The following is a 56,429-nucleotide window of genomic DNA, read 5'->3' as shown; positions in this document are numbered from 1 at the left end:
CCGGTGGGAGCAGGCCGGGCTGGTCGCCCGGCTGTTGAACGAGGGCGTGGACGCGGAGGATGCGGCGGGGCGGCTGGCTGACCTGCTGCGCGAGGCCGAGCGCCGGCGTGAGGAGGATCTGGCGGAGCTGGCCAGGCTGCGTGAGGAGCGTGGCGGCAGCATGTTCGCCGGTCACGGGAAGGTGGAAAGCGAGGTGGCGGCATGAGCGAGCCGCGTGGATGGTGTGCCCAGTTCCCCTCGGTGTGGGCCGATCAGATGTGGGGGCTGGACGATGTGGACGACGAGAACCCGTCGGGCCGTCGCGCCCTGGTGGCGGCGGGCATCCGGATCTGTGATTCGTGCCCGTTGCGGTTCCGGTGCCTGGCGGACGCGATCGTCACGCATGAGCGGTACGGGATCCGCGGCGGCCTGCGTCGCATGCCCCGGGTGAGGCTGGCTTCCGCGGCCAGGGCCGCCGGGGTGGATCTGTCGGGCGTGCGCGCGTCGCAGAACCTGGAGTCGTGGCTTCGCGCGAATCCCGGGATGATTGGTCTGGTGCGCGACGCCGAGTCCAAGGACCGCGCCTACCGGCGTCATAACCAGCAGCGCAGGGAGGCACGTCGGGAGCGGCGCGAGGCCGGTCGGGCGCAGTCGGTCGCGGAGTCCGCGACGCAGGGAACGTTGGACGCGGGCGACGGGGTGTCCGATGCGTGGGCGTGACCGTCTGATCCGGTTGCTGATCCTGCTTCTGTTCCTGGGCCTGGTGTTCGTCGTCAGCGGAGTGGCGACGTGGCGGTTCGTGTCCGTGCTTCCCCCGGTCGTGGCGTTCCCGTTGCTGGTCGTGCTGGCCGTGTTCCTGCTGTGGATCAGGACGGATTGATCCGCCCCTCCACGGCCTCCCCCGGTCCGGTTTCCGCCGGTCCGTGTCCATTGGTTTTTCGGTATTTCGGTTGTTCGTTTTTTCGGTTAAGGAGTTTGTGATGATTGTGACGATTGCTTCGGCCAAGGGTGGTGTCGCGAAGACCACGAGCGCGGTGTTCCTGTGTCTGGCGCGAGTGCTGGCGGCGGACGGGACGGCGTTGCTGCTGGACGCCGATCCGCAGGGCAGCGCGAGCATGTGGGCGGACATGGCCGTGGACGGCGGGTGCGGCTTGCCGTTCGATGTGGCGCCGGCGAATCTGGCGACCTTGCGTCGGGTGCGGCGTGAGCATCCGTCCGGGTTCGTGGTGGTGGACGCGCCCCCGGAGGGCAAGCTGTTCGAGGAGTCGATCGCGCAGGCCGATTTCGTGATCGTCCCGACCTCGGACAGCCCGTTGGATCTCCAGCAGGCGTGGGCGACGGTCGCGGCCGTGCCCGCGTCGGTGCCGGCCGCGGTGCTGCCGGTGCGTGTGGAGCCGGGCACGGTGGCGTGCCGGGAGACGCTCGCCGCGTTGCGGGAGCATCGGACGCCGTGCTTCGACACGGTGGTGCGCAAGCGTCAGGACGTCAAGCAGGCGATGGGGTCGCGTCCCGGGAAGTTGTGGGAGTACGCGCAGGTGTACCGGGAGCTGATGGGGGTGGTCGCATGAGGAACATGAACGCGTTCCGTCCCGCGCCGCGCACCATGTCTATCTCGTCGCCGGCCGACGTGTTCCGTCGTGACGAGGCGGACGCGGACGAGTGGATGAAGACGAGCGTGAGCCTGCGCCGCGAGACCCGTCGCAGGGCGAAGCAGTACGCGATCGACCATGACATGAAGCTCCAGGAGGTCGTGGACGCGGCCCTCCGTGCGTACATGGACGGTTCCCGATGACTTCGGTCTTTCGGTCTTTCGGTCTTTCGTTTTTTCGGTAAATAGTCGCAGGTGCGGGGAGGTCTTCATGTCAGAACTGCTGCGGGATTGCCGTGGTGTCGGCGATCCACTGGACGGGCGGGCGGCCGTGGTCGTCGCCCCGGCCCGTTCCTTCCATGTTCCATTGACCGATGGCGAGGGCCGGGTCTGCCGACTGGCCGACTATTCGGAACGCCCAGCAGGAGCCGGGCACCGTGCCGTTGATCGGGAATATGCAGATGGTTCCCTGCCCGTGGTGCGTGATCTTGATGACGAGCGGGACCAGCGGTGGGAGCGTGATGCGGCCGGCTTTCTGGTTCATGCGGCGGGCCTGGTCGTTGGTTGGGATGCTCAGGACGAGGCAAGCGTGGTGGTGTGCGGCCCATGCGTCGACGGAGTGCTTGATCCGGGTTCCGATGCCTTCGCCCCTTCGCTCGGGCGCGACCGCGATCCCCTGGATCATGCAGCAGCATCGTTCGAAGGTCTCCGCTGCATCGTGCACCCCTCGCGCCGCGAGGTATTGGGCGTCCTGGCTGTCTGGCATGACGAACGCACCTCCTACCAGGCGGTCCTGGGACCACGCCCCTATAAGCGTCGGCCTGTACAGATCCTCCGGGTTCGGGACGGGCTTTGGCAGCGACTTGTCCCATCCATGCTCGATCTGTTCGGTCAGGAGGTTCCAGACCATGTCTGTCTGCACCTGGCCCGCCGTCGGGACGATCCGTATCCGGGATGCGGGTTCGTGCCGCTGGGCAGGTCCGTGCAGGAGATCCTTGAATCGTCCGAAAAGCCTCATGACGACAACCTTCCCACTTCCGGGGAACATCGGCAAGCCCAGGATCGGGCATCCAACGTCGGGCGGAGGAGGTACGGCATGAGCGCGAAGGGATAAGGGCGTGCACGCCGCCGTGTGCGGGGACGGTAGATATGCACCATCCCCGGCGGCGTGGCCGGATGATGGACCATCATGGCGTTTTCGGTGTTTCGGTATTGGAGTATTTCGGTATATAAGGAGCAGCAACATGGAAAAGAACGAGAGCAGGATCTGGGTGTTCGATCCGGCGAACAACACGGATCATGAGGCGGGCGGTCTGCGTGGCAAGCCGATCACGCCGCCGGAGTGGGCCGAGAACCGCGGGCCCGGCTGGGCGTCCCCCGATCCGGAGGGATCCGGGCCGCGGAGGCCTCGTCGCGTGCACGCGTGGATGATCGCCGTGGCCGTGATCGCGGTGGTCGCGGTCGTTTTGGCGGGCCTGGGGGTCTGGCAGGCGGTGCGCGTGCGTGGCGCGGTGGCGTCCTGCGAGTCCATGGCGGCGCAGGCCACGGCCGCGTATGAGGATCTCCTGAAGCTGGTCCAGTCCGACGAGCTGAAGGACGCGAAGGCCATCACGGCGGACCAGGTCGAGGATCCCGACACCGTGACCGCGCTCCAGGACGCATTGCAGAACGCGGGCGGGACCGTATCGATTGGCGTGTGCGGGGTCGAATGGTACGACCTGCACCCCGATCGTATCGTTGAGAAGCCCGCACGGGGCAAGACCCTGTTCGAGTCGAAGCGCCAGTCGTTGAGGAAGGCGATGGACGCGGTCCTCAAGTCGCGTGACGCGAAGACCCTGGCCGACGCGAAGGACGCACTGAAGGCGAAGGTGGATCAGGGTGCCTCCCTGCTGAAGGATTCGGACGGCAAGGTCCAGGACAACGCCGTCAGGGACGCGTTGAGCAAGGCGATCGACCAAGCGAGGAAGCTGCTTGACGAGAACGACGACGCGAAAGCCATGAACGACGCCACGACCTCGCTGGACCAGGCGATGAGCGCGGTCAACGACTCGGTCAAGGCCAAGCAGGATGCGGACGCGAAGGCCGCGGCCGAACCCGCCGCGGCGCAGGCCGCGCAGCAGACGCAGCAGTCGTTCACGCCCAGCTACACCGGCGGCGGGTATACGGGTGGCGGATACACTCCCTCGTATTCGCCGGGAGGATCTGTGCCCTCCGACGGCGGCTCCTCAATCGGCGATATCCCGTCAGGCGCGGTAGGCGGGACCGGGGTACCGGGCGGGGATAGCTGCGTGCCGGTTTGCATCGACGGCGCATGTCAACCTTGCCCGTGATATCGCGGCATGAGGCCATAGGTCCCGGTCTTCACGACCGGGATTTTTCGTATCTACGCATGTTTCTGTATTTCAGTATTCGTTCTTTCGGTATTTCAGTTTGTCGGTTTTGCGGTTTGTCGGTTTTGCGGTTTGAAAAGTGGCAGGTTGTCCGGCCAGACCACGGCGTGTCGCGTTTTGTAATGGGTGTCGTCGTCCGGGCCGGCCGGGCGATTGACCTCTTCTCCGAGACAAGCCGGGGCCCTTCGGGGTCCCGGTGCCCACATGGATCGGGGTCGGGGCCAAGGAAAAGTAATAAGGAGAAGATCAGATGAGTTTTGATCCTTCCACGCGCCGCCGTCGGACCGGGCAGTCCGGTCGTGCGGGGCGGTTGTTGAAGTCGGCCGCGCGTGCGGCGGTCGCGGGCTTGGTGGCGGCGGGTATGATGGCCGCTCCCTTGACCGCGATGGCGGGCATGGGCTCGGGCGGGTCCGGCGCGACCGGTTCCAGTGGTTTGGGCCCGAACGGTGATTTGCTGTACGTCGCCGATCAACAGATCAATGGGAATCCGACGCAGGGTTGGGGTGACGCTTCGATCGAGTACGCGATCAATCGTCTGCGTGCGTCGGGTTATCAGGTGCCTGGTGATGGGTACCAGTTGCATGATTCGATCTATTCCACGTGTCGCGAGGCGATCTCGAACGCGATCGCGGACAAGAGCGACGGCCCGGCGGACAAGGCCCGCGTGGTGGGTCTGGCCGCGACCCTGGGCCAGACGAACACGCTGGTGTCTTGGGGCACGAACCCGGGCGATTTCCGCAATCGTTTCGAGAAGAACTGGAGCTATCTGGCTCAGGATGGCATGGGCAACGACCTGGTCGGTTGGAGCGACGAGTGGGTGAACAAGCTGCACACGAAGTTCAACGACCAGATCACCGCGACGGGCCAGCAGTATCCGACGGGCGTGTCCCTCGTATGCGTGGCCGTGAACAACTACCAGCCGCCGGCGCAGGATTACGATCTGACGGTCTCGACGGACCTGTCGAGCCCGAAGGCGTTGCAGGTCGGCGCGACGGACCGGATCACGGACGTGATCCACGCGAGCAACAACGGGTCGTCGATCAAGGAGAACCTGACCGGCACTGCGGTCGTCCATTTCGACGGCAACTCATACGTGCCCGCGCAGACCAGGAGCAAGCAGATCACGTTCGCCAATTCGGGTGATACGAGCGTTGATCTGTTCGGGCCGGGTGATTTCGGGTGGGAGCATTGGCCCGCAGGGAACATCTGGGTGGATGTGCAGGTCCCGAAGCAGGGCAAGATGAAGACGGCGGTGGATACCGCGGACCGTGACCCGCGCGAGACGCTGACCGTGAGCGAGGTCCCGCCGCCCGCCCCGGTGAAGGAGATCGAGGAGGGCGTGAGCGCGGACTCGATGACCAACCGGACCACGATCACCACGGGCACCGGCAAGGGCGGCTGGGAGATGACCATCAAGGACGTGATCGAGCCGAACGGCGTGGACTACGAGGTCTCGAACATGGAGGTCGTCGACACCACGACCGGCGAGGACGTCAGCGACCAGTTCACGATGAGCTGGGACGAGGCATCGAACACCGTGACCGCCGTGCGCGCGGCCGACAAGGGCGAGATGCCTTTGGATCATGAGTACGCGTTCAGCTTCGACGTGACCGTGCACACGCCCGAGGGCTTCGTGAACGTGAAGGACACCGCGTCCGTGCAGTGGAACCAGGAGCCCGAGGCGTCGACCGACACCAAGGAGTTCCCGACCTGGCAGCCCAACCCCGACAAGTCCTGGATCACGCAGGACGCTGACGGCAAATGGCAGGCCGTGATCGACCCCGAGGAGACCAACGCGACCGGCGCCGACACGAAGAAGTTCCTTGACGGGGACAAGGTCGCCAGCGTGGTCAACGCGACCGTGGGCGCGAACCTGATCGAGGCGCCCGAGAGGTTCGAGATCACGGACGACTGGAGCGCGGCGGACTACATCTGGGACGGGCCGACCGACGCGAAGGACGTGCGTGTGTACGCCGCCGAGGCGACCACCGACCACCAGTCCAGCGTCGCGGACATCGTCAACGACGGCCAGGACGTGACCGAGCACTTCGACATCACCATCGACGGCACCAAGGCGACCGCCAGCGCGAAGAAGGAGTACCGCGAGACCCTGAAGGGCCTGGACAAGCCCCTCCAGGTCACCCTGCTCCTGCCCGGCGAGATCAACTTCGCCAACGGTGGAGGCGCCGCCCAGGTGCGCGAGGACTTCGGCAAGCAGGCGGGCGACGAGCTGACGTTCTGCGCCGCTCCCGACGCGTCCGGCAATCCGACGGATCCGACGTTGACGAACAAGGGTTCGCAGACCGTGAACGATCACACCGCGCCGACGAACGAGCCTTGGATCTGCGGTTATGTGCCGCCGGTCGTCAAGGATGTGATCGGTGAGGCCAGCGAGGGCGGCGACCAGTCCAGCGTGGACGGCATGGTCGTCCATCCGGGTCAGAAGGTCGAGTACCAGCTGACCACGCAGCCGAACCTGCCCGGTGATCTCGCCTACGGCGTCAGCAAGGTCGTGTTCACCGACTCGTACGATCAGTGGCTGTCTCCGGACAAGCAGACCGTCGAGATGATGGACCTGTCCACGGGCCGGGTCGTGCCGAAGTCGAAGTATTCGACCGAATGGGACGAGGAGAACCACCTGTTCCGCCTGACCGTGACCGACGGCGAGCTGATCGGCCAGTGGCGTGCGGGCGGCAGCCCGCGCCTCCAGGTGCGTTTCGAGGGCACCGTGGCGAATGACGCGCCCACCGACCACAAGGTCAACAACAAGTGGGTCCTCACGCTCAACAACAGTCTGACCCCGTCGAACGAGGTGTTCAACATCCCGCCCGACTTCAACCCGAGCAAGGAGGACAACCAGAGCGAGGCGCAGGGCGACCCGACCGTGTCGATCGACGACAAGACCCTCCTGCTGGGCGATACCGGCAACTACGTGATCAACCTTGATCTGATGCAGAAGGATCAGGCGTACGACGTGTGGCGTGCTGGCATCACCGACGACTACGACGACGCGTATCTGGAGATCCTCGCCGCCGACATCGAGGTGATCGCCGACGACGGCCAGGACGTTACCGATCGGTTCAACGTCGCCATCCAGGACGGCGTCGCCTACGTGTACGCGAAGACCGTGGACACCCAGGTGCCGGCGACCGGCGAGACCGTGCCCGGCGACCCGCAGCCGACCGATCTGAAGGCGTACGCGGAGCTGTCGGCCGACGATCATGATCCGCTCACGGATCCGGCGATCGACCAGACGCTGCTCGGCCACACCTATCAGGTGATCCTCCCGTACACGGTGATCAAGGTGGACGACGGCTACGTGGTCGAGAACACGGCCACCCAGGTCGTCAACGACACGCGCAAGGACACCAACATGGTGTCGAACCCGTTGAAGCCGATCAACCCCGTCAAGGACGTGACCGTCGAGGTCGGCGGCGACAGCGCGAACGGCCAGTCGATCTACCTCGGCTCCACGTTCCTCTACCAGCTGGATTCGAGCATCCTGCCGGCCGACCGCGCCTATCCGACGGTCGAGGAGTGGGGCATCGACGACCAGCTGGATCCGAAGGTCGACGTGCTGACCGGCCAGTGGGCCGTGTACGCGACCCGCGACCTGTACAAGGATGGCGAGATCCTCGCCAAGCAGGGCCAGCGCATCGCCGGCAGCGGTTTCGATTCGTCGAATCTCGGCGGCGACATGTTCACCGCCACCCTGGATCCGGCGACCGGCAAGGTCGTGATCGACAGCACCGAACTGTACCGCCAGCTCGTGTCCGCGGACACCCAGCATGAGCAGGGGTGGCGCGCCTACATCCAGTGCAAGCGCGCCATGGTCACCGACCGTCACGAGAATGTGTTCACCGAACGCTACAACGGCAAGGAGATCGTATCCAACGTCGTGTGGACGAAGACCCCGGACATGACCCCGAGCCTGAAGATCGAGAAGTGGGACGAGAAGTCCGGCTTCCCGAAGGGCGACCGCGACACCCCGGAGGAGGCGCTCAAGGGCGCCAAGGACGGCGACGTGATCGTGTTCACCATCACCAACACGTCGAAGACCGATCCGGACACCGGCGAGGGCGCCTGGTTCAAGGCGTCCGACCTGGAGCTGACCGATGAGACCATCGTCGGCGACGGCAAGGTCACCGACCTGACGTATCCGGACGATTGGGACACGCTGATCCTCAAGCCCGGCGACTCGGTCGACGTCAAGGGCACGCTCACCGGGTTCACCACCGAGAACCACACGGATCGCGCCCAGGTCACCGGCACGCCGCTCGTGGAATGCCCCGTCACCGACGACGACCCGTTCGGCGACGGACAGTCCGACGGGGAGAAGCCCGAGACCGTGGAAGTCGACGGCAAGACCCTGTGCAAGGACACGAAGGTCGACTCGAACACGGATGACTGGAACGCGACCAGCGGTCTGGCCTCCACCGGCAGCACGGTCCTCGTGATCGCCGGGGCCATGATCCTGCTCACCGCGGGCGGCGTCACGCTGTTCGCCCTGCGTCGTCGCACCACTCCGGCGCACTCCGACCGCTGATTCCGACACTCCCGTCGGAACCGGTAGGGATGCCGCCCGACCCCGGTCGGGCGGCATCCCCATACCCAATCACCACCATGAAAGTGAGGTTTGCCGCCGTGCCGCCAATTCTCATCGCCGGTTTGTTGCGGTACCGGTCACGTCGATTGACCGGATTGCATGCGGCGTAGTTCCGGCCTGTGCGCGTCAAGGGGTCGGCATCCTTTGCAGGGTGTCGTTCCCCTTTTCTTGTCCTTGGACAAGCGCACAATTAGTCGAACAATTGTTCGATTTTGGATGGAGGTCGGGGCATGAACAGGCAAGCGCGACCCTATGGGAGGATCATGCGGATTCGGCGTTGGCGGCGTCCCTTATCGCCGCGGCGTCTGCCGGTCATGCTGGAGAGCGTGCGCGCCGGTTTTCCGAGCGTCGCCCAGGATTACGCGTCCGACGATCTGAGCTTGGACGAGCATCTGATCGATCACCCCGATACCACGTTCCTCGTGCGCGTGGCCGGGGACAGCATGATCGGGGCGGGTATCTTCGACAACGATCTGCTGATCGTGGACCGAAGCCTGGAACCGGTGGACGGTGACGTGGTCGTCGCCGTCTTGGACGGAGAATTGACCGTCAAACGACTCGCCCATGATCGGCATGGCGCCTTCCTGCACGCGGAGAACCCGAAATATCCGGACATTCGCCCCGCAAGCATGGGCGAGAACCTGATCTGGGGTGTGGTCACGGGCAGCTTCCACGCGCAACGCGGCCGGCGGGGCCTGTGATGAATCGGCATGTGCTCGCCGACGCGGACAGCTTCTACGCGTCCTGCGAACGCGTCTTCCACCCCAAGCTGACGGGCCGGCCGATCGTGGTCCTGTCCAACAACGACGGATGCGTGGTCGCGCGCAGCCGCGAAGCCAAACGACTCGGCATCCCCGAAGGCGAACCCTGGTTCAAAATCCGCGAACAGGCGGAACGACAAGGCGTGGTCGCATGCAGTTCGAACTACGAGCTGTACGCCAGCCTGTCCCGTCGCATGATGCACGTCATGGACCGGCATCTACCCAACCGTGTCGCCTACAGCATCGACGAGGCATTCCTCGACGCTCCCACCAGCCCGCGACACGTCCGCCCCGCACTGGAGGCGATGCGCCGTGACATCCTCAAAGGGGTCGGCATCCCCGTCACCGTCACCGCCGCCCCGACCCGCACCCTGGCCAAACTGCTCAGCCACTGGGTGAAACACCATCCCAGCCTGAACGGCATCGCGGCATGGGATGAGCTGACCCTTTCGCAACGGGACATGATCCTTGACGCCACGCCCGTCGAAGACATATGGGGAGTCGGACGGCGCACCACGCCCAGGCTCAACGCCATGAACATCACCACCGCGCAACGACTCCGGAACACGGACCCCACGCTGATCCGCCGCCGGTTCGGTGTCAACCTCGCGCGCACGATCCTCGAACTGAACGGCACGGACTGCATCAGCCTGGACGGGACGGACGCGATCGACGGGCGACGCGACCAGATTCTTTGCAGCCGCATGTTCGGCCATCCCGTCACCGATCGGGATAGTCTGCTTGCCGCGCTCGACGTGTACGCGCAGCAGGCCGCCGTCCGGCTCCGTCGCCAACACGCTCTGACCCGACTGGTCGGCGCGTTCGCCGCCACCAGCCCCTTCCACGACAACTACCGGAGCGTCCGGGCGTGGGCGCGCCCCGAGGATCCGACCGACGATCCGATTATGATCATTCGCACGGTGAACGAGGCGTTGCGCCCGCGCCTGAACGACGGTGTCCGTTGGGTGCGGGGCGGCATCCTGCTCACCGACCTGACCGACCGGAACGCCTACCACACGTTCGCCGGGCTTGATCCCACTTTGGATCACGGTCTCGCCGGCACGCTCGACCGGATCAACCATAAATACGGGATCATGCACGCCGGGGTCGGTTACGCGGGCATTCGCGGCGCCGGACGGCACACCCTGGACACCGGCGCCGACTGGCGGACGCGACGCGAACGCCTGTCGAACCGGGGCACGACCCGGTGGGATGAACTCATAACGGTCAAAGCCGCGTAGAGGCGATCAGTAGTTGTCGTTCAGCCCGTTGTTCACGCTGTCGAGCATGTATTTGTAACGTCTCTCTTGGCTCCTGACGACTTCGGCGTCGATGGTGGGCCTGTATACGTCGAGGACGCTGTATTGGAACTCGTCGAGGTGTTCCAGATGTTTTTTCAGACCGGTGTTTCCGCCGAACCCGTCGTCTGCGTAGTCACGCCAACGCTGCCAGAGGTTGTCCTTGCCTGTCGCCGATCCCACATACTGCTTCCCGCATCCGGGGTGGAGACAGGTGATCAGGTACACGGCTTGCACGGAGCTCATGGCGTCGCGCCAGGCGGCGTATGTCAACGGATCGTTTATGATCTCGCAGAGCGTCGGACGGTCGAGACGCAATTCACCGAATCCCGGGAATGGCATCGGGGTCGGGTCGGATAATTCGATCACGGGGAAATCCTGCCTGCTGGCCGGGCGTTCCCAGTTGATTGCATTGCATGTCCAATCCACTGCTAACCTATCCACGTACTCCGAGAGCAGTTCCGAATCCCTGAGATCGTACCAGACATCTCCGTCGTGAGGTCCCGCTTCTTCGGGGAGCCCAATGGGCCTGTCCGGTGCGGGGATGATTCCGTGGTTCTCGTATACCGCCGCGAGACGGCTTCCATTCCCTCTTCCATGCGGCGTGAAGATCAGCCACAGATCGGCGACGTTTTTGCTCTCCGTCGGGGGCTGGATGCATGTGTATTCGCGTAGCATGCCGATTCGCTGGCATTCCCAAAGACACGGTTTGTTGCTGTGGCGCAACAATAGGACTCTCCTTGGTTCCACTCCCTCGGCTCGAAGAATATCCGTGAGCGTAAACATGGCCGTCCTCCCAAATCCTTTCCGCTCCATCGCTGTGATTCAGTGAAATGGCTATTCTCAATCATATCGGCAATCCGTCGGCGCGCACCGTCTGGTTCAAGCCGAAAACCCGCCGCCGCGCATGAAGCGTGGCAATGGTTGATCCGTGTTCTTGTGCGATAACATATTCCTGCGTTCGACTCGTCTCTCTTCCCCCTTATTTTCCGGGTCGCGTGCGATGGTGGCCCCGAATCAAAGACGGGGCCACCTTTCATATTCTTTCGTGCTGGCTCTCCGGTTCGGGTTGTGGCATTCTGTCCGGCCAAGTATGGTTCCGGCGGCTTGATGATGGTGTTGTCCGTTTGTTCGTCCGGAGGTTTGTCATGGATTATGTCGATCGTTTGTATGGGTTTTTGGAGGCTTTGAAGGAGCGCGCGTATCAGCCCGGCGAGGATTCCGTGGCCGATTCGTTGCTGCTTCCCGCGTTGGCCGAGTTGTCCCGTCGTCCGGATCTGCGTGACGCGGTGTTGTGCAAGGCGATCAGCCCGTCGATGGATGGGCTGATGTTCCGTCAGGTGGCCACGCGCCTGGATCATCAGGGTACGGAGGAACGGAGTCGGGTGGATGCGGCCGCGTTGGCGTTCGTCGGCGAGCTGATCGGGAAGGCGTGGGATTCGCCCGCTTACGATACGAAACAGATCGTGCAGCGTACGTATCATCAGGATCTGCCCAAGCTGTTCGATCGTCTGGCGTCAAGGATCGTTCCGTCGAGGGATCAGTCCGGTGTCCGCGCGGTCGGCGCGTACGTGTCCTGGTTGCAGGGTGATGATGGGGCGTTGTTCCGCGGCTATCTGGATGCGCTGGCTCGTGTCCGCGAGCATGATCCGTGGGCGGAGAAGCTGGAGGCGGCGTATGCGGCCGGGGCGTATCCGGCGTGGCTGGAGCGTGAGACGGCCGAGATGGAGCGTGCCGGGGCCGTGAACGCGGCGACGCTTATGGACGATGCGCCCTCGCCGGTGCTGCGTTCCGTGTGAGGCCGATTGTGCAGGCTCCTTTGCTGCAACCCACCCAGCGTTGGTGGGATGACGAGGGTTCCGAACCGCCTGTCGTGGATGGCGAGCCGTCGGCTCCCCCGACAGCGGTCGCCCACATTGACTTGACGGCTGCGCCGGGGGATGCGGACTCTTCGGCGGATGCCGTGCCGTTTTTGGATGCGGTCGCGGATCCCGATCCCGATGATGGTCCCGTGCGTGTTTCGGCGTCGCGTGTGCCGTGGCGTGCGTTGGCTGTGGTCGGCGTGTGTGTCGGGCTTGCCGTGGCCGGAGTGGGTGGTGTGGTCGCGTATCGCGCGTACCGGACTACCCGTCTGGCGTCGTTGCGTGAGTCATGTGTGACGGCGGTGGACGCGCAGTCGACCGCTTGGAAGGGATTGGAGGGGTCTCTTTCGGAGGCGCGTGATCTGTTGGAGACGGTCGATGCGGATGATGTGACGGATGTCTCCACGATCGCCGATCTGTCCGATCTGATCGATGGCGCCCCCTCCTCTCCCGATGCCGAGGTGTGCGCCGTGGACGCGGAGACCGGTCTGACCGCGGCGGTCAGTCGCGCCGAGTCCCAGACGCAAGCCTATGACGCGTACGCGGAAAAGCTCGCCGAGGCCGTCGACGGGGTCGTCGCTTCCCGTGACGGGAAGGTCTTGGATGATGCACGCAAGGCGTTGGACGAGGTGATCGACAAGGGTGGGAACCTGTTGGAATCATCCAAGGGCATGGTCAAGGACGGGAAGACGCGCGACGCGTTGTCCGACGCGTTGGACCGGGCGCGCGACCTCGATTCCTCCGATGATCCGGAGGAGCTGGACGAGGCCCGCACGCGGATCAAGGACGCCATGGATGATGTGACGGCCAGCGTCAAGGCCAAGGAGGCGGAGGAGGCCACGGCAGCTGCGGCCCAGCAGGCGCAGTCCCAGTCGCAGCAGTCGTACGCGCCTTCCCAGTCATATACGCCGTCACCGTCGTATGGCGGGGGTTCCTCCTATACGCCTTCGTACACCCCGTCCTACGGGGGTGGCTCGTCGGGTGGTTCCTCGTCGGGTTCCTCGCCGTCGTGGTCGGTGCCGGATGCGGATACGGGCGGTGGTTTCGGTGACGTGGATCCGAGTCTGTGATGGAAAGGAAGTGCCATGGGTGATGCTTCATCGTGTGTGACCGGCTTGCTGCCGGTGTTCGACGCTCCCGCGACGCGTCGTGTGTGGCTTGTCGCCGCGCATGGCGGGGCCGGGTGCAGCACGATTTATCGGAGTGCTCCGGAGTTGTATGCGGATGCGGGGCGTGCTTTCCCCGTGCCGGTTGATGGTTCCGATCCGGTGTTCGTGTTGTGCGCGATGGGCTCCTGTCAGGGGTTGGAGTCGTTGCGTCGGCTGCTTTCGGAATGGGATCGGGGTCTGTTGCCGGGTGTGCTGGCGGGTGTGGCCGTGACCGATTGCATGCCGCGCATGCCGCGGTCTCTGGTGCGTGGCGGCTTGCAGGTGTGTTCGCCGGCGCCCTGCCGGTGGCGTCTGCCGTACATCGCGTCGTTGCCGGTGGAGGGGTTCCCGGACCGGTGGCCTTTCGCGTATCGGCGTATGGCGTCCCGGTTGGAGGGGTTGCCGGCTGTGGCAGGGTGTCCGGCCAAACCGGAGTCGTCCGGTCGGAGAATCGATGTGACGGATCCGAACGAATCATTGTTGGAGGTTGTTTCATGATCAATCAGCTTGTTTCCGTGGCGTATGGCGTTCTGTTGGCGGATAACCTGTCCGATCCGACCGCCTGTCTGCCCCCGGGGTTCAGTGGTCCGGTGACGACCGCGCTCGGCTGGGTGAAGGCTTTGGGTCTGGTGATCGGCCTGGTGTCGCTGATTCGTATCGGCGTGCATATCCTGCGCCAGCAGGGCGATGGCGTGCCGGATCGCGACGACACGATGGACAAGATCGTCAACTGGGTGGTCGGCATCCTGATCGCCTCGTTCGCGTTGAGCTTCATGGCCGCTTTGGGTCTGAACATCTCGACGAGCTGCTGAGGGACAAGGGGAGTATGGTCGTGTCGCGCTTCCGTCGCCTGCTGGCCGCTATCGCCGTTTCCGTTCTCGCCGTGTTGGGGTTGGCGTCCTGCGCCGGACCTGATTTCGGAGCGTTCACCGACGAGTTGAAGTTCGGTGACGAGACCGTGTCCGACGAGATGGTCGTCGACCGGATGACGATCCCGGACGGTGGTCTCGGTTCGCTGATCGGCCAGGACGAGATCGACTGGTGGACGACCCAGAAGCATCCCGTTCCCGGTTCGGTCGGGTTCGGCCAGGTGAACTACGCGCCGAACGAGGCGGAGGAGCTGATGCGTACCACCCCGTCGGCGCAGTGCACGGCGTTGAGCCACACGGTGCAGGAGGAGTCGTCGAGCCAGGGCGAGTGGGCGCTGGTCTCGTTGGATGATGGCAGCCAGGCGTGTGAGAAGACCAGGTCGCTGTCCTGGTTGGAGAAGACCTTGTGGTCGATGTATCAGACGCAGTCCGAGGCGACGATCGAATGGCTGTCGACCGACCGGAACACGCTGGTCGCCTCCGAGGCGGGCATGCAGGTGTTGAAGTCGAATGCGAGCCCGATGTATTCGCCTTGGTTCAAGGCGGTGCAACCGTATCTGAACGTGGCGCAGGGCGTGCTGGTCGTGTTCGCGGCGGTGAGCCTGATCGTTCTGGCGGGCCGTCTGGTGTGGAATCTGCGCGACGCGAACGCGGACACGCATCTGTTGGGCAAGTTCGGGTGGATCCTGGTCGGCTGCCTGTTGGGTTCGTCGTGCGCGTCGATCGCGTTGAGCTTCTTCACGACCTCAAGCACGGCCACGGACGGAACCACCACGCCCGCGTTGGAGTCGTGGACGCCGGGCAAGGGCACGGGCTTCTACGTGTCGGACTGGATTCGCATGCAGGTGGATCCGTTCATGCTGGTCGCCGTGGTCGTGGGCGTGCTGGCCGCGGGGTTCAAGCTGATCACCACGCAGGAGGGACGTGATCTGGTGCCGTTGGGCAAGGCGTTCACCTGGGCGATCGCGACGAGCGTGCTGCTCGCGGGAGGCGTGAACTTGTTCCAGAACACGGTGGACACATGGACCTCCGGCGTTTTGGACGCGGCTAGCGGGCTGATGAACGACGCGTGGGAGGCCAACAGTCTGGCGGCCAGCCAGTTCTTCGAACTGGGCGCGCCCATCGCCCTGTTGCTGTCGTTCATCGTGTGGATCGGCGGCGTGGTCGCGAAGGTGTTCACGTATCTGCGGGCCGGCCTGCTGCCGATCCTGGTGGGCGTGGCCCCGTTGTGGGCTGCGATGAGCTGGACGGAGCAGGGCAGGCAGGCGTTCGCGAAGACGATGGGATGGCTGATCGCGTTCCTGGCCTACAAGCCGGTGGCCGCGCTGGTCTTGGCCGCGGGGTCGGCGATCATGGCGTCCGGTTCCGGTGATTCCGAGGTCATCACCCTGGTGATGACGTTGAGCGTGATCCTGGTGCTGCCCGCCTTGGTGAAGCTGATCGTTCCGACGGTGCAGATGTCCGTCGGCGGCGGGGGCGGCGTGCTGCCGGCCATGCTCGGCATGGGCGCGGGCGCCGTCGTCTCCGGCGCGGCTCATGGCGCGGGTGCCGCCGGCCGTGGCCTCCTGCAAGGGGCACGCAAGGCGTTCGGCGGCGAGGGCGACGCCCCGAAGGGCGCGGCCGGCGGCGTGAAGGCCGCCGTCAACGCCGCGGGTGCGGCGGGGGCGGCGACCGGTCCAGCGTCGGCCGGCAATGCCCCTTCCGGTTCGTCGCAAAGCCCCGGCCGGACCGGATCCGTTTCGCCCGGCGCGTCCCCGGGCGGGGCGCCCGAAGGGGCCGGAGGCGATACGGGCGTTCTCCCGTCGACTCCCGCGCCCACGGGTGCCGACGGGGTCCCATCTCCCGCCGCACCCTCCGCGGTGTCGGCTTCCCCCGTCCCGTCCGGCCCGGGGTCCACGCCGTCCGGTTTCGGTTCCACGTCGGCCGGCGGCGCGAAGGGCGCGGCTCCCGCCCCCGCGGCGCGGGTCATGCAGCAGTCGTCCGATGACGGGGCTCCGGACGGGGCCGACCGTCACGCCGCCGTTCGTCGTCACGGAAAGAGGTTCTGAAAATGGCTTCAAGCACCACGTACGGGGATTGGATGCGTCGTATCCCCGGAGGATTGCGTAACATCGGCATGCCGTTGACGTTCGCGGGGTTTGGTGTCGCCCTGTTGAGCGTGTTCGTGCTGACCGCCAGCCCGGTCGCGGGCGTGGCCATCGCCGTTGTCGGGTTCGGTGTGATCGCGGTGCTCGCGGTCCGTGACCGTCAGCATCGCAACGTCGTCGACCGGGTGTCGGAGCGTGTGTCGTTCCGCCGGCAGGCGCGGACCGGGCGCGGACTGTACCGGGGAGGGTTCCTCGGTTTCACGGACGAGGGGTCGGCCGCGTTGCCGGGCGTGCTGTCCAAGGTGGGTCTGGTCGAGGCGGTCGACGGGTTGGGCAATCCGTTCTGTCTGGTCAGGCACGGCCGTACGGGCGAGTATGCGCTGCTGTTGCGCTGCCATCCTCAGGGCGCCGGCCTGGCGGACGATGACGTGGAGGACGCGTACGTGGCCTCGTGGGCCCGTCTGATGGAGTCCTTGGCGGTGGAGCAGGGCGTCACGCAGATGTCGGTGACGGTGGACACGTCCCCTGATTCCGGGATCCGGTTCCGCAGGGTGCTCGGCGAGCATCTGGTCGAGGACGCGCCCGAGCTCGCGTCGCGCGCGATGGCGCAGATCATGATGTTGTACGCGACCGGTGGGGCGAGGAACGACGTGACGGTCACGCTCACGTTCAAGTATCTGGATGCGCGCGGCAGGTATCTGGACGCGGAGGAGGCTGCGCGGCGGATCAGTCTGATGCTGCCGGACATCGAGTCGAAGCTGGCTGCGGCCGGTGGCGGTGACGCGCGCCCGTTGGACGCGGACCAGGTGGCCCGCATGGTGCGCGCCTGTTACGATCCGGACGCGCAGGAGGTGATCGAATCGTCGTCCGAGCCGCCGTATGTGGCATGGGAGGACGCGGGCCCGGTCGCCGCGGTCGCCGATTGGGATTGGTACCGGCATGATTCGGGGGTGAGCCGGACGTGGGAGATGTGCGATCCGCCGCGCAGCAACGTGACGAGTTCCACATTGAGCCGTCTGCTCGAACCGTTGCCGGACTGTGACCGCAAGCGCGTGACGATCGTGTTCCATATGCTCAGCCCGGACAGGACCACGTATCTGGCCGAGCAGAACCGTACGCGCGCCGCCGCCCAGGTGGGTCAGGAGAAGCGCGCGACCATGGGCAGCGTCACCCAGGTGGGCAAGGCGGACCGTCAGGCCGTCGAGATCAACAAGGGCGCGGTCATGGTGTTCTTCGGCCTGCTGGTGACTGTCACCGTGCGGGCCGGCGTCGACGAGGCGGTCCGTTTGGAGGCTGCGTGCCGCGCGGTGGAGTCCGCGGCGGGCGCCTCGAAGATCGATCTTCGTCCCTGCTACGGCGCCCAGGACACGGGGTTCGCCGCCTCGTTGCCCCTGGGTGTGAATCTTCAGACGTATGCGCCGCCGAGCCTGATGGGCTCTCTGCTTCGCTGACGGAAAAGGGGTGATGGTTGATGTTCGGGAAAACCAGGCGTGCGGATGTCCTCGAGGAGCCGGAGGAGGGTTTGGGTCCGTTGCGTGTGGCGCCAAGTATGGCGCGTCCGGTCCCCTCGTGGCGTGGCGTGCAGCGTCGCGGCGGCGGCTGGGCGGATCTGATGCCCACGGTGGACGAGTTCTTCGGCACGTCGACGCAGGTGTGCGGCGGGTTCTGGCCGTTCGGCACGGACATGGCGCTGCCGGTCGAGGGCGTGCCGGTGGGCCGGAGCATGATGACCGGCGCGGGCGTGTGCTGCGATCCGATCAGCTGGTTCAAGGCGGGGATCATCGAACAGCCGTCGATGTTCGTCATGGGCCTGCCGGCGATCGGTAAGTCCACGTTCGTGCGCCGTCAGGAATGGGGGTTGGCCGCCTTGGGGGTGAACGCGATCATCCCGGGCGATCTGAAACCGGATTACGCGGCGTTGACCCGTCTGCTGGGCGGTCAGGTGATCCGGTTGGGTTCCGGTTTGGGGTCGATCAACCCGATTGACCCGGGCGACGTGCATCAGGTCCTCAAACGGCTGTCCGGCCGGTTGCGTGACGATCTGCTGGCCGATTATCACGAGCGTCGCGCCGCCCTGCTGGAGGTGCTGCTGACGATCGCCAGGTCCGGTCGGGCGGATGCGGGACGCACGGTCAGCGACGTGGAGTCGAACGTGTTGTCGACCGCGTTGAAGCTCCTGTATGAGAGGACCAGGGATTGGCCGTGCCCGCCGGTGATCTCGGATCTGCGCGACCTGATCCGCGACGCGCCCCCGGAGGTGCGTGCGGCGGCCGTGTTCGACGATCCGGAGAACGATGACGCGGTCGCCATGGCGACGCGCGACCTGTTGGCGAGCCTGCACGGGTTGAGCAACCGGATTGGCCGGTTCGGTCGTCTGTTCAGCGAGCAGACCACGGAGGCGATCGATCTGACCCGTCCCGTGGATTTCGACATCAGCGCCCTCGCCCAGGGCGGGGACGATGTGGTCGCGGCCGTGCTGGCGGCGACCTGGTCGGCGGCGTTCGCGGCGAAGAACGCGCAGGACATGCTCGCCGAGGCGGGTTTGGCGCCGCGTCGCAACAACGTGATCATCATGGACGAGATGCACCGCGCGTTGCGCGCCAGCCCCCTGATGGTCGACCGTCTCGACCTGCTGACCCGGTTGAACCGGCAGTGGGGCGTGGGCCAGATCATGATCACGCACACGTTCGCCGACCTGCTGTGCCTGGGGACGGACGCGCAGAACGCGAAGGCGCGCGGCTTCGTCGAGAGGTCGAAGATCAAGGTGCTGGGCGCGTTGAGCCGGACCGAGGTGGACCGGTATCTGCGCGGCGAGTCCGGCCTGCCGATCTCGATGCGCGAGGAGGACCTGCTCGCCGACTGGGGTACGCCCACGAACTACGCGTCGGGCGCCTCGTTCAAGGGCGTCGGCAAGTTCCTGGTCAAGTTGGGCGGCCTGCCGGGCATCCCGATCGACGTGCAGATGTGCGAGCTGGAACGTTCCGGGTTCAACGATACCAACACCAAGTGGAGGTCATGATGGAGTCAACCCAGTCGACCGGCGAATGGCCAACCATCACCGAGGACGATGTGATGGACATGGAGTCGCGGATCTACGAGCGGATCCGGCCCCACGCCAGACCGGGAGGGTTCGAGCCCGGTTTGTTGGTCGTGAAGTTCCGGAACATGACCGACATCGCCCCGGTCTGCTATGTTCCCGCGGACGTGTTCGACCAGGCGTTCCAGGGAGAGCCGGAATGGGCGTCCGCGGCGTGGACGCTGTTGAACGCGAACCAGATGGCCGACGACATCGCCGACACGTATAATCGTGGCGGATTGTGGGCGTTGCGGGCGTGGATCATGGACGACGTGTCGCCCGACCCGGACGTCGCCTACGCGATGACGCCGCCGGCCGGCAGGTTTCCGACGCCCATGGACCGTCACTCCGGCATCACCCACCCTGTAAAGGAGATCATGATGAACCACGTTTCCGCCGATTTCATGCTTCGTCTCGAGGCCGCGGCGCAGTATCCCGAAGAGGAACCGGACCTGAACACGGTCATCACCGAAGCACGCGCCGACTACGCGCGCATGACCAGCTCCTCCGCGGGAGCGCAGATGGACGCGATCTGGAGGGATGCCGCCGCCTACAACTGGCTCACGCTCACCTCGGACCCGTTCAATGCGACGGAATGGGCGTCGGACAGTCGTCGTCTGGCGATCGTCTCTACCATGCTTGAGCATCATCGGGAGCCGATGGACATGATGATCTTGGGCACGACCCTGCTGCCGGACGAAAAGAGCCTGCAATGGATGCGTCGCACGCTTGCCGACGATGACGTCGATGCAGCCAAGTTCGATCGGATGCTGTCCATGGCGTTGGACGACGAGTACGCGTACGCCCCGGGCGATCATCTCCTCGCGCGCGACGTTCGCATCGCGATGAACGTTCTTGACCCGTTGGAGCAGAACGCGCCCACCGATGTCGCATGGCATATCTGCGCGATCAAGAGCGCGTTCCTGTTCGCCCAAGGCGATCATGCCGGCGCCATGGACCTGGCCCTTCAAGCGAAGGGTTATGATCCGTCCGACATGCTCGCCGCCGCGGTGACGGCGAGGCTGTCGGGCGGGGATCCCGCCGGCATGGCCGGCACGATGACGTTCGGCCCCAGCGGGCCCGTCCTGTAGTCAGTCGAATTGTGGCGGATTGTCCGGCCAGACGACGGTTTCCCGGCGGCATGATGGTGTCCAGGCCGGTCGAAGGACGCCCGGCCGGAAAGGAAACGATCATGCCGCAGACACAGCAGGTCATGCGAGGCAACCTCGCCGCCAACCCGAAGTTCTGGCCCACCCGCGCCGCCGAGGACGGGTCCCGTCGCAGCTCCTATCTCGAGGCCATCGTCTATCGGAACGTTCCCGAGCGTGACGAGACCGGCGCGATCCGTCATGACGAGGCAGGGAACGTGGTTTACCGTGAGCCCGAGAAGGCGACGGTGAAGTTCTACGGCCGTACCGCCGAGATCCTTCATGAACTCGACTTCCGCCAGGGCGATCCGGTCGTGGCGACCGGCAGGCTCGGCCAGCCCGACGCGTTCATCAGCCAGCGGGACGGTCAGGCTTACGCGCGCACCGTCATCAATGGGGAGACGATGCAGATCGACGCGATCCGCGAGGCGCAGCGCAACAGCGCGGCCGCGGCCGCGAACGAGTCCACGATGACGGACACGGCCACGGCGTCAGCGGACGTGACGATGGACGATCCGTGGAACAACCCGCAGGGTCCGGTCCTGTGATATTTGTTCCGCGTCCCGACGGCTTGCAGGGGCCGTTGGGACGCGGCGTGGAAGGTGGGGTGAATGGTCGATCCGAAACTTGAGACCAACCGGGTCAGGGATCTGGGAGGCACGGTCCGTCCCAGCAGCAAATGGATGCTGATTGGCCTTGGCGTGGCCGGCGTGTGCCTGTTCGCGTTCGCGTTGGCGTGCGATCTGATGACCGACTGGCCGTTCGAGTTCCTGGCCCTGCTGTATGTACTGTCCGGCCAGTGGGCGTTGACGGGCGTGCAGTGGCTGGTGTGTCTGGTGGCCGTGGTGCTCGCTTTGGTGGCCGTGGCCGGCGTGTGGGCCGGCGTCCGGCGGCTGGCTTCGTCCTCGGCGTCGGGCGGGGGCCGGCATCGCACCAGGGTCGACTCGTATGCGTCGGCGATGGGGTACGGTCATGCGGTCGAGAAGGTGACGCGAGAGCGGGCCGAGCGGATGGCCGGCCGTCTCGTCGTCGATTACGACCGGACGCTGATGGCCCCGGGGTATCCGCTCGGGTTGAACCTGATGGACGGCACCCCGATGTACACGTCGTGGGAGGATATGGCGATCGTGTTGGCCGGCCCGAGGTCGGGCAAGTCGTTGTGCTACGCGATTCCGGCCGTCCTGTCGGCGCCGGGGGCGTGTCTGGCGACCTCGAACAAGGGCGACATCTATGACGTGACCGCGCCGGTGCGTCGCCTGAACCATCCCGACGGGCGGATCTGGGTGTTCGACCCGGAGGGGATCGTGGATCCGAACCGCGACCGTGTGCCGTGGGTGTGGGATCTGATCGCGAGCATCAAACGGTACGAGGATGCCAAGAGGATCGCCGACTGCTGGCGGTACGCGTCCGGGCAGACCGATTCGGGCGACAACGAGTATTTCACCGGCACGGCCGCACGCCAGTTGGCCGACTATCTGTTCGCCGCCCATCTGGTCGGGCGGACGGTGCGTGACGTGTTCAACTGGGCGTCCGACCAGCGTGACTCCACGCCGGCCGATATCCTGAGCCGGTTCCCGCGTTATCGCGAGATCGCCAACCGTGTCAGCGGCGTGATCGGCTTGGTCCCGGAAACACGTTCGGGCGTGTTCGGCTCGTTGCAGACCATGGTTGCGTTCCTCGCGAATCCGGAGATTGTCGACTGGATCGAACCACGCGACGATGACGGACAGCCCGGAGGCCGTCCCCTGTTCGACCCGCACGCGTTCGTCACCAGCCAGGACACGCTCTACCTGTTGAGCGCGAAGGGTAGGCCGTCGACCGCGTTGACCGCGAGTCTGACCGCGGTCGTCGCGTTCAGCGCGTATGAGCGCGCCCAGAGCGAGTTCACCGACAACAATCGTCGCCTGCCCGTCCCTCTGTGCTGCGTGCTGGACGAGGCCGCCAACATCTGCCGTTGGCCCGAGCTCTCCGATGTGTACAGCTATTTCGGCTCGGCGGGGATCCCGATCATGACGATCTGGCAGAACCCCGACCAGGGCAAGGCCGCGTTCGGCGAGACCGATTTCGGTTCGCTGTTCAACAACGCGAACATCACCGTGTATCTGGGCGGCATCAAGGACGCGAGGTTTTTGGGCGAGATCAGCCAGCTCGTCGGCCAACGCGACGTCGTCAGGAGCAACGTGACTGTCGACGCGCGGGGCTCGCGGTCCGTGAACCGCACCATCCAGCAGGAGGACATCCTGTCGGTGTCCCGTCTGGCGGAATGGCCCATCGGACGTGCGCTGGTCCTCGCCTCGCAGTCCCGAGCCCAGATCGTGGCCACGCTCCCGTGGAACGAGAACCGGACATGGACCGACGCGTTGGCCAAGGCGAAGAAAGACCTGAAGCAGGGAAAGGCGGCATGACATGCCATTGATCGCAACGCAATCCCGTCCCGGCATGGCCGGCGACGTTTCCGACGAGTCCGCCGGGGAGACCGTGTCCCGCGCGGTACGCGCCGCGAGGGACCTGCTCGCCACATTGGCCGGCAGCACGGAGGGCGTCAGCCTGGTCAGCATCCTGACCCAGGCGGTCCTCGAGAACCGCGGCGCCATCCCCGTCAAAACCGATACGGCGTCGGACGACGTCAAGGATCCCGTCCCGACGTCGACGGAGGAGCCGGTCCTAGGACAGGCCGTCGTGCCCGGAACGGTTCCCGGGGATCCCGACGACGAACAGGATGGCGACGTGGAATCCGATCCGCCCGCCGAAGCGGATACGGAACCGTCCGGGGATGACGATCCCGACGGGCTGTTGGCGGGCTTCCCCGGCGAGAGGGACGATACGGCATCCCGGCGGGAGGAGGAAGACGATCCGGTTGTTCCCGACATACCAGCGTCTCCGCGCGCACGGCTCATACCGCGTCGACGGGAGCCCCTGCGCCCCGCCATGGATCCGGAGACGGACGAGGACTACGACATGCAGTTCGGCATGCGCGTGCCCATGTCGGACACGTATTATCCGAACCTGCCCGCGTTCGTGGAATGCTTCCTCGCGAACGTGTTCCCGTATCATCAGTCGGCCGTCACCAGTTTCAAATGGGTGTCGGACTGGTGGAGGTATCCGGCGCTCGTGTTCCCGTTGGACGCGATCTGGCGAGCCTATGAGGTCGCGCGCAAAAGCCCCGGCCAGATGATGATCTGGTACATCCAGGCGTCCTCGATGCTTGACCGCGTGTTCGACAAGGACCGGGGCATCGTGGCCAGCCTCGACGCGGCCATGGAGCTCACGTCGAGCGGCGACCCGCTGCCGTGCAAGCGGCCGAACAAGGCGTGGCGCGCCGGCATCGTCGACCGTCTGTCCGTACCCCGCCCCGAGAAGACCCGCTCCCATGGGAGCCTACCGACCGATAAGGAGGAGTGATCATGGCACAGGACGTCGAAGACGGTCTCGACCAGATGATGATCCAATTGTGGCAGAACACGGCTCAAAGCCTGCGGCAGCTGCACAACGACCTGAAGCAGGAGGTGCACGCCGCCCGACGGGACCATCGCATGCAGGTCACGCGGATGAACCAGGCCAAAGCCCAGGAGCAGGCGAGATTGAGGCAGTGGGAGCGCGCCAACCGGACCCGGTTGAACGACGGGTTCGAGCAGGCGCTCAAGGCCACGGTCCTCAATCCGGCCTTCCTCCAGGAGCCGAGGCCGTCGGACATCGACCTGTTGAAATCGTGGAGCATCACCGACTGGCTCAACGAGAACGGCGACCCCGGTTTCAGCGCCGATCTGGCGCGCGCACGGAGGATCCTGCGCGACGAATGGTCCATGCGCCACGGCACGAACATCGAGACGGAGGCCGACCGTCTGAGCAACAACATCAGCATCCATTACTGCCGGGATACCCCTGAATTCCAGGAGACGGTGCAATCGTTCCGCAAGGCCGGCATCGTGGTCGACCCGGTTTTCATGCCGGAGCACGCCTACCGACGTTCGTTCGGCGACGCGGCGACGTTCCATGTGGATTCGCGCATGACCGGCGAATGGGACGGATGGAACCGCGACAACATCATCCAGGCGATCCTGGTCAGCCCCCTGTCGGGCAACATCGGCGACGAGCTTGGCCAACGGGTCAGCATGCTGCGTGACATGAGACTGCCCGAGACGTCCGGCGCGGACAACACGGCCGTCGGCGACGAACCGTCCGCCGTCCGCGAGACCGGCGCGTTCGAGACGCAGCCGGCCGCGCCCGCACCGTCCACGGAATCCTCCCCGTCCAAGGCGTCCAGCGACGGCGGCGGGGATTTCACATCCTCCGTCATCCAAGAGGACGCCGCTCCCGACGCCTACGGGGCGGACGGCGACGAGCCCATGGATCTGACCGAACGCGAGGAATGGGCCGGCCCGGACATGTTCGGGGAACTGTCCCCGGACAGCGAGGTCGAAATGGCCGTCGCCTCCCCATCGATCGCCTCGTCCTCGCCGTTGCCCGGTCTGGAGGAGACCGACACGGTGACGACCGGCAGGAAACGGTGAACGACGGGTCGCATTGAGCACACCATTGGCGATGACGTGACTGTCACGGACGCGGCCGGTATGACACGTACGATTCGCATCGGCCATCTCGTCACACTCAATGAATCCAACGGAGTGCGTTCCCGTTTCCGCGTCGCCGCGGTCGCCGCGCCAAATCCCGACACCGGTACGCCCCAATGCCTGATTGACGACACCGCCGTCGATCACCCCATGGACCAGGCGACCTGGGCCAAATGGACGCGCCGTCCCGGCCCCGACGTTATCCGGCTTGAGCATCATTATTCGCTCATCAGAGTGGATCTACCTAGGTCTCAGGCAAGATTCGATGGATCTTCCCGTCATCTCGGATGGTGTGGCCCCGGGGATGAATTCTGGCCGGTCGATGACTGGGGTTCCGACTATCGCAATGATCCACCATGCAGCTGCAGCGCCGCTCCGAACGTCATCTCCTGCATTCCGGGAATACCCGACGACCCCGTGTCGCACGATTCGGGGTTGACGTTATGACCACACCGGCATCAGTATCACCTGATGCGTCGACGTCGTGCAGCGTCTGGTTCGCGGGCCGCTTCCGAGTAGGGAGCGGCCCCTTATTTTCTATGCCAATGGGCGGGCCCCGTACCCGGTTCCAGGCCCCGTGCCCAGGTCAAGGGTAAGCGTTTCGGGCCATTCGATCGGTTCGGTAAGCCCGTAACGGTCGAGCAGCCGGTCGAACTCGCGCAACGCCTCGGCCTCCGCCTGGCGGATTCTGTCGGCGTCCGTATGCTCCAGCCGGTCGGCGATCCGGAACGCCCGATCGATCAGCACGCTCATGTCGTGCGTGGTCAACCCTTCCAACCGGCGTTCGCGTCCCGCGTGCATGACGGGACGTCGGTTCTCCATGGCGGCCCGCCATTCCTGCACCGCGAGGTTCGAATCGTTCGGACCGTCGCCCCATGATTCTCGCAGTTCTTTCAGCCGCATGCCCGATCCCAAGGCGGTGGCGTTGACGCGTTCGGTCCAGCCGTCCGCGCTGCGCCAGGTGATCGTGTATCCGATCACCTGTTCCCGTCTGTCGAACGTTCCCTTGGCCACGCCCTTGCGTAGCCGGGGGTCGATGTTCAGGCCCTCGCGGCGCACGCGGCGGATGAACTCGTCCTCGCTTCTGGACGCGGCCGCGCACGCCCTGACGAGCCGTCCTATCGCGAGCTTGGGCATCGTGTCGGCCATGATTCCCGCCGTCAACCGGGTTCGATCGTCCGTGTCCAATTCCGTCCACGGCACGTACCCCGTATACTCCTGACGTGCTTTCCATTCGGCCCACTGGCGCCACTCGCGGTACGTGTAGCGGATATGGTCGCGATCCGTCATCGCGTCCAACGGGGTCAGTTCGGGACGTTCATGCTCCATGCGCCGGCACGCGTTCTGCGCGTGCCGGCGGTCGTTGTACGGGTTGATCCAGTCGTCGTCGCGGGCCAACTGGACCATGACGTGCACGTGATCATTCCCGTTCCGGGACAGGCCGTGCCTGACCGCCACCCATGTGGCGCCCTCGCCGTCCGCGTCGAGAATGTTCATCCGCTTGAGGTAGTCCGTGACGATGTCCGACCATTGCTGGTCGGTCAGGATCCCGTCCTCGGCGCGGAGCGACAGCGAGCAATGCCAGACCCGGTCCAGTCCATCCGCATGGTCGGGGTTGCGTTTCAGGCTGCGCCGGTCCGGCGGGCAGGCTCGTCCCTCGGCGAGAAGACGCCGGTACCGCTTGTCGAAAAGTTCGCCGAGTTCGCGGAACGATCGTTCCGGCGTTCCTTCGATGTCGAACGCGTCTATCATGTCGTCGCTGGCCGCGATCAGATGCTGGTTCCGATGCTCGTTATGCCGTCCCTTGCCGAACAGGTAACGCAATAGTCCGGCCGGGTTCGAACCTCGCGAGATTTTAGGGATCATGACGTCCATCATCAAGCCTTTCACGCAGGATTTGGCCGGACACATGGCTGATGAAGATGGTCGGAGGCTTGTATATACAATGTACTTCAAAGAAACGGAAGGAACCTGAGATGTCGATTACGCCTACCACATCATTGCGCATCGACCCGAGCTGAAGGAAGACGCTTTGAAAATCCTTGAACCCTTGGGGCTGAATCTTACCAGTGCGGTCGCCATTTTCCTCAGGGCTGTGGTCAGAGAGCAGGGGTTGCCAATTAAGCTGAAGATTCAGGCATCGGCTGGCGATCCAGGAACAAATTTGGAGCACTAATGGGCAACCTTACTTCAATCGATCTTTTTGCAGGAGCGGGCGGTTTGTCCGAAGGTCTCGAAGAGGCTGGTTTTCATGGTCTTTTCGCTTCCGAAATTGTCCCCCAGTATGCTGAGACATATAAACGTAATCATGTTAATGCGACTGTCAGTATTGAGGATATTCGTAAAACCGACCCTGATTCAATTCGCCAACAACTTGGGTTAGAGGTCGGCGAATTAGATTTGGTTGCAGGCGGCCCTCCGTGCCAAGGGTTTTCTATTAATGCTCCTGTACGATCTTCTGATGACCCTCGCAATCATCTGTTTAGAGAGTATCTGCGGTACGTGGATGCTTTCAAGCCTCGTGCAATTCTTATTGAGAATGTTCCCGGATTAGTTAGTTTTGAACATGGTGCGACACTGCATGCAATCCTTGATTCACTTGCTGATCTTGGATATGGAGCGGACGTTCATATTCTTGGTGCACCGTATTACGGTGTGCCTCAAATGAGATGGCGCACGATTATATTAGGATTGCGAGGCTCTGTTATTCCACAGAGCGCATGGCCAGATCCCGTACGACATGCCCCGATTAAGGCTAATTTCACTACCACATTTGATGGCCGACAGATTGTGAAAAGACCTAGCCCTGAAACAACGGCACCATTCACTACTATTCGTGATGCTATTGGAGATCTACCTCCGCTGGCGAATGGAGAAAAAGGTGAGCCGGTAAAGAATTATGCTTCTGCCCCTCAATGCGACTACCAACGTAATCTCCGTAGAGGTAGTGCGGGTGTCTGGAATCACGAAGCCGCGCAATTGTCCTCCATTAATATGGAGCGACTGAAGCACATTCGGGCCGGTGGCAACTGGACGGATATCCCCGAAGAACTTCTGCCCAAAGGTATGCGGCGTGCGCGAAAATCGGACCATACGAAACGTTATGGACGTCCTCGCTGGGACGATCTATCTTCAACCATACTCACTAAATGCGATCCTCACTGGGGTGCATTCTTCCATCCGGATCAAGACAGGGCTTTTACTGTTCGAGAAGCTGCTCGCATCCAATCTTTCCCGGATCACTACATTTTTACAGGCTCTCAAGCCGAGCAATTTGCCCAAGTGGGCAATGCTGTTCCCCCACTTTTGGCTGAAGCAGTTGGTCAATCATTGAAAGCAGTATTGGAGGTTAACCATGACAGGAACAATCTCTGAGTTTTTTGGATATCGGGCAACTGACCATACAGAAACCGCTCTGTTGGCAGCATCGAGAATGCAATGTCCTTTTTTGGGGAAAACTTGCGTCAAGCTCCTAGGGCGGACGACGGAACCTTCAGGGGCTTGCGCCGTCCGTCAGGTTACAAGCTCCGAATCGGTTATCTGCTGTCCTAATCGTCTTTATGCTGACGATTATCGTATTCTCGGAATTATTGCCGAACGCACTTTCAAACATCCGTATCGTTTATATAGCGGTCGCGTTGCGGTGGAGAAAGCCAAAGAAGAGGGTGGGGCCGTCGCTGTATTTGGACATGGTTGGGGCGGGGAACTCCGTCTTCCAAAAAGGCGAGGTACTGGCAATTACTTTGCCGATTGGGTGCTTGCGCATATTGACGGCGCCGGTAATCTTGTCGAGTTTACTTCCATTGAGGTGCAAACGATTGATACGACTGGCAACTACCAGGATTCCCGTAACGCACTTCTAAAAGCGGGGCGGCGGATCGAAAAGTCTACTGTTGGGCTTAATTGGGAAAACGTGAATAAAAGGATTCTTCCACAGATCATATATAAGGGGCAAGTCCTTCAGCGTGAAGAACTATGCAAATCAGGACTTTGGTTCGTCACTCCAACACCTGTGTACAACCGCATAATGGATAGGTTGGGCAGGAATGTAACTTTCGGATACCAACCGCAACCGGGAGCCATTCATTTTCTCCGGTATGATTATGATCCTCAGGCGAACCCCGTAGACGGGCAAGTGACTCCTCTTACCGTCATTGGAGATGATTGTTCGACTGTAGAAAAGGTGCAGGCCGCGTTTAATAATGTCGATCTTCCGGAACCAAACGTTTACGGAACTGCATTGAAACATGCTTTATTCGACTAACGGGTTTGGTCGTTCCCGCCGCCAAAACCACCTGCAAGGATCGATGGCGTCAGATCCCTACCAAGGTGGATCGCATGGACGGACGAACCAAATTCCTGGTGACCATGCAGCAGGGCAATTCTCCCCAACAATTAAGGGAGATGTGCGAGGATCATGTTCAGCTGATCGTTCCGAAGCAGTATATCGGGACCTATCCGCGTGAGTTCCAGCCGAATATTTGGACCGTTCGCCGTTTCATCGATTATGTGAAAACGGTCGTCTCGTGAAGTCACCGGTCGTAGGCCTGCCCTTGTTCCAATGAATCCATGGCGATAAGTGTTCTGTCCGCTTCCATCGCCGGGGAACGTTTCGGGACGGCCCATAGGAGGTACATGTCCTTCATGGGGTCCAGCCCGAAGCAATCGATCAAGTCCATCGCTTCCTGGAGTTGCAACCGGCGCATGTTGTGCTCGATGTTGAACAGCGTAGTCCGATTCCAGTTGTATCCGAGATCGTTCATCTTCGCAATGAGGTCATCGGTACTGAACCCGTGCTCTTCACGTAAGTTGCGGACGTTTTCTCCGAAATCATGTTCATTCTTTCTGATCATGCTGGATCGTTCTCCTCATTCGTCTGTTGCTGTCCTATGATGCGTGTGATTTCGTTGATCATGTCCTTGCAGCGGTCAAGGTCGTGGTGGCTGGTGGCGATGTCGTCCGGTGTGACTCTGATCTCCTGGTTGACCCTGTGGGCGATCTGGTTGATGTTGGTTCCGATGCGCCAAATCTCCTTGCGGACGCGTTTGAGTTCCGCGACCGTGGGTGTCTCCCGCTCCGTTTGTTCCTGTTGGATCGGTCCGTGGTTCTTCGCGATCAGGTCAGAAATCATCCGGGACACGGTCGTTCCGTACGCCCGCGCCGCCTGTTGGATCTGTTGTTTTTCCGTCTTGGTGACTCGGATGTAGATGCGTTGTTCGCGTCGTTCCTCCGATTTTTTTGCCCGTTTTTTCATCGTGTTCCTCATGGCTTGTTTTCGGACCCATGTGACAGTGGATGCTGTTTCCCTCGCCTTTGGCACTCGGGTGTTTCCGTCGGCTACCGCCGACGGGGGCAAGTTCGGTTTGTACGCACAAACCGTATAACTTGCTCCTTCGTGAATCTGCTTCGGCTAGGTTTAGGATTGTGCATTTCGCAGTGCTGCCCCCTAGGTTTAGGGCTGGGTTTAGCCCAAGTGCATTCCCGATATTGGTCCAGTTATCTGGCGTTGGCCTTGGCGGTGGTTTACGTGTAGTACCAGTCCGCATGCTTGCGCTGGTGTGCCCTCAATCTATTTCTTGCCGCAGCGCGTACAGTTTTCTTCGTGGTTCGCCGCCTTGATGCTGGCGAGCATTTCGCGGCATTCGAGTTCGAGTGTCCATGTTTTCGGACTGACCATGAGGTCGAATTCCGGGTCGGTGAGCGACGCGCCGATCAGTTCGCGTGCGAGCTCGGATCGTGACGCTTCCGCGCCGAGCGCGTACCGGGTGAACACGTCGTACATCGCCGGCGTCAGGCTCACGGCCAGCGAGTCCGTACGTGTTCCGCGCGCGTGTTCCGTGCGCGGCAGTCTCGGGATGTTGGCGAAATTGTAGTGTTCGCCCCGATACAGTTTGTCGGCGCTGTCCGGGCGCAGCAGGCAGCGCAGCGCGTGGGCGATCGTCACGTGCGCCTGCTCGCACTTGTCGCGGAATCGTTGCGCGGTTTCGTGATCGATTTCGATGGTGAACTGGTGTGCGTAGAACATGGTTTGTCTTCCTTTCCTTGGTGTTCGGTCGGGTAAGACAATCGTGCGTCCGTGCGCGCGTGTTTTGGCCGGACACCTCGCCGCTTCGGACGTGGCGTCCGTCCGGGTTCCGTTGCCGGGTTTCAGCGGTTTGCCGTGCGGCGTGCGGCGTGCTTGGGGTTGTCTCCGAAGTCGAACCGGCAGCCGTGCTCCGCGTCGGTTATGAGCGTCGCGTCGAACGGTTTCCCGGTTTTCGATGTGAAGCCTTTGAGCCGGACCCGTCCTTTGCCGAGCAGCGTTCTGACGTTCCCGTCGGTCAGTTTCCGGCCCGCGATCGTCGCGAAGAGCTTCCAGCCGCATCCCTCGATCAGCTGCCATGCGTCGTCGTCGGTCTGCCGGCTGCGGTTGGTGGAGCATTGCCACATTCTGCCGGTCTTCACGACGGGTTCGCCGCACCGCGGACAGGATCCGTATCCGGCGCCGCCGTCGGCTCCTTTCCCTCCGATCGCGGCGCCGGTGGTGTGCCGGGCTTCGCCCGGGATTATGCGTGCGAGATCGCGGAACCGTTGCATGACCTCGGCCGGGTCCTTCTCGCCGTGTTCGACGAGCGATAGTTCGTGTTCCATGCTCGCGGTCAGCTCGACGTCCTTCAATGTCGGGGAGACGATGTCGATGAGTTGCCGTCCGATCGTGGTGGATCTGAGCGTTCTCGCCTTTCGTTCGACGTATCCGGATCTGACGAGTTTCTCGATGATGTCGGCGCGCGTCGCGGGCGTGCCGATGCCGCCGCTGTGCGTGCTGTCGTCGTCGAGGGCCTGCTTGAGCGCGCGGTCGTCGACGAATCGCGAGGCGTGTTCCATCGCGTTGAGCAGCGTCGCTTCGGTGAACGGTTTGGGCGGCGTCGTGCGTCCCTCGACGATCCGTGTTTCCACGCCCGGCCGGAGCATGATCCCGGCCGTGAGGTTGACGGGGATGATGTTCGCGGTCTCGTCGTCCTCCTGCTCGTCGTCGGTTTCCGTCGTGATCTCGATCGCGCGCCAGCCGGGGCGTGTGATCTGATCGGATTTGGCCGTGAACCGTTCGCCGTCGCATTCGGCCTTGACCTCGGTCACGGCGTGCTCGCAGTCGTCGGCGACCGCCTCCCACATACGTCGGATGATGCGCGTGATGACCTTGCGTTCCGCGTCGTCGAGCTCCTCGAGCTTGTCCGCCGACATGCGTCCGGTCGGCAGGATCGCGGTGTGTCCGGCGACCTTGGAGTCGTCGACGGTCAGGTCGAGTCTCGGCGCGGCGGGACGACTGTCCGCGGGGATGAATCCGCTGCTGAGCCGGTCATTGCTGGTGAGGTTCCGGAGCGTGGAAAGGTCCTCGCCGGTGATGTACTGGCTGTCGGTGCGCGGGTAGGTCGCGAACTTCAGCTCGTACAGGTGTTGGAGCGCTTTCAGCGTCGCGGCGGCGGTCATGCCGTGCAGGCGGCTCATATCCTTCTGGAGTCCGGTCAGATCGTACAGTCGCGGCGGACGTTCACGGGTTTTCCGGCGCGACACGTCGCTGATCGCCAGACCGTTCCCGGTCACGTTCGCGTGCACGTTCTCCGCCTTGCGGCGGTCCGTGTACCGTTCGCTGGTCAGCCGCCATCCGCCCATGTCCGCGACCACGGTCCAGAACGGTTCCGGCCGGTGATCCGCGATCTTCCGGTCGCGTTCCACGATGATGGCGAGCGTGGGTGTCTGCACGCGTCCGATGGGAAGTCTCGCGTTGTGGATGAGACTGTACGCGCGGGTCGCGTTCATGCCGATCAGCCAGTCGGCCTTGGCCCGGATGTCCGCGGCCTGCGCCAGTCCCTCCCATTGGCTTTCGGGTTTCATGGTGTCGAACGCGTGCCGGATCGCGTCGGGTTCCAGACTCGCCACCCAGAGCCGCCAGGTGGGTTGGGTGGCGTGCGACTGTCGGATGATCCGCCGGAAGATCGCCTCTCCCTCGCGGTCCGGATCGCACGCGTTGACGATGGTCCGGGTTCCGGGGTTCGCGAGCAGTCGTTCGATGACATGGTATTGGCGGTCGGCGCCTTTGCCGGTGTTGACGTGCCATTCCCAGTCGTCGCCCGGGTCGATCGGCAACGTGTCAAGCGACCATTTCCCCCACTCGTGGTCGTCGTATTCCTGTGGTGTGGCGAGGTCGACGAGGTGTCCCTGCGCCCAGGTGACGATGCTGTCCGCTTCGGGCGCTTCGATCCATCCGTCGCGTGTGCGGATCGTTCCGTTCAATGCCTGGGCGATCGCGGTTCCGACGGATTTCTTTTCGGCGATGATCAATCTCATGGTGCGTTCCTTCCTGTGCGTGAACATGATTGCGGGCCGATCCCTTTGGGGACCGGCCCGCGGTGAGGTTTCCCAGGGTTCAGGCGGCGAGTCCGAGCAGGGGCGCGAACACGGCGCAGACGCCGAAGATCATGAGTAATGCGAACACGGCGGCCGCGATGTAGGCGATGACTCCGATGACGGTTCGCGCCACCTCTCCGCCCGGGGTGTCGTTGAATGACGGCGCGAGCATGCGCCGGCCGATGATGCCGCACGCGAATCCCGCGATGCAGCAGACCACGATCAGGGGCAGCTGGAGGGCGCCGTTCAACCCGACCGCCCACTGCCATGCCGACTGCATCCATCCCGCGACCGTTTCGAGCAATGATTCCATTTTCTTCCTTCCCTTGTGGGTTGTGGTTGGACAAGACAATCGTGCGTCCGTGCGCGTGGGTTTTGGCCGGACACCTGACCACGGAAGATGGGCGGATCGTCCGGCCAAACACGGTTCCGGCGGCCTGATGATGGACGGGAAGGCATTGGACACAGAGTCTTAAGGAGAGTCAATGAGCAAGCGTGACGCACGACGTGCCATCACCGGTCTTTTCGCCGAACGCGACGAGGCGATCGCACAGTACGCGGAGAACTACCTGCGTCGGCAGGAGCTTCTTCGCGACGCCGAGGAGTGCGCCGCCAGGTCCAAAGGTCTGCGCGACAAGGCGATCGGTCTGGGTGCGCGGCCGCGTGACCTGAAGGCCGCCGAGGAGATGATCATGCGGAGTCTCGGCACGTCCGAGCTTGTCATGGATTCGTCCGACGGGCGGGATGAGGACGACACGGTTCCCGTGGTCCCCGATGTTCCGTCCGATGACGGCGATCGGCATGCCGAGCCGTGGAACGGCCAGCAGTCCGAAGGCGGCATGTGATGAGGCGGCCTGCGCTCTGGCCCCGTCCCGTGAGGGTGTTGTGCGTCCTGTTCGCGGTTCTGGCGGTGTGCGCGTTGGGCTCCCTGGCTCTCGGCCGTCATGTGTCGGACACTGATCAGGCCGGCGGGCGGGAGGATACCGTGCAGAAGACCGACGCCGGCCAGGACGGTTCCGATGCTTCGGACGAGTGGAACGGTTTGAAGGCCGCCGGCGTTCCCGTGCCCGGCGACTGGTCGCGGCAGACCGCGTATCGTCTGGTCGTCGAGGATGGTCAGGCGCGGTATCCCGTGGACGATTCCGAATCGTCGGTCGATCCGATCGACGGCATGGTCGGCCCGGTCGACGCCGCGCTGGCCACGCTCAACGCGTTGCTCGACCCGGACACGGATGATGAGACATGGGCCGCGCGCACCCTGGAACTGATCGAGCCCGACGCCGCCGGCAGTGAGCATCCGTTGTCGGACGCGCCGCGCTGGTGGTGGGCCGAACGCCGGTTCACGCCGGCCACGCTTTGCTCCGCCCCCGCCGACCCTTATGTGCAGGGCCAGTATCGCGGAGGGTGCACAAGCTCCGGCACCTGGGACGCCGCCGATCAGGAGGCCGTCGGCACGGCCAGCATGTACGCATCGGGCTCCACCGACTTCCCGCTGCCCGACGGCATACAGGTCGATTCGCTGACGAATCCGCAGGATGTGGCGAGCCGCGCATACGGCGTGGTCAGCATCCCCATGGACGACGGCATCTGGCACATCACGACGTATTGCCCCGCGTCCCTTGACGGTGTCGCCGTTGACTCCCAGGGCAACGAGCTGACCGATCTGGACGACGTGGACGAGGCGTGGACGACCGCCGGGCTGACCGGGTTCGGCACCCGTCAGCGTCCTTGCGTGACCGTCGAGGTCGCCGTGGGCGGCCAGAAGCCGTTCTGGTGGTTCGGCGAATGAACGGGCGCGCGAGGAGAACGATGGTCCGCCGGGTCGCGGCCGTCGTCTGCATGGCGTGCGTGACGCTCGCCTCGGGATGCACGCCGCTCGGCGTGCTCGCCGTGTTGTCCGGGTGCAGACCGACGGACACGTCTCAATCCGGATCCGGGACGGTCGTCGACGCCTCCACCGCGTCGGGCGAATGGACCGGCCTTGTCGGCATGACCATGGGCCAGATCAAGAACAAGTGGCCGGAGCACGTCTCCTACTGCTCGAGCTACGATTACGGTTTCCAGTGCACCTGGTGGGCGTGTATGCGTCAGCGGAGTCTCGGCCACGAGGTCGGCCGCTACTGGGGCAACGGCAACCAGTGGGATTCCAGCGCCGGCGCCGCGGGCTGGGTGCAGGGCGCGCAGGCCGGAGGGATCGCGAGCTTCGAGGGCGGCGCCGTGTACGGCGGCGGGATCACCGCCAGCCCGATGTACGGTCACGTCGCCGTGATCGAACAGGTCGACGGGGACACGGTGCACATCACCGAGGGCGGCACCGGGTTCGGCAAGGTGCACACCACCACCATGTCCGCATCCCATCCGCCGGCCGGCGTCACCTATTGGCATCCCGCGGACGGCACGTCCACGGTCACGGTCTCCCACGAGCAGTCGTCGGACTCCACCGAGCCGTCGGACGGCAACGCCGTGTCGGCGCTGTGGACATGCGAGTCGGATACGGGCGACGTGATGGTCGACTACGAGGGCGACGGCGTGCACGCGACCCCCGCCGAGGCGCAGACGATCGCCAGGAAGATGATCGCCGGCGCCTACAAGGCGTGGGACAACGACACCGAATGGCAGGCTCTCGTGTGGATCTGGGAGCACGAAAGCGGCTGGCGGTGGGACGCGGAGAACCCGAGCAGCGGCGCGTACGGCATCCCCCAGGCGCTGCCGGCATCGAAACTCGCGTCCGCGGGCGATGACTGGAAGGACAACGCCGCCACACAGATCAAATGGGGCCTCGACTACATCGCGGACCGGTACGGCAGCCCCAGCAAGGCCAAAAAATTCTGGCTTTCCCACAACTGGTACTGACGACTGTTCTGGCGGGCGATCGCGAAGGGCATGATGTCCGGCCAGACCGTTGTCCTGCGGTCGGAGAATTGAATCGAAACCGCTTCTGGAAGGAGTTTCGTTGTGACTGTTTTCTTTGATGGGCCGCGCGCGGTGCGTATCACGATGAGGAATTGGGATGAGATCGATCCGGTCGTCCGTGAAGGAGGTGCATGATGGGTGTCGTTCTCTACGGTGATCGATTCGTCCCTTATGACGCGCCGGCGTTCCGCAGTCTTGCCTTGACCGAGGAGTGGCATTCACTGAGCAAGTTCTTTGATGAACTCGTCGGGAAATCCGCCGACCCGTTGTCGGGCAATCCGGTGATGGTCTCATGGCCGGACGGGTTGTGCGTGGCAAGGTCGTTCTGGATGCTGCGGGATCATCCGGATTCGCCGTTGCACGGCCTTGACATGCAACGAATCTGGGATGACAACGGTCGTCTGTTCTTCCGTGGCGACCGGGATGGCTCGAGCGTCGATCTCGAGGTTCGTCAACTCTCCGACAAGGGGGCTTCCTCTCCGCTCGTTCAGGATGTGCTGGAACGGGAGTGGAGCGGCGTGGCAGCGTATACGCCGAATGATCGAATGTTCAGCCGGTTGGAGGGTTTGTGGGAGGATCCAACGATTGTGATCCCTCCCAACTACGCGGATCTCACTCATCGCATCCCCGATCGTCCCGATCGTTCCGTCCCGTTGGATCCATCCGACCCGTTGAATATGTCCCTAGGCTCGTCGTCCTCGGCGGGGTGGGGATTGTAAAAACCGCAATACCGAAAAGGAGTTGTTATGAGCGACAGCGTTTCCCGTGAGGCTTCCGTTCTGGAGGAGGTCACCAGACTGTTGATCGGCGGGAAGGAGGCGCGACGATGAGCGACCGTCTTCTTGACGAGACCGCCGAACCGGTTCTTGACGCGTGGAAGACCGCCCTTTGGAACGGTACGTTCAGCGAGTATGTCGACGCGCTGATCGTCCCGTTGACCAAGAAGTGGCAGGATTTCATTGCGGGTGATGATCCCGTTTATTCCATGGACGGGGATCTGTCCGTCACCGTTCCCGTCCTGATGACGAATTTCCTGTCCTTCCGCGATCTGATGCTGGCCGCGTCCATCGATCCCGATCGGATCGACGCCGATTTCGTTCGCACGCAGGTCACGCGCCCGTCCTCACCGTCCTCGTGCAACGCTATGGAACGTGTTCTCGTGGAGAGTTACCACTCCCCGCTGACCGAGTCCGCGGAACGGCGTATCACCCGGGCGTCCCAGGCGTTCGAGGCGATGGGGAACCATGCCGAGGTCATCTCCTATAAGGCCATGCCGTACGCGTGCGCCGCGTATTTGGCCTGGTGGTCGTGCGATGGCGCGGCGGCTTTGAATCTCGGTCTGCGTTCGGCGTCCATCAATGATGAGATCACGTTGAACGACATCGTTCTCGGCGCGATCAAGGGTGCCGCGTATCCGCATCTGGTCGTCGACGGGATGGCCAGTGCCGCGTCCGATACCGCGGCGATGGCGCAGGGCGTGGATCCCGCCGATCCCACGGTGGTGTCCGGCATGGGTCCGTCCGCTCCGACGTTGTGACATCGGTCAGGGTGGTGATCATGGTTTCTTCTGGCAAGGAATCGCGTCATGCGATGAATCCCGCTTACCGCGGGTATCTGCTTTCCATGTTGGCGGGGTATCCCCAGGACGGAGCTGCGGCGTCGATCCGGCGTTTCATCGACTGGCTGGACGATCCCGACCGCGGGTGGAACGGTCGGGACCCCGCCCCCAGGCAGCCTTCCTGGGATGAGTACGGAGACGCGATGGGCTGTTACGCTCCGGGGGCTTTGGACGAGGAATGCATTCGCGACATGGGAGCGGATCCTTCCAGGATCCCGGATGTCGCCGGGCTGCTCGGGGATTGGGCCGCGCGTGTCTGGGATTCGGTTTCCGGTTCGGATGTTCTCGGCGACACGTTCGTCGAGGCTTTGGAGGTCCAGGGGATCCATGATCCCGAAACGGTCGCGTTGGACACCGCCGCGAACGCGGATCACACGGCTTCGGTCTCCTTGGATCCCGCGGATCCGTCGTGTCTTCTCGACGGTTCCGCTTCAATGACGGTTTTACGATAGAAGGGAAGTGCATTGATGACCGAGGTTGTTGTGTCCGCAACCCGCGCGGACGGGGCGTACGCGTGGCGTGTCCGCGACCCGTACACGGGTGTCACGGCTGATGATTTGGGCGACCGCTCGGAGGTCGCCGACCTGTTACGAGATTGGTTCGAGGACGATCTGAACACCAGGTTCGAGGATACGGGCGTCACGTTCGGCGCGCTGATCGACCAGCGGGAGACCGGCGACGACACCGTCGCCGTCGCGTTGGGGTTCGAGACGGAACGGTATTTCGTCCCGGACGTCCAAGTGTCGTCCCGGAGGATCGAGGTCGGTGAGGGATGCGATTGGGAGGATTGCCCGGAACCGGCTACGACGTCGTGGGATCGATGGTCGCCATGGAAGGTCCGGGACGACGTGCATGTGCCGACCATTCCGGAGGTCACGGACCGGTTCCGACGTCTCGACGATTCCCCGGAGGCTGTGGCGCACGGCGTTCCCCTGGGGTTCGACCCGTTTTACGCCGCACGCTTGTATCTGACTTTTCTGGGGCGTGAGTACGAGCGTCACGGCGCACGTATCACCGATGACGGGTGTCTGGCCGTGAACACGCTGGCGGATCGGCGGATCCTCACCGGCCTGTCCGATCTTGATTCGCGAACATGGGAGTCGTCGCATCGGCGGTTCATGGCGCAGGCGTCGTGGGAGAACCGATACAAGACCGCGATCACCGAGTTCTCGTATGACCGGTCATCGAAGCAGTGGTCCACGACGGATACGGAACGGACCTGGTCGGTCGGGAACACACGCGACCAGAAGGGAACGTTCGACGCGATCCTGTCCGTGATGCACCGCCGCCGGATCGACGGGTGGACGACCTCAAGGGATGAGCAGGGGAACGCCTATTTCCTCTGCCGGTGCGCGCTTGTGAACCGTCCCCTGTCGGCGCAGCAGGTCCGGGAGCGTATGGAGATCGCGGCCGCCGTCCAGGAACTGGATTCCGCGCGCGCCATGGATCCGTCCGACCCGTTGGCCATGAGCTTGGAATCCGCCGGCGAGGGCGGGTTCCATCTATAGGAGGTGCGTGTTGACCCGTGCGTGGCCTTGCGTGGACGTGGATGCGCGGTATGCGTCGCACTCCGTGCGATCGAGGTCGGGGCGTCGGTACGATCTGCTGACCGTGAGCATGCCTCCCGGCACCCGTCTTGACGGTGTGGATCTTTCCGGCTGGCGGTATACCTGCGGGATGACGCGTCGTCAGGTTTCGGATCTCGACGCGGGTTCGGCGGTGCGCGTGGGGTTTCCGCCGGACAGCCCGGTCGTTCTGTGGCGGGTCGACGGCCGGCGGCGTGAGGAGGTTCGCGTGTCCGACGCGAGGGACCTGTGCCGGGCGGTCAGGACCGCGCTCCGCTTGCAGGACGTCGCGGATGTGGTCGTGTGGGATCCGGGGATGAGCCGTCGTCTGGCCGGCATGGTGGACGGGGTTCCGCCTTCGCGTGAACGTCAGATCGTGCTGTCGTTCGCCGATCAAAAATTGCTGCTGTACACGCGAACATTGATGCCGATGCTGTCGCGGCTGGACGACGGTCTGAATGTCGGGGAACTTGTCGCGGTGGGGCGCGGGCCGGTCGTGCGCGCTCTTGACGGTTTGGACGGCTTGCGGGGCGGATTGAGCGATTGGGTCGAATGGCTGTCGGACACGCAATCATACGCGGGCGACGCCATGGGCGTGAGGTCCGATCCTTACGGGCGTCGTGCTGGCGACGCGTCGGCGCGCACCGCAGGCGGGCTTCGGTACGATCCGCTGTCGAACGACTTGTCCGTGATCGTCCCGCATACGATGGTCCCGTCCGGGCGCGGTTTGGGGGTGTGAACGGGCGGATTGTCCGGCCAAGCATGGTTCCGGCGGCTTGATGATGGGAGACGATCCCATCATCGACTGTTGGAAGGAGTGGTCATGGACGACGATAGGCCCCGCATCAGCGTATACATCGCGAATCTCGGCCGGTACAACGAGGGCTTGCTCCAGGGCGGCTGGCTGGATCTGCCGGTCAGTGGTGTAGAGCTTTCCCGGTTCCTGAAGGACACGGTCGGTCTTGACGGCCGACGGTACGAGGAGTACGCGATTCATGACGCGGAGAACAATCTCGGTCTGCGTATCGAAGAGTATGAGGATCTGGCCGACCTGAATCTGTTCGCCGGCGTTCTGGGCAAGGCGTACGAGCATGATCCGCTGGTCGCGGAGAAGATCGTCGCCGCCGTCGCCGCCGACGAGAATCCCGGTTGGCTGGGATTGGCGAACTGGGCCATGCAGTCCGACGAGATTCCGTTCTACTCGTATGACGTTCCTTCCGATGTCAGCGTCGACAGTCTCGACGAACGCTACGCCTACACGCTCGTGAGCTCCGGTGCGGCCGGTGAATTGCAGACGCTTCTGGACGGCCCGTATGGCATGTATTTCGACCTCGAGGCGTGGGGGCGGGACGCCGCCATGGACGTGCACTTGTTCGAGAACGGGTATTACAACCCCCAGGAGGATATGCCGGACGCGGAATTGTATGATCGCAGGGAGTTGGAGGAGTACGCGGGGCTTGATGTCGATGACGCTCACCCGTTCCGTCTCGACTCCCTGCTCGAGGAGAACGAGTCGATCGCCGATTTCGCGCTCGTGGGGACGGGCACGAACTACGGGAGCCCGGTCTATCAGTGCATCATCGGAGAAGGTTCGACGGATATTTCCGCCGCTTTGGAGGATACGTTGAATAGGATCATCGCGGATCGTGCGATCGCCGGTTTGGATGACGAGGAGGAGGTCGTTCGGGAGACCATGGGCGCCGAGCTTTACGATGACGTGTCGGACGTGGGGTCGGGCAGCATCATCGACCGGGGTTACGTGCTGCCGGGGGCGATCGCCTCGTTCGAGAGGCGCAGCCCGTCCCCGACCAGTCTGGATCCGGCCGACCCGATGGGCATCGCCATGACCGGCGCAACGGCCGGCTTCACCTTGTAAGGGAAAGGAAGAGCATCATGACCATCTTCAATGACGCGCATCGCACCGTCGAGATCAGTATCAACACGTGGGACGAGAGCATCGGCCAATGGTCGGCGGACTGGTCGGAAGACTTCTACGATGCCGTCGCAAAGGAGGAGATGGCCGCGTTCGTCAACGACGAGTTCGACGACCCGGATCATGCCACGCGAGCCCGACGTGACGTGGCGTTGCGAGACCGGTTCAACCCGAGCCTGTCCAGACCGAGCAGCACCCGTCCGTCGAACGCGCTAGACTCGGAGCCAAGTCGCGCGGTTTTCTTCACTTTTTCGATCACACACCGAATAAAACCGCACGGCCCATACACACCCAAATGCGAAGAGCCGGCAAACCCACTTCGTTCTTTCAAATCAGTCGAGCTCCAGACCGTCGCCGTTCTTGTACGGACTTATCTTCTCATAGGCGGCAGCGAGGCCTAGTAGTATTCGCTCGCTGTCTTGTGCGCCGGTGAAGGAGAGTCCGATTGGCATGTTCTGACTGTCACGACCGGCGGGGACGCTGATTTCCGGCAGGTGCGCGCTGCTAGCCAGATAGGAGGCGGCGTATGGGTCGTCGCTGTCGCACTTGTAGGTGCTGTCCTTGGCGTCATGACGGACGCTGGCGACACAGCTCATGGTCGGGTAGACGAGAGCATCGACGTCGTTCTTGATCATGGTTTGTTCGACAGTGTTGGTGAGTGCCGGCATCTTCTCGTAGATAATCGATTGGACTTCGTCGCTCTTAAACTTGCCGGCGCTCTTCACGTTCGTCTCGTAGCCTTTGATTCGAGCAGGATTGACAGGAGTATTCGTGTCAGCCAGGGCTTTGCTCTTGTCTATCAGCTGTTGAACTGTCTTGGCCTTGCTTCGTCCGTCGTAGCGCATGTAGGTTTCATAGTCGGTGACGAATTCGGCGTCACCGACCGGTCCCATGATGCTGCTCCATAAGCCGGTGTAGGACTTGTCCAAGTTTATGTTGACCAGTGTCGCACCGGCCTTCTTCAACTCGTTTTGGGCTGCTTTGAAGGTCTCGTCCACTTCGCTGTTGCCGCCGTTGAACACGTTGACGATACCGAGCCTCGCTCCTTTCAATGAGGCTTGGGCTAGCGATTTCTCGTACTGGGTGTCCTGTGTAGCCTGCAACGTCGCCACATCACCCTCGTCAGGGCCGACAATTGCGTCGAGTACCAATGCCTGATCCTCGACAGTGTTGGTGATAGCTCCGGTCACATCGAAACTGTCCGACAGCGGAATTACCCCTGACCGGCTTGTCTGCCCGTAAGTGACACGCATTCCGACAGTACCGGTCACGGATGCCGGGCCGCGTACCGAGCCAGATGTATCGCTACCGAGACCGAATGGTGCGAATCCGGCCGCAACGGCTGCGGCGGTACCGCTACTGGAACCAGATGGGTCACGTTTCAGATTGTACGGATTCTTAGTCTGGCCTCCATAGGAACTATATCCCAGCCAACCGTAGGAGGCGGCCAGTTCGGACATATTGGTCTTAGCTAGAACGATGGCGCCTTGGTCAATCAGTTTCTGCACGACGGTTGCATTGCTGCGCGCCTTGTTGGTTTCCAAGACTTTCGACCCGGCAGTGGTGTTCATGCCTTCAACATCGATGTTTTCTTTGACTACGAATGGGATGCCGTAAAAAATGCTGTGTTGCGCATGGTCTTTGCGCCCACGGTCACTGAGATACGCCTGCCGCATCACATGTGGATTAATTTGCGTGATGGCATTGATTTCTGGACCGTTGTCATCATACTTGTTGATTCGGTCGAGATAGTAGGAGACAAGTTGTCGGCTGGTGGTTTCACCGGATTCCAGTGCTGCAGCAATCTGTTTGATGGTTTTGCCTTGTGGATTGAATTCCATGCTGGATATGTCGACCGTATTGGCTGATGCTCCGCATCCGGCCATCATCATACAAGCCACCAAAGCCGCGGCAATCGCTACCATCTTATTCCGTTGAGCCGTTCTGAACCTCATACCGTTCTCCTATCGGGGAATTGATTTGCAAGCCTGAAATTAGGCACAGCCTTTTGCTTCCTGATAACGTCGACGTTTCGGGGCGATTTCCGCCATTGCGAGGTGGTTAACGAGGACTGTCATTGACTTCATGACCGAGTCCATCAGGATAGGGGTGCATCCAGAACCTCTGGAAGTGAGCCCATTACGTTAGAGTTTCAGTGATTTTGCCATGGGCTGCTCTCTTGCAAGGAGAATATATGGAACTTAGAAAATGAGGCGCTGTTGCTGTTTTCGTGGGTGTCGGTTCGTTGTTGAGCCGTTGATTTCGTAAGCGTAAGGGGCGTTCCCGCGTATTCTGTTTTCCGACCAAAGAAATGAATCACGAAGAACGCCTGAGCAAAAGCTTATTCACCAGATTACTGAACGTCAAAGGCACGGTTGTAGAGGATGCGCGGATCACGGATTCGCTGCTACGTTCCGAACCCGTGCTCGAGATCCGGGTGCGCCCGCGCAGGGGCATGCTCCGATGCTCCCGCTGCGGAAGGAGGCTCCGCGGGTATGACCGCGGCGGCGGCGTGCGTCGATGGCGTGGCCAGGATTTCGGCTGCTGGCACGTCGAACTGGTCGCCGCCATGCCGCGGGTGGACTGCCCGAAGTGCGGCGTCGTGGTCGCCTCCGTGCCGTGGGCCGAGCCCGGCAGCCGGTTCACGCGCGACTTCGAGTCCGAGTGCGCGCGGCTGATGGGCGTAGCGGACCAGAAGACGGTCAGCGGTTTCCTTCATGTGTCGTGGAGGACCGCCGGCGACATCGCCCGCAGGGTCGCCGGACGACTGAAGGCCGCGATGCCCTCGCCGTTCGACGGCCTGCACGTGATCGGCGTGGACGAGACCAGCTACAGGAAGGGTCGCGCGTACCTGACCGTGGTCGTCGACCACGAGCGGCACCGGGTCATCTGGGCGCACGACGGATACGGCAGGGACGTGTTCGACCTGTTCTTCAAGGCGTTGACGCTCGAACAGCGCGCCTCCATCCGCATCGCCACCGGCGACGGGGCCCGCTGGATCGACTCGTGCATCGGCCAGTGGCGCCCGAACGCCGAGCGCGTGTTGGACGGCTTCCACATCGTCTCCTGGATGACCGACGCGCTCGACAAGGTCCGCAAACGCCTGTGGAACCAGGCGAGGCGCGATGGCGGCGAGAAGACCGTGAAGCGCATGCGCGGCGCCAAGTACGCGCTCCTGAAGAACCCGGACGACCTGACCAGCAAACAGAACGACGCGCTCGACGGCATCGGGAACACGGACCCCAAGGGCCAGCTCTACCGCGCATGGCAACTCAAGGAACTATTGAGGACCCTGCTCAAGCATCCGATCGAACAGGCCAAGGGTGAACTCAACCACTAGGTGTTCTGGGCCTCGCACAGCCACATCCCCGAGATCACGGAACTCGCCAAAACGATCCGGTGGCGCCGCCCCGACATCCTCAGGACCATCGAGCTGGGCTACTCCAACGCCAGACTCGAGGCGTTCAACAACAGGATCAAGGTCACCATCCGCATGGCCTACGGCTTCCACCACATCGACAACCTCATCGCACTGATCATGCTCCGCTGCGGCGGACTCAACGTCCGACTCCCACAACCCGCGATCTAACCCACGAAAAAAGCAGAAGCCTCTTATCCAAAAACGTCGACCATGCTGCCGCATGGGCGATGGCTATCCGTAAGACCAACGACTATAACGAATCGGAAGAATGAATCGCTTTCCCGGATAAGGCGTCGTCGATCGGCACGATTATGGAAAGCGATGAGTTTTCCGACGAGATGCGTCGGTTCCTTGAGCCGCGAGTGTATGAGCGAACAGTAGACGACGATATTTGGAGACAGGCCACGACCAGAGCGGTGGAGTCCGTCTTTCACGCCCCTCCGTCCATAGCGGATCCGACCGACCCAACGACCCTTGCCATGGGCTCGATCATTCCCGATTTTGGCCCCGAATCCCGACTGTGACGATGTCACGTACCGGAATTCAAGCGGTTCTGGCGGGCGGCTATTCCGGGCGCTACGATGGTTCCTAGAACGCGTCGAAAGCGATGGGAAGGGGATGTTATGGAGCTGACGGATCCGGGGTCATCGTCCGGCGGGGAGAGGCCCTTTGTAAGGGTGTTCCATGGCCTTCTCGAGGATTACAAAACAGGTGTCATTGATGCCGAGACCTTGGGGACCGCCATGGATACGTTATTCGATCCGGAGATGGCGGCCTCCCTTGGCATGGATGTCGTGGATGAGGGTGTTATTCAGCCGGGCTGGGATGACGACCTGAGGGATCAGACCGATTCCTGAAGCGCCATCGTCCTGATGGTCTGGACCACGTTTCTCGCCACGGGCCCGGGAATGTTGTATGCCTCGAGGATCTTTTCCGGACGGAATCCCACATCGCATTGGCGGCGGTATGTTCGTAGCGTCTCGACGGCGGGTCGCAGGTCCTCCGCGGTCGTGAAGATATACCCTTGGGTCGTTTCCAGCGATTCGTGGCCAAGGAGCTCCTTGATCTTGACCGCATCACCGGTCGCGTGCCACATGTCAGTGGCGAATTTCCGGCGGAACGCGTGCGGCGTGTATCCCGTGGCTTGCTTTACCAAGCGGTAGACGGTGTCGGAGCATATATGCCCGCGGTCATCGCCCGGAAAGAAGTATCCCTCGGGGAGTTTCCCGATCTCCCATGCCAATGCATCGCTCAGCGGTACGATTCGATCCTTGCGTCCCTTGCCGTGGACCACGAGACTTTTCCCGACGAGGTCATCGGCGACATCCTTCGTGTGTGCGACGCAGATCTCGCTTCGTCTCATTCCCGTCTCGTCGAGCATCATGACGATGAGTCGTACCCGCCAGTCGGGGTGACTGAGGCCTTTCCTCACCGCCTCCTTCGGCGCGGGTCGCTGTTTTCGTTTGTCCCGTCTGGTCTGCGGAATGACCTTCATGGGGTTGTCGGCTCGGCGTCCGGTGCGTTCCGCCCACGAGAAGAAGGCGTTTGCCGCATTGCAGTCCGCCCGGATGGAGTTCGTCCCCACCCCCCTGCTGAGCCACGCGATGATGTCGGCGGGGATGATGGTTTCCGGGGACTTCCGGCTGGTGATCGCCAGATGTCCGACTTTGTACCACCAATGTTCAATCGTGTTTTCGGTGTTCCCCCTGATCCTCATGTCTTTCACCCAGGCATCGAGCAAATCGATCCATTCCTCGGGCGGCTGCCGGTGATTCAGATATTCCATTGTTGTCCCTCCTTGCCCTCCCTGCCGTTTGGCACAAAAAAGCCGGCCTGTAAGGAAGGCCGGCATAATGTAACGCAAGTCGGAATCACGGTTATAAAGACCATGGAATCTTCTTCTCGTTATTCACCATCGAATACCAGAACAGAATCAGCAACGGCCACATAAGCACCGCAGCAGGGGTTAATTCCTCATCCAATCCCTTAAGTCGTGGGTTGTGGGTTCGAATCCCACGGGGGGTACCGGAACAACGAGGAACCTCGGCCGCACGTCGGCCGGGGTTTTCTGCTTTCTCAAGCACAGCTTCAGGTCACCTCCGGGTGCGCCGGGTGTCGATTCCTCCAAGGCCGAACGTGTTCCTTCTCTCGCCACAAAACGCAGGAACCGACCCCATGATGCGCGGGACATCCGGTTCCCGCTTCCGTTTCCTCCCTGGAGGATGGATTCAAGTCATGACATGTCATCATGCGCCATGGCACGATACGTTGCGTTACTCCAGCGTCTTGTCGTGGCCATGCGACGACATACCTGCCACGTGGACTGGATACAAGGCTGTTGCACGTGGGGAGCTGACGGCATAGGCGGTGGGCTATACTCGCAATCGACGGTGCCTCAATGGCACGTGGCCTGCCGTCGGTTTCCGTCGGTTTCCGCCGGCAGGCCGCAATGCCGTCTGTTACACCGTGCAATCCTTGAGGAGGGATAGTTATGAAGAAACCCATGAAGACGAAGGCGCTCTGCGCGGCCACCACAGCGGTGCTGCTCGCGATGGTTTCCTCGCCGTCGGCCTATTGCGCGGAAACTGATGACCCGGAAGCCGACGGATATCCCGTGGCCCCGCTGTACCTGGAATGCTCACCGGCGTTCCAGTGGGTATGCGATATCTTCGGTCTGTGACGCCACCGCGCTTCCCGGGAGCTCGAGATGCAGGCTCCACGTGGTTCCGTCATCCGACTGCTCCCACGTTCCGCCGTTGCGCTCCACGAGTTCCTGGTAGCGCCGCAAACCGCTTGACAATCCCACCGCTCCACTTCGCGAATGCGTGTTGAGCGCTGAGACAATAATCGCCTCGCCTGTCTGCATCACCGAAATGGTGTATCCGCCAGACGGCGAGGCATACTTGACGATGTTGCCGGCCAGTTCTCGCAACAGCCCGCAGATCATATCACCGCGTTCCAGATCCGGCTCCCACGCCAGATGGGTTGGCACTAATATGCTCCCCTGAAACCCCATAAGGCTCAGGCTTCGTTGCTGCTCCGCGGCAATGCTGCCAAGCTGATGGAGGAAATCCCGAGGAGTGCCGGCAGCCGCTTCATCGGGAATCGTCGATTCCAGCGTCCGGATGACCGCACGGGTGTGATCCAATGCGGTAGTGGCAAGGTTGCGGATTTCCCCGCCGGCCTGGTCAAGTCCCACCTCACCGTGTTCGAGTCTGTCGGTCATCATGATGATGGAGCACAGGTCGTTGGTGGTGTAATCGTGCAGCCGACGCGCGGTTTGCGCGTTTCTGTCCGCCGTCGCCCCACGGATGCGCTCCGTGTCCATCTGCCGTGTGAGCCGGAACGAAATGCCGGCCAATGCGGCTATGACGCAGAGCAACGCAAACGTCCCCGGGGTTCCCTGCCCCTGTTGGTATCCGGGGTGACGCAACATGAACAGTAGTACGGCGTATAGGAATCCCGGGACGCATGCCACCATCCCCATCACGGTGTTCAGATATCCGAGGAATCCCGCCGCGGCGAGGCAGGACAGCAGATACGAAGCGGGAAACGGCACCGGGGAAAGCGCTCCCGCCAGCAGCACCAGGAACACGGTCCAACAGCCGATGCGGGGCTGCAGCGTCATCCACAGGTCCGCGGCCAGGCATGCTGCCAGCAGCGCGCAGGCGGCGACGGACGAACGGTGGCTGATCAGTATGATGCCGTCGGCCAGATTCACGACGAAACACACGACACCCAGAATCAGGATCCAAGGGCGCATGCCGTGGCGGGCAAGCCATCCGTCATGGCGTTCCCTATGCCGTATGACGCGATCCGCCTTCTTCCGCCACGCCGCCGATTTCGATTCCCCAACCGATCCTGCCATACGCCACTGCGCCTCCTCCGTATGCCGTATATGCAACCCTACACTGTCACCCCACGGTCGCATGACCGCATGACTTGCATAATCGCAGGACGCCGGCTCACAAACCTCGCGTCCTGAGGTCGGACACCAGTTGCACGTAGAACTCGCGCACATCGAATCCTTCGATGTTCTCACGGTTCAAATCGATCATGTCCGCATGCGAAATGCCGCGTCGTCCGGTCGGCTCCAACCAGATGCACCGTTCTCCCCACGGAAACGAGTCGCGCGCCACCAGCCCGTCGTTCGGCCCGTCGAACCAGGCGACCAGCGGATAGGTGAAATTCAGCGGGAACTTGCCGTGCGTCGCCCTGACCAAACGCGCTCGACGATGCGGATGATCCGCCGGAGTGCGATGAGGTTGGCGATGGGTATCCACCCGCAGAGGGCGCCGATGACCCGCCATTTGAGACCGAGCTGCACCGATGAGAGATAGACGGTGACGATGCCCGTCCAGAACACGATGGTCTCGACCGCCGCGACGACGGCCGTGCAGCCGAGCCAGGGTCCGATTGGCCACGGACCGGCGATGACGGCGGCCAACGCGGCGGCGAGGGCGATGACGGCAACCAGCGTGGTCCACCAGAACACCTTGAGCACGGTCACGCCGAAGCGGCAGGCCTTGAGGTGCAGCGCGCGGGGTCGATCGTTCATACACCCATTATCCGCCATCGGGCGGGGCATCAAAAGGTCCCTTTGACGCATGGGAACGGATCTCATGCGTCAAAGGGACCGATGCGGACTAATCAGTTGGTGCCGATGCTCATCGTTTCGGGCAGGGTGCTGCCGCCGTCGATGACCACCTGCGAACCGGTGAGGTAGCTGGCCTCGTCGGAGCCGAGGAACGCGAACAGCTCGCCGACCTCGGTGGGCTTGGCCAGGCGCTTCATCGGCACGCCGACCGCGATGTCATTGATCGCCGACTCCGGATCCTCCGGGTTCGATTCGACGGCCATCTTCTCCACCATCGGGGTGCGCGCGTAGCCGAGCTGCGAGCAGTTGACGCGGATGTGGCGGTCCGCGTACTCGACAGCCAGGCATCGGGTCAGGCCGACCAGCGCGGCCTTGGTCATGGCGTAGGCGGCCTCGCCCGCGTCGGCCACGATGTCGCCGGTCACCGAGGAGGCGATGACGATCGCGCCCTTGCCCTCTTCCAGCATGTACGGGATGGCGGCCTGACAGGTGTTCCACACGCCCTTGATGTTGACGTCGATGTGGAAGTCGCGGGTTTCGTCGCTCATCTCCTCGAACGGGGCCAGACGGCAGACGCCGGCGTTGCAGCAGGCCACGTCGAGGGAACCGAAGGCCTCCTTGGTCTTGGCGGCCGCGTCGATCATCTGCTGCTTGTCGGCCACGTTGGCCACCACGGTGATGATCTGGGCGTCCGGATACATGCCGCGGATGCGGTCGGCGGTCTTGTCCACGTTCGGGTCGAGGTCGACCATGCAGATCTTCGCGCCGTACTTGACGTACGTCTCTGCAATGCCCTCGCCGAGTCCGGCTGCGGCGCCGGTGATGATGGCGACCTTGCCTTCGAGCTTGCCCTGAACCATGGTGATAACTCCTTTGTATGTTGATGTTGGTTTGCGGTTACGGATTGGGTTGGGATCAGAATTCCTGTTCGCCGTCCGGCGTTTCGATGACGACCGCCGTCTTCTTCCAGCGAACGAAGACCATCCACAGCCAGATCAGCACGCCGACGCCCAGATAGACGCCGAACGAGATCCACGAGCCGACGCCCTGGCCGAGCGTGCAGAAGAACGCGATGGCGATCATGATGACCATGGCCAGGATGCGGAAGAAATCGCCGCCCTTGACCACGTTCTTGTTGTTCTTGTACCACTCGGGGTGCTTATGGCGCATGCGTACGGCCGAGACCATCGTGATGGCGTAGGCGCAGGCGCAGCCGAACGACATCAGGTTGAAGAAGTCGTTCATGAACGTGCCGGCGTTCTGCAGCAGGATGAACACCAGGCTGATGACCAGCAGGAAGATGTTCGGCAGGATCGGCTGCTGATGCTTGTTGACCTTGGTGAAGGCCTCCGGCAGGAAGTTCTTCTTGCCCATCGAGTACAGCATGCGCACGGTGGACATCCAGAAGCCCAGGATGGAGGCGGTCATGCCCATCAGGATGGAGACCAGGCCGTAGACCACCGGCCAGAAGCGCCAGCCGAGGATCTCCTGCATGGCGGTGATGGTCATGAAACCGTTGGCAGCGTCGCCCGCCAGCAGTTCGTCGGCGGGGGCCAGGCCGGCCACGCAGAAGAAGAAGATCGCGTAGATCGCGCCGCAGGTGATGACCGAGCCGCAGATGGCCTTCTTGGCGTTGGAGGTCGGGAAGTCGCCCTCCTCAACCATCTGGGGCACGGTTTCGAAGCCGAAGTACGGGGTGATCAGCAGGGCCATGCCGATGATCCAGCCGGGGATGCCCAGCGAGGGGTCGATGTTCGTGAATCCGAACGATTCCACGATGTTCGAGAAGCTCCAGTGTCCGCAGGTCAGGATCAGCACGGCGGTGATGAGCGTGGTGATGATGTTGGCGAACAGGCAGGTGGCCTGCGCCTTGACGAGGAACTGGATGTCCTGCATGCTCATGATGAACACGAGCACGAGGAACACCACGGCGATGATCATGGTGGTGCCGAAGCTCAGGTTCAGGCCGAACAGCTTGCTGATGAACGTGGCCACGGCCATGACCACGGCGGGCGGCACGGAGATCCACGCGGCCATGATCAGCCACGAGGCCAGGAATCCGACGTGTTTGTTGAATCCGACGGTGTTGTAGATCAGCTCACCGCCGGCGGTCTTGAACATCGACGAGATCTCGCTGTAGACCAGCGCGGTCGGCAGGATCGCCACGGTCATCAGCACGAATGCCAGGAACGTGCCGGATCCGCAGTAGCCGAAGAACACGGAATCCCAGTAACTGACGTAGGTAAAGATCGAACCGGTTGCAACGGTATACACGAACACCAGTTTCAGGCTTCGTTGCAGACCCTTGTTCCCGGCCGGCTTCTTGTCTGTCTCGGACATTGATTCACCCCTTTGATATGCGTAGGGTTGATGGCGCAGTGGAGACGATGCGTCATCGCACCATCGACGTCTCGTCATCGAGCCGGTGGCTTACGCGTCAGGCACCGACGGGGATGCCGTTATCCTCGGGTCAGGGTGCCGGGTGCGCGGTTGCTAGGCGTCGTCGCCGTTCCGCTGTGTCATGTGGACATGATGCATCTTAGGCCGTGCTAAACGTTTTAGCAAATCGCCCCGGCCTCACCGATACATCGTTGCACCATTCCGCTCGGGGATAAACCCCGCCCCCGCGGCGAACCGTATACAGTGGGAGCCATGACAGAGCACACCGATTCAGCCCGCCTCGAACCCGGCCAGATGGCCCCGGACTTCTCCCTCACCGCCGACGACGGTTCCACGCTCCGGCTCACGGACCTGCTGACGCGCGGCCGCAACGTCATCGTCTACTTCTACCCCGCTGCGATGACGCCCGGCTGCACCACCGAAGCCTGCGATTTCCGCGACAACCTCAACCGTCTGACCGCCGCCGGCTATGAGGTGGTCGGCATCTCGAAGGACGAGCCTTCCACGCTCGCCCGGTTCCGCGAGCGCGATCATCTGACCTTCCCGCTGCTGTCCGATCCGGATTGCGCGGTGCATCGGGCGTATGGCGCGTATGGCGAGCGCAAGCTGTACGGCAAGGTGCATGTGGGAACGATCCGTTCGACCGTGGTGGTGGGTCCGGACGGGCACGTGGTGCTGGCGCGGTATAACGTGCGGGCCAAGGGGCATGTGGCGTCGCTGCTCAGGCAATTGGGCGACTAGTCGGGGCGATATCCCCCGTGCTGTGCGCCACGGGGACTACAGTGGCATCCTATGTCTTGTACCACGATATTGATTGGAAAAGCGGCCAGCTACAACGGGGCGACGATCATCGCGCGCGATGACGACTCGGGGTCGGGTCGGTACGATCCGAAGCGGTTCGTTGTGGTTCGTCCCGAGGACCAGCCGCGCCGTTACCGTTCGGTGCTCAGCCATGTCGAGATCGATCTGCCGGGCGATCCGTGCCGGTACACGATCGCGCCGAATGTGCTGCCGAACCGCGGTGTGCTGGCCGAGGCCGGCGTCAACGAGCACAATGTGGCGATGAGCGCCACCGAAACGATCGCCGTCAACGAGCGTGTGCTTGCGGCCGATCCGTTGGTCGAGCTGCGTCCGGCGCAGGGGCAGCCGGGCGATGACGATTACGTGCCGGAGCGGCCGGGCGGCATCGGCGAGGAGGATATCATCACGCTGGTGCTGCCGTATGTGGCGACCGCGCGCGAGGGTGTGATCCGGCTCGGCGGTCTGCTGGAACGGTACGGCACGTACGAGTCGAACGGCATCGCGATCAGCGACGCCGACGAGATCTGGTATGTGGAGACGATCGGCGGCCATCATTGGATCGCCCGCCGTGTGCCGGACGACTGCTACGCCACGATTCCCAACCAGTTGGGCATCGACGAGTTCGATCTGGACGACGCGTTCGGCCAACGGCGCGAGCATATGTGCAGCGCCGACCTCATCGAATTCATCGAGCGCCACCATCTGGATATGGCCATGAACCGCGGTCCGCACCATCTGGACACGCGTGCGGCCTTCGGCACCGCCACCACCAAGGACCACATCTACAACACGCCGCGCGCCTGGTACATGCAGCGGTACCTGAACCCGGGCGAGGACTGGGATTCCCCGAACGCCCGGTACACGCCGACCTCGGACGACATCCCGTGGTGCCGCGAACCGGAGCGCAAGGTGAGCATCGAGGACGTGGACTTCCTGATGAGCTCGCATTTCGAGGGCACGCCGTATGACCCGTACGGCACGCTGGGCACGCCGGAGTCGCGCCATCGTTACCGTCCGATCGGCATCAACCGCACCGGGCATATGGTGGCGATGGAGCTGCGTGGCGACGTGCCGGCCACGCACCGCGCGGTGATGTGGGTGTCGTTCGGTTCGGGACCGTTCAACGCGGTGGCGCCGTTCTATGCGAATGTGCTGGATACGCCCGCCTATCTGCGGGATACGCCGGCCGAGCCGTCCACCGATTCGTATTATTGGTCGATCCGCATGATCGCCGCGATGGCGGACCCGCATTACATCGAATGCTCGAACGCCATCGAGCAGTATGCGGAGCAGGTGCGCAGCTTCGGGCACCGGCATGTGTTCGACACCGACGCGGCACTGGCAGGTGCCGGCGCGACGGATGGGATGGATGCGGCCGCGGCACGGCTCACCGAGGCGAACGAGGTCATGGCCGCGTATCTGCGGGAGCGTACCGTCAGGCTGCTGGCGGATGTGCTGTACACGTCCAGCAACCTGATGCGCAACTCCTTCGCCATGTCCGACCGCTGGGTGTAGTCCCGTCAGTCGAGGCCGAGGTCGTAGGCGGCGGCCTCGTCCCTGCTGCTGAAGGTCTTGAAGGCCATGAGCGTGCGGGTACGGGTCACGCCGTCGACCTTGGCGATGCCGCCGGGGATGATCTCGGTCAGCTGGTCGATGTCGTCCGCGTTGATGACGGCGACCAGGTCGATGTCTCCCGCCACCGAGTACACCTCGCGCACGCCGCGGATCTCCGCCACGGCCCGGGCGGCCTCGTTGGCCTTGCCGCTTTTCACATCGATGAGCACAATCGCGTTGGTCATGGGATCCTCCTTCATCCGTCCGGCGGGCGTCCAGGCGGTTCCGGCCGTGGAGCACCGTTGCCGCTCATTATAAGCAATCGTCCTCCGGCCGCAGTCCGACATGTACGCTGTGCGGACATCGACGTTCGACCGCCGCGGCATCGCCAACATGACCAGGCGCCTAATCCTCCGGGCCGCAAATATATCGGATTCATCGGTAGGCCCGGCATCACCCGCCGCGCCCGGTCGCGCACAACGACCGGAACCCGCCCGCTACAGACGCCCCGAACGCGAGGGGTCGATCGACATGGTCTGGAACCGGTGCTCCATGTAGGCGTTGTCGTAATGCTCGGCGAAGAACCACGTCACCGGGGAGTCCGGCTCGTTGCCGGACACCCGGCCGTACCAGCAGTCGAATGCCATCAGCGTCATCGCGGCGTTGACGAGCATGAACACGAATGCCACGGCGGTCAGCGAATACCGGACCTTCCACGGGATCCGGTTGATCAGCCACAAGATCCGCGGCAGCAGCAGCTTGATCCACACCACCCCGAGGAACCCCCAGAACACCATGTACTTGCCGGAGGTGCGCCCGTCGATCGAGAGCCACTGCCCGGCGTAGTCCCAGGCGGTGATGCCGAACGCCACCTCCATGAACCAGCTGACGAAATACTCGAACGCGCCGCCGATCACCGCGCTGGCGCAGAAGATCAGCATCGGATGCGAGCGCCACAGCCGGTTCAGGCAGGCGGTCAGCACCACCGCGCCGCAGCCGTAGATCGGCGAGAACGGGCCCCACAGCAGTCCGGCGCGGTCCTGCCATTCGCCCCATACCACACGGTGGTAGAGGGTTTCGACCACCAGGCCGAACACGCAGCCGATCATGAACAGCCAGAAGATGTTGAAGAATTCGAGTTCGATGTATCCCTTGCCGCTGGGATCGCGGCCGAGCATGCCTTTGGCGAGCGCCTCCTCGTAGTCGCTGCGTTCGTCCATGCGTTTGAGGGTGCGCTGCAGTCGGCGTTCCTCCAGCAGGGCGGGGTCGAGCACGATGGACAGGGTGGTGAGGATGGCCAGCTGCGCGATCGGCGGGATCAGGTTCCATCCGACGCCGGCGAGCGCCAGGGAGAGCATGCCGTCGGCGATGGTCAGGGGGATGATGGCGTACGCCCATCGCGCCGCGTTCTTGCGGCGGTTGCACAGCAGGAAGACGCCGAAGACGACCATGCAGGACGAGGAGACGAAGATGACGCCGACCTGGACGCAGGTCAGGATGAAGGTCAGGTCCAGCACGTCGATGACGGAGTGTCCGCTCAGGACGCCCACGATGCCGCGAACCGCGATGAAGACGAGTGCGGGGACGGTGACGATGCCGCTCAGCAGGACGAGGACGCCGTAGATGCGGGCGATGAGCGGCAACCGGCGGTCGTCGATGTCGACGCGGCCATCGCCGTTGACGTCGCCGGGCAGGCGGCGGGATGGGGTCCCAGGGGCTGCGGTGGCCGGTGTCTCATCGCGCGTTGCAGGTTCCATTGCCCCCACGCTAGCAGATGCGCGGCACGGCGGCGCTCGTTCCCGCGGCTGATATCGGACAGCAGCCACGGACATGACCAAGCCACTCCCTCGTTCACGATG

55 protein-coding genes and 2 pseudogenes (1 of these 57 only partly in view) are annotated in these 56,429 nt (G+C 63.1%); 41 read left to right on the top strand and 16 right to left on the bottom strand.

Annotated elements, in window-relative coordinates; genetic code table 11:
• The 5 genes and pseudogenes from B4C31_RS02605 to B4C31_RS02585 all read left to right on the top strand — a co-directional run.
• A pseudogene (locus B4C31_RS02605) lies at positions 1–205 on the top strand (hypothetical protein) (its annotated part extends 559 nt beyond the left edge of the window); the annotation flags it as partial.
• Positions 202–699: a WhiB family transcriptional regulator gene (locus B4C31_RS02600; protein WP_291531220.1), complete on the top strand. Its 498-nt coding sequence runs from the start codon at positions 202–204 to the stop codon at positions 697–699. The pseudogene B4C31_RS02605 and the gene B4C31_RS02600, both read left to right, overlap by 4 nt.
• A complete protein-coding gene (locus B4C31_RS02595) occupies positions 686–859 on the top strand; it encodes a hypothetical protein (RefSeq protein ID WP_291531219.1) in 174 nt (57 codons plus the stop codon). Before B4C31_RS02600 ends, B4C31_RS02595 begins: the two co-directional genes overlap by 14 nt.
• Positions 860–959: 100 nt before the next feature.
• Positions 960–1,547, top strand: a complete 588-nt coding sequence (locus B4C31_RS02590) for a ParA family protein (protein WP_291531218.1) — start codon at positions 960–962, stop codon at positions 1,545–1,547.
• A complete protein-coding gene (locus tag B4C31_RS02585) occupies positions 1,544–1,771 on the top strand; it encodes a hypothetical protein (RefSeq protein ID WP_349679121.1) in 228 nt (75 codons plus the stop codon). Before B4C31_RS02590 ends, B4C31_RS02585 begins: the two co-directional genes overlap by 4 nt.
• A gap of 70 nt (positions 1,772–1,841) precedes the next feature.
• Here the strand turns inward: B4C31_RS02585 and B4C31_RS02580 are convergent, their stop codons facing one another.
• Positions 1,842–2,585, bottom strand: coding sequence for a GNAT family N-acetyltransferase (locus B4C31_RS02580; RefSeq protein WP_291531217.1), 744 nt, complete (start codon positions 2,583–2,585; stop codon positions 1,842–1,844).
• Between the two features lie 226 nt (positions 2,586–2,811).
• Here B4C31_RS02580 and B4C31_RS02575 point away from each other — a divergent pair, with 226 nt between their 5' ends.
• From B4C31_RS02575 to B4C31_RS02560, 4 genes are all read left to right on the top strand, one after another.
• Complete coding sequence (locus tag B4C31_RS02575) at positions 2,812–3,897, top strand: FIVAR domain-containing protein (protein ID WP_291531216.1); 1,086 nt, start codon at positions 2,812–2,814, stop codon at positions 3,895–3,897.
• A gap of 310 nt (positions 3,898–4,207) precedes the next feature.
• Positions 4,208–8,503, top strand: coding sequence for an LPXTG cell wall anchor domain-containing protein (locus B4C31_RS02570; RefSeq protein ID WP_291531215.1), 4,296 nt, complete (start codon positions 4,208–4,210; stop codon positions 8,501–8,503).
• Between the two features lie 323 nt (positions 8,504–8,826).
• Positions 8,827–9,264 carry a LexA family protein gene (locus B4C31_RS02565; RefSeq protein ID WP_291531214.1) on the top strand — a complete coding sequence of 146 codons (438 nt, stop codon included), beginning with the start codon at positions 8,827–8,829 and terminating at the stop codon, positions 9,262–9,264.
• Entirely contained in the window at positions 9,264–10,565 is a 1,302-nt protein-coding gene (locus B4C31_RS02560; RefSeq protein ID WP_291531213.1) for a Y-family DNA polymerase, read from the top strand. Before B4C31_RS02565 ends, B4C31_RS02560 begins: the two co-directional genes overlap by 1 nt.
• Positions 10,566–10,571: 6 nt before the next feature.
• Here B4C31_RS02560 and B4C31_RS02555 read toward each other — a convergent pair whose 3' ends face one another.
• Complete coding sequence (locus tag B4C31_RS02555; RefSeq protein WP_291531212.1) at positions 10,572–11,300, bottom strand: GIY-YIG nuclease family protein; 729 nt, start codon at positions 11,298–11,300, stop codon at positions 10,572–10,574.
• 470 nt (positions 11,301–11,770) lie between these two features.
• On the opposite strand from B4C31_RS02555, the gene B4C31_RS02550 reads away from it, so the two are divergent.
• The 13 genes from B4C31_RS02550 to B4C31_RS02495 all read left to right on the top strand — a co-directional run bounded on the left by B4C31_RS02550 (position 11,771) and on the right by B4C31_RS02495 (position 25,830).
• Positions 11,771–12,421: a hypothetical protein gene (locus tag B4C31_RS02550; protein ID WP_291531211.1), complete on the top strand. Its 651-nt coding sequence runs from the start codon at positions 11,771–11,773 to the stop codon at positions 12,419–12,421.
• Positions 12,422–12,633: 212 nt separating this feature from the next.
• Positions 12,634–13,554, top strand: a complete 921-nt coding sequence (locus tag B4C31_RS02545; RefSeq protein WP_291531210.1) for a hypothetical protein — start codon at positions 12,634–12,636, stop codon at positions 13,552–13,554.
• A gap of 15 nt (positions 13,555–13,569) precedes the next feature.
• On the top strand, positions 13,570–14,130 hold the full coding sequence (locus tag B4C31_RS08795; RefSeq protein WP_349679120.1) for a DUF6668 family protein: 561 nt from the start codon (positions 13,570–13,572) through the stop codon (positions 14,128–14,130).
• On the top strand, positions 14,127–14,444 hold the full coding sequence (locus B4C31_RS02540) for a hypothetical protein (protein ID WP_291531209.1): 318 nt from the start codon (positions 14,127–14,129) through the stop codon (positions 14,442–14,444). Before B4C31_RS08795 ends, B4C31_RS02540 begins: the two co-directional genes overlap by 4 nt.
• A 14-nt stretch (positions 14,445–14,458) precedes the next feature.
• A complete protein-coding gene (locus tag B4C31_RS02535) occupies positions 14,459–16,549 on the top strand; it encodes a hypothetical protein (RefSeq protein WP_291531208.1) in 2,091 nt (696 codons plus the stop codon).
• A gap of 2 nt (positions 16,550–16,551) precedes the next feature.
• The gene (locus tag B4C31_RS02530; RefSeq protein ID WP_291531207.1) at positions 16,552–18,039 is read left to right on the top strand and encodes an SCO6880 family protein; all 1,488 of its coding nucleotides are present in this window, start codon (positions 16,552–16,554) and stop codon (positions 18,037–18,039) included.
• Between the two features lie 20 nt (positions 18,040–18,059).
• Entirely contained in the window at positions 18,060–19,607 is a 1,548-nt protein-coding gene (locus B4C31_RS02525) for an ATPase (protein WP_414631829.1), read from the top strand.
• Positions 19,604–20,755: a hypothetical protein gene (locus B4C31_RS02520; protein WP_291531206.1), complete on the top strand. Its 1,152-nt coding sequence runs from the start codon at positions 19,604–19,606 to the stop codon at positions 20,753–20,755. The genes B4C31_RS02525 and B4C31_RS02520 overlap by 4 nt, the downstream gene beginning before the upstream one ends.
• A gap of 101 nt (positions 20,756–20,856) precedes the next feature.
• Positions 20,857–21,360 carry a single-stranded DNA-binding protein gene (locus tag B4C31_RS02515; RefSeq protein ID WP_291531205.1) on the top strand — a complete coding sequence of 168 codons (504 nt, stop codon included), beginning with the start codon at positions 20,857–20,859 and terminating at the stop codon, positions 21,358–21,360.
• 63 nt (positions 21,361–21,423) lie between these two features.
• A complete protein-coding gene (locus B4C31_RS02510) occupies positions 21,424–23,217 on the top strand; it encodes a type IV secretory system conjugative DNA transfer family protein (RefSeq protein ID WP_291531204.1) in 1,794 nt (597 codons plus the stop codon).
• A 1-nt stretch (position 23,218) separates the two neighbouring features.
• Positions 23,219–24,214 carry a DUF4913 domain-containing protein gene (locus tag B4C31_RS02505; protein ID WP_291531203.1) on the top strand — a complete coding sequence of 332 codons (996 nt, stop codon included), beginning with the start codon at positions 23,219–23,221 and terminating at the stop codon, positions 24,212–24,214.
• A 2-nt stretch (positions 24,215–24,216) separates the two neighbouring features.
• On the top strand, positions 24,217–25,323 hold the full coding sequence (locus tag B4C31_RS02500; RefSeq protein ID WP_291531202.1) for a hypothetical protein: 1,107 nt from the start codon (positions 24,217–24,219) through the stop codon (positions 25,321–25,323).
• A 60-nt stretch (positions 25,324–25,383) separates the two neighbouring features.
• Complete coding sequence (locus tag B4C31_RS02495) at positions 25,384–25,830, top strand: hypothetical protein (RefSeq protein ID WP_291531201.1); 447 nt, start codon at positions 25,384–25,386, stop codon at positions 25,828–25,830.
• Between the two features lie 90 nt (positions 25,831–25,920).
• Here B4C31_RS02495 and B4C31_RS02490 read toward each other — a convergent pair whose 3' ends face one another.
• Positions 25,921–27,249, bottom strand: coding sequence for a relaxase/mobilization nuclease domain-containing protein (locus tag B4C31_RS02490; RefSeq protein WP_291531200.1), 1,329 nt, complete (start codon positions 27,247–27,249; stop codon positions 25,921–25,923).
• Positions 27,250–27,415: 166 nt separating this feature from the next.
• Between B4C31_RS02490 and B4C31_RS02485 the strand changes: the two genes are divergently transcribed.
• The 4 genes from B4C31_RS02485 to B4C31_RS02470 are packed head-to-tail and all read left to right on the top strand — an operon-like array spanning position 27,416 to position 29,913.
• A complete protein-coding gene (locus B4C31_RS02485) occupies positions 27,416–27,559 on the top strand; it encodes a hypothetical protein (RefSeq protein WP_349679119.1) in 144 nt (47 codons plus the stop codon).
• On the top strand, positions 27,559–28,758 hold the full coding sequence (locus B4C31_RS02480; protein ID WP_291531199.1) for a DNA cytosine methyltransferase: 1,200 nt from the start codon (positions 27,559–27,561) through the stop codon (positions 28,756–28,758). Before B4C31_RS02485 ends, B4C31_RS02480 begins: the two co-directional genes overlap by 1 nt.
• A complete protein-coding gene (locus B4C31_RS02475; RefSeq protein WP_291531198.1) occupies positions 28,739–29,647 on the top strand; it encodes a NotI family restriction endonuclease in 909 nt (302 codons plus the stop codon). The genes B4C31_RS02480 and B4C31_RS02475 overlap by 20 nt, the downstream gene beginning before the upstream one ends.
• A 5-nt stretch (positions 29,648–29,652) precedes the next feature.
• Positions 29,653–29,913, top strand: coding sequence for a type II restriction endonuclease (locus tag B4C31_RS02470; protein WP_291531197.1), 261 nt, complete (start codon positions 29,653–29,655; stop codon positions 29,911–29,913).
• A 2-nt stretch (positions 29,914–29,915) separates the two neighbouring features.
• Here B4C31_RS02470 and B4C31_RS02465 read toward each other — a convergent pair whose 3' ends face one another.
• From B4C31_RS02465 to B4C31_RS02445, 5 genes are all read right to left on the bottom strand, one after another.
• Positions 29,916–30,236 carry a hypothetical protein gene (locus B4C31_RS02465; protein ID WP_291531196.1) on the bottom strand — a complete coding sequence of 107 codons (321 nt, stop codon included), beginning with the start codon at positions 30,234–30,236 and terminating at the stop codon, positions 29,916–29,918.
• Positions 30,233–30,637, bottom strand: coding sequence for a plasmid mobilization protein (locus B4C31_RS02460; RefSeq protein WP_291531195.1), 405 nt, complete (start codon positions 30,635–30,637; stop codon positions 30,233–30,235). The genes B4C31_RS02465 and B4C31_RS02460 overlap by 4 nt, the downstream gene beginning before the upstream one ends.
• Positions 30,638–30,952: 315 nt before the next feature.
• A complete protein-coding gene (locus tag B4C31_RS02455; protein ID WP_291531194.1) occupies positions 30,953–31,408 on the bottom strand; it encodes a hypothetical protein in 456 nt (151 codons plus the stop codon).
• A 122-nt stretch (positions 31,409–31,530) separates the two neighbouring features.
• Positions 31,531–33,708: a type IA DNA topoisomerase gene (locus tag B4C31_RS02450; protein WP_291531193.1), complete on the bottom strand. Its 2,178-nt coding sequence runs from the start codon at positions 33,706–33,708 to the stop codon at positions 31,531–31,533.
• 79 nt (positions 33,709–33,787) lie between these two features.
• Positions 33,788–34,081 (bottom strand): hypothetical protein, encoded by a 294-nt coding sequence (locus B4C31_RS02445; RefSeq protein ID WP_291531192.1) that lies wholly within the window; start codon positions 34,079–34,081, stop codon positions 33,788–33,790.
• A gap of 172 nt (positions 34,082–34,253) precedes the next feature.
• Between B4C31_RS02445 and B4C31_RS02440 the strand changes: the two genes are divergently transcribed.
• The 10 genes from B4C31_RS02440 to B4C31_RS02395 all read left to right on the top strand — a co-directional run bounded on the left by B4C31_RS02440 (position 34,254) and on the right by B4C31_RS02395 (position 42,198).
• A complete protein-coding gene (locus B4C31_RS02440; RefSeq protein WP_291531191.1) occupies positions 34,254–34,613 on the top strand; it encodes a hypothetical protein in 360 nt (119 codons plus the stop codon).
• Between the two features lie 38 nt (positions 34,614–34,651).
• Positions 34,652–35,557, top strand: coding sequence for a hypothetical protein (locus tag B4C31_RS02435; RefSeq protein WP_291531190.1), 906 nt, complete (start codon positions 34,652–34,654; stop codon positions 35,555–35,557).
• Positions 35,558–35,577: 20 nt separating this feature from the next.
• Entirely contained in the window at positions 35,578–36,621 is a 1,044-nt protein-coding gene (locus B4C31_RS02430; RefSeq protein ID WP_291531189.1) for a CHAP domain-containing protein, read from the top strand.
• 191 nt (positions 36,622–36,812) lie between these two features.
• The gene (locus B4C31_RS02425) at positions 36,813–37,400 is read left to right on the top strand and encodes a hypothetical protein (RefSeq protein WP_291531188.1); all 588 of its coding nucleotides are present in this window, start codon (positions 36,813–36,815) and stop codon (positions 37,398–37,400) included.
• 107 nt (positions 37,401–37,507) lie between these two features.
• Positions 37,508–38,218 (top strand): hypothetical protein, encoded by a 711-nt coding sequence (locus B4C31_RS02420; protein WP_291531187.1) that lies wholly within the window; start codon positions 37,508–37,510, stop codon positions 38,216–38,218.
• Positions 38,219–38,271: 53 nt separating this feature from the next.
• Positions 38,272–38,751, top strand: coding sequence for a hypothetical protein (locus B4C31_RS02415; RefSeq protein ID WP_291531186.1), 480 nt, complete (start codon positions 38,272–38,274; stop codon positions 38,749–38,751).
• Between the two features lie 15 nt (positions 38,752–38,766).
• Positions 38,767–39,807, top strand: coding sequence for a hypothetical protein (locus B4C31_RS02410; RefSeq protein WP_291531185.1), 1,041 nt, complete (start codon positions 38,767–38,769; stop codon positions 39,805–39,807).
• Positions 39,808–39,976: 169 nt separating this feature from the next.
• Complete coding sequence (locus B4C31_RS02405) at positions 39,977–40,603, top strand: hypothetical protein (RefSeq protein ID WP_291531184.1); 627 nt, start codon at positions 39,977–39,979, stop codon at positions 40,601–40,603.
• A gap of 84 nt (positions 40,604–40,687) precedes the next feature.
• Positions 40,688–41,740 carry an antirestriction protein ArdA gene (locus tag B4C31_RS02400; protein WP_291531183.1) on the top strand — a complete coding sequence of 351 codons (1,053 nt, stop codon included), beginning with the start codon at positions 40,688–40,690 and terminating at the stop codon, positions 41,738–41,740.
• 17 nt (positions 41,741–41,757) lie between these two features.
• Positions 41,758–42,198 (top strand): hypothetical protein, encoded by a 441-nt coding sequence (locus tag B4C31_RS02395; RefSeq protein WP_291531182.1) that lies wholly within the window; start codon positions 41,758–41,760, stop codon positions 42,196–42,198.
• Here the strand turns inward: B4C31_RS02395 and B4C31_RS02390 are convergent.
• Complete coding sequence (locus B4C31_RS02390; protein ID WP_291531181.1) at positions 42,130–43,722, bottom strand: amidase; 1,593 nt, start codon at positions 43,720–43,722, stop codon at positions 42,130–42,132. The genes B4C31_RS02395 and B4C31_RS02390 overlap by 69 nt on opposite strands.
• Positions 43,723–44,108: 386 nt before the next feature.
• On the opposite strand from B4C31_RS02390, the pseudogene B4C31_RS02385 reads away from it, so the two are divergent.
• Together B4C31_RS02385 and B4C31_RS02380 are read left to right on the top strand one after the other, a co-directional pair.
• Positions 44,109–45,386 (top strand): annotated as a pseudogene (locus B4C31_RS02385) (ISL3 family transposase).
• Between the two features lie 455 nt (positions 45,387–45,841).
• Complete coding sequence (locus B4C31_RS02380; protein WP_291531180.1) at positions 45,842–46,075, top strand: hypothetical protein; 234 nt, start codon at positions 45,842–45,844, stop codon at positions 46,073–46,075.
• On the opposite strand, the gene B4C31_RS02375 is transcribed toward B4C31_RS02380, so the two are convergent.
• A complete protein-coding gene (locus B4C31_RS02375; protein WP_291531179.1) occupies positions 46,060–47,004 on the bottom strand; it encodes a tyrosine-type recombinase/integrase in 945 nt (314 codons plus the stop codon). The two genes, B4C31_RS02380 and B4C31_RS02375, sit on opposite strands and share 16 nt — an antisense overlap.
• Positions 47,005–47,721: 717 nt before the next feature.
• On the opposite strand from B4C31_RS02375, the gene B4C31_RS02370 reads away from it, so the two are divergent.
• Entirely contained in the window at positions 47,722–47,898 is a 177-nt protein-coding gene (locus B4C31_RS02370) for a hypothetical protein (RefSeq protein ID WP_291531178.1), read from the top strand.
• Here B4C31_RS02370 and B4C31_RS02365 read toward each other — a convergent pair.
• From B4C31_RS02365 to B4C31_RS02350, 4 genes are all read right to left on the bottom strand, one after another.
• Positions 47,857–48,813, bottom strand: a complete 957-nt coding sequence (locus B4C31_RS02365; protein WP_291531177.1) for a hypothetical protein — start codon at positions 48,811–48,813, stop codon at positions 47,857–47,859. The genes B4C31_RS02370 and B4C31_RS02365 overlap by 42 nt on opposite strands.
• A 594-nt stretch (positions 48,814–49,407) precedes the next feature.
• Complete coding sequence (locus B4C31_RS02360) at positions 49,408–49,776, bottom strand: hypothetical protein (protein WP_291531176.1); 369 nt, start codon at positions 49,774–49,776, stop codon at positions 49,408–49,410.
• A gap of 92 nt (positions 49,777–49,868) precedes the next feature.
• Positions 49,869–50,675, bottom strand: coding sequence for an SDR family oxidoreductase UcpA (ucpA, locus tag B4C31_RS02355; protein WP_291531175.1), 807 nt, complete (start codon positions 50,673–50,675; stop codon positions 49,869–49,871).
• Between the two features lie 55 nt (positions 50,676–50,730).
• Positions 50,731–52,155 carry an APC family permease gene (locus B4C31_RS02350; RefSeq protein ID WP_291531174.1) on the bottom strand — a complete coding sequence of 475 codons (1,425 nt, stop codon included), beginning with the start codon at positions 52,153–52,155 and terminating at the stop codon, positions 50,731–50,733.
• Between the two features lie 312 nt (positions 52,156–52,467).
• Between B4C31_RS02350 and B4C31_RS02345 the strand changes: the two genes are divergently transcribed.
• Positions 52,468–52,956, top strand: a complete 489-nt coding sequence (locus B4C31_RS02345) for a peroxiredoxin (RefSeq protein WP_291531173.1) — start codon at positions 52,468–52,470, stop codon at positions 52,954–52,956.
• A 51-nt stretch (positions 52,957–53,007) separates the two neighbouring features.
• Positions 53,008–54,531, top strand: coding sequence for a C69 family dipeptidase (locus tag B4C31_RS02340; RefSeq protein WP_291531172.1), 1,524 nt, complete (start codon positions 53,008–53,010; stop codon positions 54,529–54,531).
• Positions 54,532–54,536: 5 nt separating this feature from the next.
• On the opposite strand, the gene B4C31_RS02335 is transcribed toward B4C31_RS02340, so the two are convergent.
• Together B4C31_RS02335 and B4C31_RS02330 are read right to left on the bottom strand one after the other, a co-directional pair.
• Entirely contained in the window at positions 54,537–54,815 is a 279-nt protein-coding gene (locus B4C31_RS02335) for an Lrp/AsnC ligand binding domain-containing protein (RefSeq protein WP_043169485.1), read from the bottom strand.
• A gap of 252 nt (positions 54,816–55,067) precedes the next feature.
• Entirely contained in the window at positions 55,068–56,327 is a 1,260-nt protein-coding gene (locus tag B4C31_RS02330) for a putative ABC transporter permease (protein WP_295910387.1), read from the bottom strand.
• Between the last annotated feature and the right edge of the window lie 102 nt (positions 56,328–56,429).

Source organism: Bifidobacterium sp. UBA4282 (genome assembly GCF_002394995.1).
Taxonomy (GTDB): Bacteria; Actinomycetota; Actinomycetes; order Actinomycetales; family Bifidobacteriaceae; genus Bifidobacterium; species Bifidobacterium pullorum_B.
The sequence above is the reverse complement of the archived record's forward strand: the minus strand, read 5'-3'. Positions and strand labels throughout refer to the sequence as shown.

What these genes read in the sequence shown, in the direction of transcription:
- B4C31_RS02600 (WP_291531220.1), top strand. Translation starts at nt 202, where the DNA reads ATGAGCGAGCCGCGTGGATGGTGTGCCCAGTTCCCCTCGGTGTGGGCC.
- B4C31_RS02595 (WP_291531219.1), top strand. Translation starts at nt 686, where the DNA reads ATGCGTGGGCGTGACCGTCTGATCCGGTTGCTGATCCTGCTTCTGTTC.
- B4C31_RS02590 (WP_291531218.1), top strand. Translation starts at nt 960, where the DNA reads ATGATTGTGACGATTGCTTCGGCCAAGGGTGGTGTCGCGAAGACCACG.
- B4C31_RS02585 (WP_349679121.1), top strand. Translation starts at nt 1,544, where the DNA reads ATGAGGAACATGAACGCGTTCCGTCCCGCGCCGCGCACCATGTCTATC.
- B4C31_RS02580 (WP_291531217.1), bottom strand. Translation starts at nt 2,585, where the DNA reads ATGAGGCTTTTCGGACGATTCAAGGATCTCCTGCACGGACCTGCCCAG.
- B4C31_RS02575 (WP_291531216.1), top strand. Translation starts at nt 2,812, where the DNA reads ATGGAAAAGAACGAGAGCAGGATCTGGGTGTTCGATCCGGCGAACAAC.
- B4C31_RS02570 (WP_291531215.1), top strand. Translation starts at nt 4,208, where the DNA reads ATGAGTTTTGATCCTTCCACGCGCCGCCGTCGGACCGGGCAGTCCGGT.
- B4C31_RS02565 (WP_291531214.1), top strand. Translation starts at nt 8,827, where the DNA reads ATGCGGATTCGGCGTTGGCGGCGTCCCTTATCGCCGCGGCGTCTGCCG.
- B4C31_RS02560 (WP_291531213.1), top strand. Translation starts at nt 9,264, where the DNA reads ATGAATCGGCATGTGCTCGCCGACGCGGACAGCTTCTACGCGTCCTGC.
- B4C31_RS02555 (WP_291531212.1), bottom strand. Translation starts at nt 11,300, where the DNA reads ATGCTACGCGAATACACATGCATCCAGCCCCCGACGGAGAGCAAAAAC.
- B4C31_RS02550 (WP_291531211.1), top strand. Translation starts at nt 11,771, where the DNA reads ATGGATTATGTCGATCGTTTGTATGGGTTTTTGGAGGCTTTGAAGGAG.
- B4C31_RS08795 (WP_349679120.1), top strand. Translation starts at nt 13,570, where the DNA reads ATGGGTGATGCTTCATCGTGTGTGACCGGCTTGCTGCCGGTGTTCGAC.
- B4C31_RS02540 (WP_291531209.1), top strand. Translation starts at nt 14,127, where the DNA reads ATGATCAATCAGCTTGTTTCCGTGGCGTATGGCGTTCTGTTGGCGGAT.
- B4C31_RS02535 (WP_291531208.1), top strand. Translation starts at nt 14,459, where the DNA reads ATGGTCGTGTCGCGCTTCCGTCGCCTGCTGGCCGCTATCGCCGTTTCC.
- B4C31_RS02530 (WP_291531207.1), top strand. Translation starts at nt 16,552, where the DNA reads ATGGCTTCAAGCACCACGTACGGGGATTGGATGCGTCGTATCCCCGGA.
- B4C31_RS02525 (WP_414631829.1), top strand. Translation starts at nt 18,060, where the DNA reads ATGTTCGGGAAAACCAGGCGTGCGGATGTCCTCGAGGAGCCGGAGGAG.
- B4C31_RS02520 (WP_291531206.1), top strand. Translation starts at nt 19,604, where the DNA reads ATGATGGAGTCAACCCAGTCGACCGGCGAATGGCCAACCATCACCGAG.
- B4C31_RS02515 (WP_291531205.1), top strand. Translation starts at nt 20,857, where the DNA reads ATGCCGCAGACACAGCAGGTCATGCGAGGCAACCTCGCCGCCAACCCG.
- B4C31_RS02510 (WP_291531204.1), top strand. Translation starts at nt 21,424, where the DNA reads ATGGTCGATCCGAAACTTGAGACCAACCGGGTCAGGGATCTGGGAGGC.
- B4C31_RS02505 (WP_291531203.1), top strand. Translation starts at nt 23,219, where the DNA reads ATGCCATTGATCGCAACGCAATCCCGTCCCGGCATGGCCGGCGACGTT.
- B4C31_RS02500 (WP_291531202.1), top strand. Translation starts at nt 24,217, where the DNA reads ATGGCACAGGACGTCGAAGACGGTCTCGACCAGATGATGATCCAATTG.
- B4C31_RS02495 (WP_291531201.1), top strand. Translation starts at nt 25,384, where the DNA reads ATGACACGTACGATTCGCATCGGCCATCTCGTCACACTCAATGAATCC.
- B4C31_RS02490 (WP_291531200.1), bottom strand. Translation starts at nt 27,249, where the DNA reads ATGATCCCTAAAATCTCGCGAGGTTCGAACCCGGCCGGACTATTGCGT.
- B4C31_RS02480 (WP_291531199.1), top strand. Translation starts at nt 27,559, where the DNA reads ATGGGCAACCTTACTTCAATCGATCTTTTTGCAGGAGCGGGCGGTTTG.
- B4C31_RS02475 (WP_291531198.1), top strand. Translation starts at nt 28,739, where the DNA reads ATGACAGGAACAATCTCTGAGTTTTTTGGATATCGGGCAACTGACCAT.
- B4C31_RS02465 (WP_291531196.1), bottom strand. Translation starts at nt 30,236, where the DNA reads ATGATCAGAAAGAATGAACATGATTTCGGAGAAAACGTCCGCAACTTA.
- B4C31_RS02460 (WP_291531195.1), bottom strand. Translation starts at nt 30,637, where the DNA reads ATGAAAAAACGGGCAAAAAAATCGGAGGAACGACGCGAACAACGCATC.
- B4C31_RS02455 (WP_291531194.1), bottom strand. Translation starts at nt 31,408, where the DNA reads ATGTTCTACGCACACCAGTTCACCATCGAAATCGATCACGAAACCGCG.
- B4C31_RS02450 (WP_291531193.1), bottom strand. Translation starts at nt 33,708, where the DNA reads ATGAGATTGATCATCGCCGAAAAGAAATCCGTCGGAACCGCGATCGCC.
- B4C31_RS02445 (WP_291531192.1), bottom strand. Translation starts at nt 34,081, where the DNA reads ATGGAATCATTGCTCGAAACGGTCGCGGGATGGATGCAGTCGGCATGG.
- B4C31_RS02440 (WP_291531191.1), top strand. Translation starts at nt 34,254, where the DNA reads ATGAGCAAGCGTGACGCACGACGTGCCATCACCGGTCTTTTCGCCGAA.
- B4C31_RS02430 (WP_291531189.1), top strand. Translation starts at nt 35,578, where the DNA reads ATGGTCCGCCGGGTCGCGGCCGTCGTCTGCATGGCGTGCGTGACGCTC.
- B4C31_RS02425 (WP_291531188.1), top strand. Translation starts at nt 36,813, where the DNA reads ATGATGGGTGTCGTTCTCTACGGTGATCGATTCGTCCCTTATGACGCG.
- B4C31_RS02420 (WP_291531187.1), top strand. Translation starts at nt 37,508, where the DNA reads ATGAGCGACCGTCTTCTTGACGAGACCGCCGAACCGGTTCTTGACGCG.
- B4C31_RS02415 (WP_291531186.1), top strand. Translation starts at nt 38,272, where the DNA reads ATGAATCCCGCTTACCGCGGGTATCTGCTTTCCATGTTGGCGGGGTAT.
- B4C31_RS02410 (WP_291531185.1), top strand. Translation starts at nt 38,767, where the DNA reads ATGACCGAGGTTGTTGTGTCCGCAACCCGCGCGGACGGGGCGTACGCG.
- B4C31_RS02405 (WP_291531184.1), top strand. Translation starts at nt 39,977, where the DNA reads ATGACGCGTCGTCAGGTTTCGGATCTCGACGCGGGTTCGGCGGTGCGC.
- B4C31_RS02400 (WP_291531183.1), top strand. Translation starts at nt 40,688, where the DNA reads ATGGACGACGATAGGCCCCGCATCAGCGTATACATCGCGAATCTCGGC.
- B4C31_RS02395 (WP_291531182.1), top strand. Translation starts at nt 41,758, where the DNA reads ATGACCATCTTCAATGACGCGCATCGCACCGTCGAGATCAGTATCAAC.
- B4C31_RS02390 (WP_291531181.1), bottom strand. Translation starts at nt 43,722, where the DNA reads ATGGTAGCGATTGCCGCGGCTTTGGTGGCTTGTATGATGATGGCCGGA.
- B4C31_RS02380 (WP_291531180.1), top strand. Translation starts at nt 45,842, where the DNA reads ATGGAGCTGACGGATCCGGGGTCATCGTCCGGCGGGGAGAGGCCCTTT.
- B4C31_RS02375 (WP_291531179.1), bottom strand. Translation starts at nt 47,004, where the DNA reads ATGGAATATCTGAATCACCGGCAGCCGCCCGAGGAATGGATCGATTTG.
- B4C31_RS02370 (WP_291531178.1), top strand. Translation starts at nt 47,722, where the DNA reads ATGAAGACGAAGGCGCTCTGCGCGGCCACCACAGCGGTGCTGCTCGCG.
- B4C31_RS02360 (WP_291531176.1), bottom strand. Translation starts at nt 49,776, where the DNA reads ATGAACGATCGACCCCGCGCGCTGCACCTCAAGGCCTGCCGCTTCGGC.
- ucpA (WP_291531175.1), bottom strand. Translation starts at nt 50,675, where the DNA reads ATGGTTCAGGGCAAGCTCGAAGGCAAGGTCGCCATCATCACCGGCGCC.
- B4C31_RS02350 (WP_291531174.1), bottom strand. Translation starts at nt 52,155, where the DNA reads ATGTCCGAGACAGACAAGAAGCCGGCCGGGAACAAGGGTCTGCAACGA.
- B4C31_RS02345 (WP_291531173.1), top strand. Translation starts at nt 52,468, where the DNA reads ATGACAGAGCACACCGATTCAGCCCGCCTCGAACCCGGCCAGATGGCC.
- B4C31_RS02340 (WP_291531172.1), top strand. Translation starts at nt 53,008, where the DNA reads ATGTCTTGTACCACGATATTGATTGGAAAAGCGGCCAGCTACAACGGG.
- B4C31_RS02335 (WP_043169485.1), bottom strand. Translation starts at nt 54,815, where the DNA reads ATGACCAACGCGATTGTGCTCATCGATGTGAAAAGCGGCAAGGCCAAC.
- B4C31_RS02330 (WP_295910387.1), bottom strand. Translation starts at nt 56,327, where the DNA reads ATGGAACCTGCAACGCGCGATGAGACACCGGCCACCGCAGCCCCTGGG.